We start from the raw sequence: 57,671 nt of genomic DNA, 5'->3' as shown, positions 1-57,671 counted from the left end.
CAATCACCTTCTGGGCAGCAGGCCAGATGTCAACACCAGTTCCGTCTCCGCGAATGAAGGGAATAATCGGGTTGTCAGGAACGAGAGGTTCACCTTCTTGGAAGGTTACCCGTGAGCCAGTATCCGGAGGGGTGATTTTTTCGTACATAGATGTAGATAAAGTTTTGTTGAGTCGAAATGAGCATCAGCAGTGCTTCTGCTCCGAAAGTTACCAGATACTTGAATATTCAGCGGTCAAGTTAAGCTTTTTTGCAGATAATTTAGATGAGTCTGAATAAGTAAGTGATCACTCAGTACAAAAAATTATGCCAGATAAGCTAGATTTCTCTGCCGACTTGAAGAACTTTGACTTTCAACTTGCCAACTTCCAGCCTTTGACCCCCAAAATTAATTAAGTTGCCGCAACCTCAAACAAGCTGCTTCATGACAGATCAAACAACTGCCTCAGTACCAGAATCGTCTACCAAGATTTCCGAACTGATGCGCCAGTTCCAGTCCAGTTCGGAAAAAAAACAACTCCAGCTAATTCCGGAACTCGTCAACACGGGCGATTCTGGAAGAGAATTTTTGATGGAATTTTTACAGGAGCAACTCTCAAGTCCTCCTAGCCTCGTCACTGGTTTTGTCTACCAAGTCCTCTCGCAGGTCGAGGCACCCCCAATCCAAGAATTCCTTAAAAGCAAATTTCCCACGGGTATTGTGCCTCTGATTTCTGAGAGGAATATTGACTATGTAAAACTACAACAACTTCTCCTCCACCAAGAATTTTTTGCAGCCGACTGTCTAACCAGAGAAAAACTTTGTGAAATAGCGGGATCCTCAGCAGTGCAGAGAAAATGGCCGTATTTTTCTGAAGTAGATAACTTTCCCATTGCTGATTTACAAACTATCAATAACCTCTGGTTCATTCATTCTCAAGGCAAATTTGGATTCTCGGTACAGCGAGAGTTATGGCTCTCTTTAGGCAAAAACTGGGAAAAGCTTTGGCCAAAAATTGGCTGGAAGAAGGGAAATAGCTGGACGAGATATCCTAATGAGTTTATTTGGGATCTCAGTGCCCCCTTAGGTCATCTGCCTCTTTCCAATCAGCTACGAGGCGTAAGACTAATTTCCTCTTTGCTCTCTCACCCGGCTTGGTCTAGCGACAATCAAGAATAAAACTCTCTTGTTGGTTGACTATGGCAGCTAATACTTCACTAGCCATAAAATTGGTGATACAGATAACCTGAGTTCAGAGTAAGGATCGAAAACTTAAGCTGTCACAACTATCTTGGGCGTGCATCCCAGCTTTTTTGCTTATCCAGATTCTTACATCGAACTCAGGAAAGCAGTTTTTATACGCTTTTGAAGTTTTTATGGCAGAGCCGGAAACCAGACTTTTTTGCTGTATTGATGGTCTGACACCAGCAGAAAGAGAACAAAAACGGCTTTCCGCTTTGAGGAAGCTAGGATTACTCACAGTCGAGACGGTAGGGGTTTTTGAAGAAGCAACTCAGACAGCCACCCGCTTTTTGGATGCACCCATCTGCATCCTAGGTTTCATGACCAAAGAGCAGCTACAAATCAAATCAGCAGTAGGTTTATCTACATTCGGATTAATGAATCAGCTGGCAAAGTCCCGTCGGTTGCCACGCCAGGAAAGCTTTTGCACCTACGTGGTAGACGCTCAGAAGATTCTGGCGATTTCCGACACGGCAACTAACCCTGTGTTTGCTAGTAGCCTGCTGGTGGGATACTACGGTATTCGTGCTTATTTGGGTGCACCGCTACTAACTGCAGATGGACAATGCCTAGGGGCGCTGGCTGTCATGGATTTGGTGCCTCGTTGCTTTACCACCAGAGATCTTGATTTTTTGGCAATTACTGCTCGTTGGAGTCTGAGTGAATTTGAGCGGAACCTGCTTTTAAAAGAAAAACTCGCTGACTCGGTGGACTTGCTTCCTGAATCGACAAGTACCACTGAGTATTCTATAGAGTTGAAGGCTGACTCTACGGCTAGTAAAGATGTCTTGACAGATGGTTCGGGAATTTTATCTTCTACTAACTCGATTAAAGTCAAATTGCTCACTCAGCTAACTCAGCAAATGCGGACACCGCTAACTTCTGTTATGGGGATGTCGAGTGTACTTAGTCGGCAAATATATGGTCCTCTAACCGAAAAACAACAGGAATATCTCAAGATTATTTATGACAGTGGTCAGCATTTGGTATCGCTGGTTGAGGAAATTGTTACCCTTAGTCTTTTAGATGAAACCACCGATAAACTCGATCTAATTGCCGTAGATCTCGAAATGCTCTGCCAAAAGGTGATTAATAGCCTATCAGAGATGGCGCGGCAGCTACGGCAAAAAATGCGTTTATCAGTAGCGCCTGGAAATCGAATTTGGCCACTGGATAAAGACAAGGTACGACAACTACTCTATTACTTGGTATTTAGTCTGATTAACTCTGCTGAGCCAGATAGTGAGATTCGCATCCATGTCTCTCGCAAAAATGATGGAGAAACTTTTTCTACAATGTCTCTACAAATTGCCGTTTGGGTTTCTCACCCCTGGTTAGGAGAGGGTTTACCTAAGAGGTATGGAGAATTGGTTGAGTCGTTCTTAGTAACATCACCATCAAAAACCACTGCTGTTTCTGCTTTAACCCCTAAGGATACAAGTAAGGCTAAAAACAGCGAACCGAATTCTCGCTCTTACCCAACGCGAAACTATCAGATACTTTCTAGCTCATCTCTTTGGACAACTTTTACTATGACCTCTGAGCTAAGCAACACGCAAAAGAAAAACGACTCCCTAGAAATTCTGGGGCTATTACTTAGCTGCCATTTAGCAGAACTCCAGGGAGGGCATGTTGCTGTTCAAGGTTCGTCAGCATTAGGGTATCGTTACGTAGTCAGTCTTCCTCAGGCAGAGGAGGATCAACAAGAGTGAGCAAAGATTACCGAGAAGTATCGTTTTTTCTGGACAAAACTTGGCGGGAATCACTACCTGCTCATACTAAGGCTAAGAAGATCTCCCTTTGAGTAGAGTAGTTAACTTCTGCATCTTTAAGTACCATATTCCGCAGCTTCTAGTTGTTAATTTATGAATTCAGTTTGGCAACAGTTTACCCTGTCGAACTTGCCTATTTATCGGTGGCGAGGCAGTAGTTATTTGTATCGACTGGTGGGCCTACTGCAATCTTGGCGTCAGGGTAGTTGGCTCTTGCATTGGGCGGAACCGATGGGAGCTTTGTTACTCGCTATATTATTGGCTCTAGCCCCCTTTGTTTCGACAGCCCTGATCGGTGTCTTATTAATTGCCTGTGCTGGCTTTTGGATACTACTAACCCTCTCAGACGAGAGAGAACAACCCCAGGTAACACCAATTCATCTTTTGGTCTTACTTTACTGGAGCATTGCTACTGTGGCAACAGCTCTTTCTCCAGTAAAGGCAGCAGCGCGTACAGGTCTAGTAAAGCTCACACTTTACTTGCTGCTATTTGCCCTCATGGCAAGAATATTGCGTTCTAGTCGCCTTCGTTCCTGGGTTATTGGTCTGTTTCTACATATTTCGCTGATTGTCAGCGTTTATGGAATACGACAGTGGTTTTTTGGTGCAGAGGCCCTGGCGACTTGGGTTGACCCTACTTCAGATTCTGTGGGTCTGACACGAGTCTACAGCTATTTAGGTAACCCCAATTTGCTGGCGGCCTATTTGATCCCAGCAGTTGCTTTGAGTTTAGCAGCAGTCTTTGTGTGGCAGCGTTTATTGCCCAAAGCACTGGCAGTGACCATGTTTGTGGTGAATTCTGCTTGTCTAGTGCTTACCTACAGTCGTGGTGGCTGGATTGGCTTTTTGATCTGTATGTTTGTTTTCTTGGTACTGCTAGTTTACTGGTATATTACTAAGCTACCGCCTGCATGGCGTCCCTGGGCAATGCCAGCGTTACTGGGGAGTTGTACCCTTGTCGTTCTGTTGGCAGTTGCCTTTGTAGAACCTCTGCGTCTGCGTGTTGCCAGTATTTTTGTGGGACGCGAAGATAGCAGTAACAATTTCCGCCTCAATGTCTGGTCAGCGGTTTTGGAGATGATTCGCGATCGCCCCGTTATTGGCATTGGGCCAGGAAATAATGCCTTCAACAAAATCTATCCCCTCTACCAACAACCTCGTTATACGGCTTTGAGTGCCTATTCCGTCTTCTTGGAAATTCTGGTAGAAACTGGCTTGGTCGGCTTTTTGTGTTTTCTCTGGCTAATGATAGTCACTTTGAATCAGGGAGTGAGGCAATTAAAGCGTTTGAGGGATTTAGGCAACCAAAACGGATTTTGGTTAATAGCTGCGATCGCTGCAATGTCTGGTACTTTAGCCCATGGTTTGGTGGATACAGTCTGGTATCGCCCTCAAATTAGCACTCTCTGGTGGCTAACGATTGCCATTATTGCTAGTTTCTACGTTTCTGAGAAACCTAATGAAACCTGATATCTTTCCTTGGTTTCTGGTGCAGCAACCTCTACTTACTGGCACTCCCCACGGCTTATAGCCGTGGGATTGTTGCTTGGTAGAGATTCCCACGAACTTCCCGCGCTCATCTGCCATCTTAGTGGCAAGCTTCTTGAGCATTTGCCCAACTTTGCTCGGGATCCTTGTTAATAGCGTTTCATTGCTCTTGACATCTCTCGTTGATCCTGGCGCTGCTTAATAGTTTCACGCTTATCGTGGAGCTTTTTGCCTTTGCCAAGAGCAATGAGGATTTTGACTAAACCACGCTTGAAGTACATTTTTAACGGTACAAGGGTCAGACCCTCTTGTTCTACTTTGCCAATAAGCTTGCGAATTTCCTGTTTATGTAGCAGTAGTTTGCGGGTACGGCGGGGTTCGTGATTGAAATAAAGGCTGCTGCTCTCATAAGGAGAGATATGCACATTCAATAGCCATGCCTCATCATCACGAATCAGGGCATACCCATCTCGCAAATTTACTTTACCCTGTCGAATCGACTTCACCTCGGTTCCCTGTAACTCAACTCCCGCCTCGTAGGTTTCTAAAATTTCGTAACGGAAGCGGGCTTGTCGATTATCACTAACGACTTTATAGCCTTCACTTTGTTCACTCATACCACTCAATTTAACTTTTAACTCTGGGAATAGTAATCATAAAGGCAACTATTAGCTCTGGATTAACATATTACACAATGTAATACACAACTCACTGTTATAGCTGAATTTAATTGTGTAAAAGTTGCAAATTTTCTAGAAAAATGTAATAATCGATACAGAAAGAAAAACGTTCATCTCTCTAGATACTGGCAAACGGGATTCCAGAAGCGTAGAGAGACGGAAGTAAGGAGAGATCCTGAAGGAACGCGCCTCACCTCACCAATGTGAAACTTCGGAGGCGAAGACCATGAAACTCTCTTATCGCGGTGTTAGTTACGATTACAACCCCCCAGAACTAGCTCTGGCCCATAAAACCAGCTTTGGCAAGTACCGGGGTCTTGATTGGCGGTTTCGCAACCGGGAAGAGCCGCCAGTGCTGCAACCTAGCGTTAACCTGAAGTATCGCGGCGTTTCCTATCGGACACCTGGAAGCATGACCGAGGAAAATGCCGAGGCAGCAAAGATTCCCAGTTGGTCTATTCAAGACAAAGCTCGCTCACTGATGCTGGATCGCCAGCGTTCTTTCAACAGTCGTCAACAGTCGATGTTAAGGCGCTCGGCGGCAGAAGTTGGTTTAGTACCCAACCACGTCTAGTCTGGAAAGCAGCTTGAAGGTAAAGCTGAAGTGGCTTGTTTCCTTTAAGGCGAGTCCATGGCTTGGTTAAATTAAGCTTAAACCCCCTAGCCAGGGGGTTTTTTTTGGCTAAAATTTAATCTACGGTTTCTTCATGGAAATACGTTGCTTCCTTTGTAGTATGTTTGTTAGAATTCATGCTCACAACCCCATTTAGAGTCTGCGGCCCGCCATGAGCCTTCAGTTTAGCCTTCTCCAAAATTCTTCAGCACAGTCTCCACAAACATCCAGGTCTCGCGCCAGAGTAAAACTGCGCCAACCAACAGAGCGAACTTTTTACTATTTTGCTTATGGGTCTTGCATGTGTCCAGTAGATTTGAAGCGATCGCTCGGTGAAAATACTCATGCCTTCGTTGTTGGTCCAGCAAGGCTTCCAGGTTATCGACTGGCTTTCAACCGCAAATCATTGCTACGCAACTGCGGAGTACTAGATATGGTGAGAGATCCAGCAAAAACTGTTGAAGGAGTCTTGTATCGCTTGCCTTGGCGGTTGAGTAAAGCCTTAGATGAGCGAGAAGAAGTTCCTCGCGGTGGCTATAAACAGGAAATGATCAAAATCAACTGTCAGGGGAAGCTCTACAGTAATGTTCGTACTTACGTTGTAGTCGATAAATTAACTGAAGAACTAGCCCCCAACGATTGGTATTTCAATGTAGTGCTGCGGGGAGCAATCACCTGCGGATTAACAGAGGAATACTGCTGGAATCTGTTTAACTACATGCACCAGCTACAGCAACGCCAAGAGATCAACACCTCCTGCCCTAAGCTTTTTATTAGTAAATAAACAAGACTCAGATTACCCTCTGATCTGGTATTATTTCTTTAAGGGTAAATAAAGAATTAGCACTCACGCCTCGTCATAAGCTTCCATATCCAGCAAGTAAAGGTAGGGTTCTGCTAGTTCTGGCCGCTGAAAAGCCAGAGCCCGCAGCAAATGCCAATCATCTAGTCCTTCAAAAGCGTTAGTGTAATCATCTCGCTCTAGACGTGCAGCCAACTGAGCAACGTCCTCTAAAGTGAGAGAAGAAAGATCACGCAGGGAAATAGTCGAAGTTGCCATAGCTGAGGTCTCCCTTGGTTAGCATCTGTGTTGAGCGCTGTAATCAGCTAACAGCCATTACTATATTATCGCCTTTCTTGATTATCGCCTTTCTTCTCAAATATCTTCCTTATAAAAATGCGAAATATTGAGCAGAGTATTTTCTCTGTTATATAGTGCTTCGCCAGTGGAACTGTTGCCAAACCAAAAAGTTGAGGGTTCTAACAGGGGCAGAAAATCTCAAGCAATAGTACACAACTTGGAGTTTAATCATGCTTCTGCCTCCAGCGCCGCTGTATTTTGAACCCATTTTCCTGATTGCACAACAGTTCTATTGTTTTGTGAATTTTTGTTGTGCCGAAGAGTTTACTGGAGTTATTCCTCGTAGATCTAAAGCCACTTGAAGAACGCAGGCAAATGCTACTGTAGCCATAAAAACAAAAGATGAGAACTTGCCATCCATAGCAGCTAGCACCAAGACAAATCCTGCTGCTCCTAGGCGATAGGCGCTCAATATTTTACGGTATCTGCTTGAGCCTAGGGTACAGGTAATCAGATGAATTAGAGCCAAGGAAATTAAGCACAACGCCACTCCACCGCCCAGGAGCCACTGTTCCTGAGCCGATAGCGCTATTCCCGTTTCGTTTGATACCAAATGCTCAACCCCGACACCAGTCATCACTAAACCAATGGCTAAGGGAAAATGAGCATAAAGCCAGGTTAAACCAATGCCCATGCGACCAGCCTTCATACTTCGCAGAGGAGAACCATCTACACTATCGAAATAAATCCACCAGAGACTAAAAGCAATGCTCATACCCAGAAAAGCTGTCAGTGCAGACAAAACACTCCACTCTTGCTCTGCCACGCCTCTAACAACAGCAGCAATAGACTCACCCAAAACGATGATCGTAAATAGCCCTAACCGCTCTGGTACATGAGAAAAGCTCGGTGGGATCTGAGCTACCCACCTACCCAGATAAAGAGGTGTCGCCAAATCTACCACCATTCCTACTGCCCAAAGTGCAAAGCGCCAGGGAACTGGCACAAAAACTGATAGCAGCCACAGAGCAACACTAAGACCAAAGCCTACTGCAAATCTAGTAGTTAAAGGACGTGCTACTGCCAAGTAGTAACCCGCATTTAAGTACTGGGCAATGAGAATACCGCGAATAGCGACATAACACAGGGCAAAGCCAATAGAGGATGACTCCAAACCATGGTGCACGTTTACTGCCATAGCTGCGACAATCGCCATCTGTAGCAGAGTGAGCAGCCGATATCCTAAGTCATCAGTATCGAAACGAGTGGCATAGAAGGTAGCACCTACCCAGCACCACCAAATTGGCACGAAAAGGGCAATAAAGCTGAAGAAACCCGCCAAAGAGAAATTACCGCTGAGTTCGTGGGCTAATTGAGCAATCGCCACCACAAACACTAAGTCATAGAAAAGCTCTAACCAAGTGGCACGTCTTTCTGCTGCTTCTTCTTCGTCCCTGCGTAATCGAGGCAGTTGCAAAAAACGCTTTACCATTTTACGTTTTGCTTGTTAGAAGGAAATCTCTGTCTTAAGTTAGATACTACGGGCAATCCCTTAATCCTGGCAATGAAGTTGAATCGCCTCAAAGCATTCTGTTACCGAGGCTCGTTGTTGCATCGCCGCCACTAAAGCTTCATAAGACGCCCAGTTTCCTTGAATTATTGTTTGAGCTTGCTGTTGAGCAAACCGCTCCTTGAGTGGATACTCACTGGAGGGACGCCCAAAAGATGCCAGAGCCTCTCTGAGTTTTTCTCTGTCTTCCGCACCTCCTTCGACACTGCCGTACATCTTGGTTTCTGCGGCAATCCCCGCCATCCAGACAGTACAAAATCGTTCTAAAGTGAGGCGCATTGTGACTGCATCAAGAGCGTCTGCTGAGAGTTGTCCCGTGTCAAAAGTAACACCACCTAAACCCGGTTGCCCTTGCTTAAGCGCTTCCCAGGCAGTGAGTGTGTAGCCTGTAACGGGAATTCCCAAAAAGTAGGCTACAAGGAAATGACCAGCTTCGTGGTGGATAACGCGATCGCGATGGTTGCTAGAGATACCAGCGACCCAATCTAGAAGTAAGGTAACCCCTTTACCTTGAAAACTCAAGGTGTCGAGGGTGGCAAGACCTAAGATACCAAGGGTAGCAACTGCGGGTATTCCTTGCGGTATGTTCAATAACGGACCAAGAAGAACCGAGAGCGTCATGCCGAAGACGCCAATGGCAATTAAATTTAGGGCAGTTTGTTGCACGAAATTACACCAACTTACTCTGATAGCGGGGAACGGTAATAGGTAATATAGCAATCCTCTTGAGATGCAAACACCTTGAGAAAATCAAATACTATTGCCTGCCAGATATGACAACGAGAGCTCTATTCAAACTCAAGGCTCTGGTGAAGCCTCCTGAGGTTGGTTTGGTGTAGCACGAGTTAATTGCTGAGCTTTGTAGAAGGTTTCCAAACTGTCAGTATCCCCCACAAAGCGCCAGTGCCAAGGCTCATAACTGACCCCCTGAGGATTGTTCCGAGGAAACGAAAGTTCAAAGCTGTAGTGAGCAGCATTGCGTTCTAGCCATTGGAAGGCGGCTGTATTTTCAAATTTCTGACTGAGGTTAGTTGCTGGTGTTCTACCATCGCCGATGTCTACGGCATAGCCAGTATGATGCTCACTGTGTCCAGGAGGTGCACTAACCTCTGCCCGCTTAAGAGCAACTTGCCCCCGTTGCTCTTTGACACCAAAAAACAAATACTCTTGCTCAGCAACAGAACGAAAACCAGAAAGGGGAGCTAAAACAACGCCATCAGCCCCCGCTGCTGCTGACATCTGCAGAAATTTCTCTGCGGCAGCTGCCCGTAGTCTCAGACGACCATCGTAGCTGATGGGCTGTAGTTGTCTTTCTGGCGCTTCTTGATAGGGTAAATGCCCTAGTAGGTTATCTGAGTCAATTGTGGTAGCTTCTGGGCTAGCATCGGTTTGCGGTGTAGCAGTTTTTTGCTCTGCTTCTGGCTTGGGGATGAGGGCAGCCATACTGAGTATGAGTACCACGAAACCCACAAGCGCAGCCACGACTAAACCAGAGCTAGGCCAACTGCGGCGTCTTACTTCTGGTGTATCCCGCACAGCTTCGGGAATATCATCGATTGTTGGCTCTGAGAACTCTGAAAAATTTGCTGATTGTTCTGGGAGACCCTCGTTATTCAACGATCTACTCCTACACTGAGCATCAAGGTTTTACTTACCGAATTCTAGACGGTCGCCAAATGATCAGCGACCTTTGCGATCTATCCTCAAACAATTTATTGATAAGTAACTGGCTTACTATCTTACATACAGTTGTGCGTCTCCAGATTAGACATGCCTAGCTTTAATTTAGAGCTTCTACAACCATTATTAAGACTCTACCTACAACTAGGCGGTGGTGTCCTCCTAGGATTACTTCTGGGGCGCTGGGTGCCACAGCGTCTTCCTGCCGCTATTGGTCAGTTTCTTTTCTGGATTGGAGCTCCTGTGAGCATTATCGCTTTCTTGCGGGGGGCAGATTTATCGGGCACGATTTGGATTGCCCCAGTTACAGCATGGATGGCGATTCTTTTGGGGGGAGGATTGGCTTGGATTTGGTTACGCAGGCATCAGCAAGAAAACGACCCAATTAATCCTTGGAGTAAACCAGCACAAGGAAGTTTCCTGCTCGCTTCTATGGTCGGAAATACTGGTTATTTGGGCTTTCCTATTTCCCTCGCTTTGGTGGGAGACAAGTATTTTGGCTGGGCGCTTTTTTATGACATGCTAGGTAGTCTCATCGGCACTTTTGGCTTAGGTGTTATTTTGGCAGCTCACTACGGTCGTGGGCAACAAAATTACCGATACTTAGTCCAGGCTCTTTTATTCAACCCTGCATTGTGGAGTTTAGGGTTCGGGCTCGGCTTTCGTCAAATACCCCTACCAGATTTAGCAGAGCAAGGTTTGCAGGCTTTTGCTTGGGGTGCGATCGCACTTTCGCTGCTACTGTTTGGTATGCGCCTCAGCCAGTTAAAATCCGGTCGCAGCATTAAACGGGCGTCTCTGAGTCTGGGGATTAAAATGCTCTTTGTGCCTTTGGTTTTAGGCATCGGGTTATGGCAACTAGGTATTACTGGTACACCGTTATTAGTGATTGTCTTACAAATGGCGATGCCCCCAGCTTTTTCCACGCTGGTAATTGCAGAAGTTTACCATCTTGATCACGAACTCACGGTTAGCGCCCTAGCCCTTGGTTCTAGTGGTCTTATCGTAACTCTGCCTATTTGGTTGCTGCTGTTTGGTTCTTGAGGGGAATCTCGATGAGGAACTCTGTTCCTTGTCCTGGTACAGAAATACAGCGCAATTTACCCTGGTGCCTATCTACCACAATCTGGTGACTAATCGCTAGACCTAACCCAGTGCCTTTGCCTACTGGTTTCGTAGTAAAGAAGGGTTCAAAGATGTGCTTTTGTACCTCTGGTGATATCCCCGAACCATTATTGGCGATCGCAATTGTTATTTTGTCAGATTCGACTTGTTGGGTGCAAATTGTCAGGAGCAATTCTTTCTCTGGGATTGCTTGCTGAGGTTGCTGTTGTCTTTCCTCTTCTAGTGCATCTATGGCATTGCTCAGGATATTCATAAACACCTGATTTAGTTTTGCTGAGTAGCATTCTACTAAGGGTAAGTTACTGTATTTCTTGATAACTTTAATTTCTGGACATCCGCCTACAGGCTGCAAGCGGTGGCGCAACAGCACTAAAGTGTTTTCAATACCTTGATGAATATCAACTTTTTTGAAGTAAGTGTCGTCGTTAGAAAAATTGCGCAGCGATGTAACAAGATGGCAAATGCGATTGCTTCCTATTTTCATTGAATCGAGTAGCTTTGGTAAGTCTTCTACTAAAAAATCTAGTTCTTTTTCTTGGATAATTTGTTGCAGTTGTGGAGGCGGATCGGGGTACTGGCTTTGATAACATTGCAGCACTACTAAGATGTCATCAACATAACTTTGTAAAGGTTGTAAATTACTAGATATAAAGCCGATAGGATTATTAATTTCATGGGCTACTCCAGCCAAGAGTCTGCCGAGGCTCGACATTTTTTCTTGCTGCACTAACTCTGCTTGGGTTTTTTTAAGTTCCTTAAAAGCTTGGGAGAGTTGCTGGGCTTGCTGTTTGAGCTTTCTTTCCGAAGACAACAAAGCTTCTTGTGCCTGTTTGTATTCTGTTATGTCGCGCAGCAACCAGCGCAAACCGACTGAATGCCCCTGATCGGAGCAGGTTGTTGATACAGTAATCGCAGCCAGAAAAGATTCCTGATGTCTTGGTTGGATTTGTACTTCCCAGTTCCGTAGAACTATGGCATTGTTGTAGTGATCTTCTTGATAATCTGGCGATGTCGGGGCTTGACTGGGCGAACAGCATTGGCAATCCCTATTACTACTAAGCTGGGTAAGTTGCCTGAGTTGGGAGTAAAAAGTTGTGTGGCTTGCCTTAGATACAAACAGCGCTAAAGGCTTACCCACAATTAAATTCTGCGCCACGTTAAGCATAATTGCTGCTGTGCGGTTAGCCTCTTGGATAACTCCTCTGTCATCAGTTACTAAATATCCGTCCGGGACTTCTTCAAATAATTGGCGATAGCGCTGCTTTTCTAATTGTAGCTGGTAACTAGTGGTGAACTGTTCCTCCTGCTTTTGCTGTAATTCCTCTTGAGCTACGTACAATTCTTCTACAACTAAAGAAATATCCCTAATTGCTTCTGTCAATAATTCCTGGGGCTGATCTGGTAGTTTTTCTACAGATCTTTGGATAACTTCACAGCAGTTAACCGCAGCTTCGATTTTTTGTTGAAAATCACTAATGTTCATCGAATATAAATTAATTCAATTTTTCTTAATCAGTATATTGATAGCATAGGGGCACGCTGCCTTTAGTGCTAAATCTTCTGAAGAGAAAGGTAGCTAAGTACTTAGAGTAATTGTGAAGATATAACTTATACTTTCAGAGCAATTGAACACAATTCTATTTTCGTTAGCAACGCCATCAAATCAAGACATCAGCGATCAAGAATTAGCGCCCTCGCAAGAAAGTGCTAATTATTTATATGCGCCATAACTTAAAATTAAAGATGTGGAGCCTCGCAATATAAAAAACCACTTATTTTACAGAGTATGGCGTGTAATAGGGAGAAACCCATATGCTGATACAGAGGCAGCCAGAACAGCTACCAGATTAACCCCAACGCAGGTAATCCAAGACTCTTGAATAATACTGCTTTCGATATTGTCGCCATCGCCTCCTCCGCAGGGGGTCTCAAGGCTCTAATGCAAGTTCTTTCAGGCTTGCCTGTTAACTTCCCTGCAAGTATCGTTATCGTGCAGCATATTGACCCGAAGCACCCTTCCCTAATGGCACACATCCTTAGTGGATATACTCCCTTATCGGTTAAGCAAGCAGAGGAAGGAGACCACCTCGAACTCGCAACAGTCTACCTTGCCCCTCCTAACCACCATCTGCTGGTTAAACCGAGTCGTACCTTGAGCTTAACGCAGACAGAGCTAGTTAACTATGTTCGTCCTTCAGCTAACTTGCTGTTTGAATCCGTAGCAAGCAGTTATGGGGAGCGAGCGATCGCAGTTGTGCTCACAGGTACAGGTAGTGATGGCAAAAAAGGAGTCAAGGCGGTCAAAAAAATGGGTGGTAAAGTAATTGCTCAAGACGAAAAAACGGCAGCATATTTTAGTATGCCCAGCGCCGCCATTAAGACGGGATGCGTTGATTTTGTGTTGCCTTTATCAGAAATTGCTTCAACTTTAATCTCATTAGTAATGCACAGCAAAATAGAATGAACACTAATGAAACTGAAGAAAATAGATTATTTGAAGCACTATTAGACTACCTGAGAAGCTCACGAGGATTTGATTTTACGGGCTACAAGCGTTCTAGCCTGCAGCGTCGAGTATGCAAGCGCATGCAAACGAAAGGTATGGATAATTTCGGTGATTACCTGGATTACCTGGAAGTTCACCCGGAAGAATTTATCTGTTTGCTCAACACAATTTTAATCAACGTCACAGGATTTTTCCGGGATACTGATGCTTGGGAACACCTTCAGAGTCAGACTATCCCCCGCATCCTAGCGCGCAAGTCAGTAGAAGAACCAGTGCGAGTCTGGAGTGCGGGTTGTGCTTCTGGAGAAGAAGCCTACACCCTGGCGATAGTTCTGGCAGAAATATTAGGAGTTGAACAATTCCGCAACCGAGTTAAAATTTATGCCACCGACGTAGATGAAGAAGCCCTGAGTACGGCTCGTCACGCCAGTTACTCTGATAAACATATTCAAAATATTCCTCAGGAGTTGCTGGAGAGATATTTTGATAAAATAGGGGACAGATACGTTTTCCGGGCGGATTTACGCCGTATAGTAATTTTTGGTCGCCACGACTTAGTGCAGGATGCACCGATTTCTCGCCTCGATTTACTGGTGTGTCGCAATACCTTAATGTATTTCAACTCAGAAACCCAGTCTCGGATCTTGGCTCGTTTTCACTTCGCCCTCAGCAATACTGGAGCACTGTTTTTGGGGAAGGCGGAGATGCTGCTCACCCACAGTCACCTTTTTAGCCCCCTCAGCTTACAAAACCGCATCTTTGCCAGGGTGGCTAAGATAAGTTTGCGTGACCGCCTATTAGTACTCAATCAGGTTAGTGAGGAAGAAGCCAGCAACTCTCTAGCTAATAATATACGACTACGAGAAGCCGCTTTTAACGCTATCCCGATTTCTCAAATTATTATCGACTTGAGTGGAAATTTGGTGATGGCAAACCTACAAGCCAGATCAATGTTCAATCTTGGTCTTCCGGATATTGGCAAACCCCTGCAAGACTTAGAAATTTCTTACCGCCCTTTGGAGTTGCGTTCCCTGATTGATAAAGTTTACAGCGATCAAGCTTCTCTAATTGTCACAGATGTCAGCCGCAGCTTAGCAAATAATAGTTTACAGTACTTAGACATATATCTGACACCTCTACAGGAAAATGGTGGCGATATTATCGGGGTTAGTATCATTTTTACTGATGTTACCCGTTACCACATCCTTCGGGAAGAAGTGCAGCGCTCTAACCAGGAACTAGAGACGACTAACGAAGAACTGCAATCTAGTAACGAGGAACTAGAGACGACTAACGAAGAACTGCAATCTACTAACGAAGAACTGGAAACCATGAATGAGGAACTCCAGTCTACTAATGCAGAACTACAAGCAATTAACGATGAACTACGGCAACGTACTTTTGATCTTGACCAAGTAAATGCCTTCTTAAAATCGATTCTGGCTAGTTTACAGTCTGGGGTGGTCGTCATGGATCACAATTTTCAGATTCTTAGCTGGAACTATAAGATGGAAGATCTCTGGGGACTGCGGAGTCAGGAAGTAGAGAAACAGTCTTTTTTTAGTCTAGATATTGGTTTACCTGTTGACCAATTGCGGGAGGCGATCCGCACTTGTGTAGCTGGGACACAACAGCAGGAACTGCAAGTCGATGCCACTAACCGCAGGGGTCAAACGATTAATTGTCAAATTACCTGCAACCCATTACTTGGCTCGAATAATCAGCCTCAAGGAGTCATTCTCCTCATGGAGGCAATCACCCCTTGAAGATTAACCAGATGCTCCACAAAATTGAAACACTCCAACAGCAGGTAGATCTAATTTCCCGTAATAGCAATCAATTACTCTTAGAACCAGAACTACTCTCAGCCGTTCTTGAAGAGCTCTCCATTGCGGTGGAAGAGTTGCAGATCCAGCAGGAGGAAATGAGCATTACTTATCAAGAGATGCTCTTAGAATGCCAGGACTACCAAGCTTTGTTTGAGGAAGCTCCGGAAGCCTACTTAGTTACTGATATTCTGGGAGTTATTCAAAAAACTAACCAAGCTGGGACTAAGATATTGAACCTCCCTAGGGAGTTTTTAGTCGGTAAACCCCTGGTAATTTTTGTAGCTGAAACAAGCCACCAAGATTTTTATGGCAAATTAACCCAATTACAGCAATTTCCTCAATTACAGAACTGGCAATTATTGCTACAACCACGGGATAGCAATTCTTTTTTGGCTAAGATTTCTATCAGTCCAATCAAAGATAGCCACGACACTTTGATTGGACTACGCTGGTTAATCATGGATACCCGCCTGGAAGCCCTTGCTATCGGAAACTTAAGCTGACAAGCTCACAGGAAAATATGCCAAGAGTGCGATCGCCTACAATTAAATAAGAAGACTGCTGTCTCTTGACTATGTGTAGTGGGCGTGTTGATGGTAAAAAGAGTGAAAGAACGACTCAAACAAGACCAACTGGCTCAAGTTGTTGCAGAAGTCGAGCAGCTAGCCAGAAGCCGCGAAGCCGAACTTGACGAAGAACAAGTCAAGGAAATTTTACGCGAACTCAATCTCCCGGATGATTTACTCGAAGAAGCGATGCTGCAATTGCAACGTCGTGAGGCGCTAGTTAAGGCAAAGCAACGTAGTCGATGGATTGGTGTGGGAGCAGCTTTGCTATTAGTGGGTGCGATCGCAACTACGGCTTTCTTTCTACAACATCATCAGCAACAACTGACTAATATTTCTGCTTCCCAAAGCCGCATTACCCTGAGCCAAGATAATGGTGGTCAGGTAACGACTATTGACCGCAGTACTAGCCCCCAAGTATATTACCGCGTTACTTTGCAAGAAGCACCCCTAGGGGAGAAACTTTCTTTAAAGTGCGACTGGATTGATCCTCAAGGTCAAGTTGTCCATCAAAATAGTTACCAAACTCGTGAAATTGATCGAGAAGTTTGGCCTACTTCTTGTCGCTACCAGTTGGGTTCTGCTGCACCATCGGGAACTTGGCAAGTGCAGATGTCTTTAGGAGAGCAGGTTTTGAGCAGTAATTCTTTTACTGTTGAAAAGTGAAAATTGAAAATTGAGACGATAAGCCGAATACTGGTGTACAAGCTCAATTAAGCATTTTCGACTAACGAAGTGAGCAAACCATATCAGTTTATCGGTTGTTGGGGCGTCGGTTCCCCAGAAAAATTAACAGTTGGCTTGAAGAAGGTACTCAACGCAGTAGCAAGTTGGGGGAAAGTTCAGCAATTTGGATGGTCAACTAAAAGATTTACTGGGGAAGATGATTGTTTCGGTTTTATCAGCTACATGAGCACCGAGGAAACGCCTGCTACTGGCGGAACTGCTGAGGGGATTGTTGCTGCTATTGCGGCTTCTGGACTAAATGATCTCCCGGATGCTTGGGTAAGAATCAAGCATCATTGTCTAATTTTAGGACGAGAATCCTTTGGGCGTGTCCCTCTCTATTGGGTTCAGCAAGGACAGGTTATTTGGTTTGCTTCACGGCTACAACTGTTGTTACCAGTAGTGGGTAAACCTCAAGTCAGTATTGCTGGTTTATATGGCTATAGCTGTTTTTCCTATGTTCCTACTCCCTTAACACCCGTGGATGGTATCTGGGTTGTGGCGGCTGGAACTGAACAGGAGTGGCATCTTCAGGCTGATGATACCTTAACTTCTCAGTCTTACCAGCTTTATCAATGGCAATCAGCACCAGTGGTAATTAAGGATCAGGAAGCGGCGGTTACTCAACTGCGTGGCTTACTCCAAGATGCCCTGCATCGGCAATTGGCAAATTTACCATCTCAACCAGTAGGAGTTTTTCTTTCTGGCGGTTTAGATTCTTCGACGGTGGCGGCTTTGTTAGTCAAGGCGGGGGTAAATGTCAAAGCTTATACCTTAGATTTTGGTTCTGCTGGTAATCCAGAAGTTGGTTATGCCGAACAGGTAGCCAATTTTTTGAAGATTCCCTTAGTCAAAGTTGAGGTAACACCAAAACGGATTAAGGCGGCACTTGAGGCAACAGCAGTAGCGTTAGATTTACCTTTTGGTGATGGTGTTACTGTGCCTCTCTATTTACTTTGCCAAGCTGCTAGCCAAGAAACCTCTGTAATCTTCAACGGGGAAGGCGGTGATCAATTATTTGCTGGTTGGACAAATAAACCACTAATTGCCGCTAGTGTTTACCATACAGAAGGTTCCGGGGGGAGAGAGGTTTTTACTGAGCAATATCTGCGGACGTTTCATCGACTCTCTGGCTATGAAGCGCAGATTTTCCAGTCAGCAGTTTATGAACAAGTGCAAACCCTGAATCCCGATCAATGGCTGCAAGAGGCTTTAGATCCCTGCTTTTCCTCAAATTTACTCGATAGATTACGGCGCGCCAGTTTAATGCTTAAAGGCGCTCAAAATATCCATCCACGAGCCACAAATTTAGCTTTAAGCCAGGGATTGATGGTGCGATCGCCTTTTTGTGATTTCCCCTTGGCAGAGTGGAGTTTTCAGCTTCCTGGAGAATTTTGCCTGCGGGGTTCTTGTGAAAAGTATATCCTCAAACGAGCAGTGGAATGCTGGCTACCTCCGGAAATCGTCTGGCGAGAAAAACGCGGTATGGGGGTTCCTTTAACTATCTGGTGCTTAAATGAGCTGTGGTCATTAGTTGGTCATTGGTTAAATTCAGGGGTACTGCACTCAGAAGGACGCTGGGTGCCTGAGTTACCTCGACGGGTTATCCTGGGACAATTGGGGGGGCAAATTCGAGGACGCAGAATTGGTGAAATCCTCTGGCTGCTGGTAATGTGGCAAGTCTGGCGCACTACTGTTCTCGGAGAAACTGCCAAGGGGCGCTCTATTTTCCACCCCTTTTGGTTACCTTATCAAGGCTGGAGAAGGTTAGCAGGCAAATCATAGATGGTAAACACTCAAGAATCTGGGTTAACTGAATCTCTGACAACACCTTTTTCTGCGGAATTGGCAAAGGAATTACTAGCTAATTATGGTTCTCCTTTATATGTCTATCAAAGCGATCGCTTGCGGCAGACAATTAGTTATATTACTCAATCAATTCTTAATCCTCGTACCAAGTTTCACTTTGCCAGCGTTACTAATGGCAATGTTGCCTTGCTGCAAATTTTTAAGAACTGCGGTTGGGGACTCCATGCTAATACGCCAGGAGATGTTTATTTAGGTATCAAAGCGGGATTTGCTCCGGTGCAAATTGTTTACAGCGGCAGTAATCTGAATCGTGCTGATTTAGAACAGCTACTTAGTTGGGGAGTTACTAGCTTAAATTTAGATAGTGTTGACCAGTTAAGTTTATTTTGTGAAGTATATCAAGAGTTCAAATCGACCTGGTCAGCGCCAAGATTAGGGTTACGTCTTAACTTACCTGAATTGACTGGGGACAGCCGTATTGGAGTGCGTCCCGATGAATTTAGTCAAGCAATAAACACGGCTAAATCTGTAGGGTTAAAACTCGGTGGTCTACATTTTTATCGCGGTACTGGCACTAATGCAACTCAAGCTTTTACCCAAGTTATTACACAAATATTAGCTGTTTGCCAGTTATTACCAGACTGGGAATATCTAGATTTTGGGGGTGGATTTGGTTATGCTTATCGCACCCAAGGATTAGCGTTTAATTGGCAAGAATTTGGTAGAGAGTTAAGCCAACACCTAGAAAATATAGATAAAAAAATCGAGTTAATTATCGAACCGGGACGTGCTGCAATCGCTGGCTGTGGTACTTTACTTACTCAAGTTGTTTCGGTGAAGTGGCAAGAAGGTAAACAGGTTGTTGGTGTTGATACCACTGTTGCCAATTTATCGGTTCCTTCCGTATACGGCGGCTACCGGGAAATTGTTACTACGAAGGACTCTATTGATAGACTTTATCCCACTGATGTTTGTGGCAACACTACCTATTCTCGTGATTATTTAGGTCGAAATTGCCAACTTCCGGCTTTAGCAAGAGGCGATGTTATTTATATTCTCGATACAGGTGCTTATGGATATGCCATGTCTTCCCATTTTCTACACCGTCCTCGTCCGGCAGAAGTTTTACTAGAAAATGGCACTCACAAGTTAATTCGTCAGCGGGAAAATTACGGTGCTTTATTAAATAATCAGTTGTTCAATTACAGAGAGGATAAATAGCAGTTCTAAATTATTTATGAGAAAAATAACAATTAACTAGAGACGCACAAGAGATACACAAGACACAAAATAAGCAGTTTTCACAATCCATCTAGGATGGCTAGATTATGAAATGTGTTCGCTGTGGAACAGATAATAAACTTAAGGAACGTACCGCTAATTTTGGTAGTTGCAAGAATTGTGGTCACTCCTTTAGTTTTGAACCTACTAGTATGGGTTCTGTCAAATTTACTGATGCATTTTTTGCCAAGACTATTACTGATATTTCTGCTGAAAATACTTTGTTTTTTACAGCAAAACAATTATTTTATTTGTTAAATAAGCGCCTAAAGATTCGCATTTTTAAATCTAATCGGATTATGTGCATCGTTGTTAACGTTATTTTTTTTGTTTTAATCTTTCTTGCAAACAACTCAATAGCTAACAACAATAATTTGGATTTATTTTTAATAACAATAGCTTTCTTAAATATAGTTTTTGTTATTGGTTTTTTCAGAAACAGCAATTCACCTAAGGTTGATAATAAACAACGTATTATTGATGCAAATAGCTTGTACATTATAGGAGCAATTATCCTTTTAGAGGGAGTAGTTTTAAGCGTAAAGCTAAATTTATTTAGTGTTTTTGCTATTAGTGTCATTCTCGGAATATTATCTATCTATTTAGGTATTAGACAGCGAAGACGGCAAACAGAAATAACTGAAACTTTTCTATTTGACCAGAATCAGTTTCAACAGTGGCTAAGTCGCTGGGCACTTTTTAATAATTCTTTTGTAGAGATGTTGCCTCCTCCTCAGGAGGAAAGGAATCTCGCTCAAATTAGCCCTGATATTAGTGCCTACAGCTTTGATCGATTAATTGTCTGCGATCATGCTGCTATTGCCCAAATGCTGATTGCTAATAACTTTCACTTTGAACACAATTGCGCCGTACTGAGTATTACAGGGTATCCTCACAATATTTTTGACACAATTATGCAGATGCTGCGCCGTAATCCCAACTTGAAAGTTTACGCACTGCATGATGCAAGTCCTAGCGGTGTAATGCTCATGCATCAGTTGCAAACTAATCCTACTTGGTTTCGAGATTCTGAGGTGATAATTTATGATTTAGGATTGTTACCTCGCCAAGTATTAAACAGCCGTATTTTTTTTGTACAAGGCTCAGATGAAATGGCTCAAGAAGCTAGGCAATTACCTCCAGAAGTACGACGGCAACTATCAGTTGAAGAATTATCCTGGTTAGATTCTGGCAAATTTGTAGAATTAGAATCTTTCACACCTCGAAAAATATTACAGGTGATTACCAACGGCATTGCTCAGACTCAATCTCCAGAATTTGGTGGCAATATAGATAGTTCTAATGTAATTGAAAGTGACGGAGATGGAGATAATATTTTGTTTTTTGTTTCTGAGAGTTTCGGTTAAGGTTGGCGATTTACTCGTAGCCAAATTTCTAAACTGACCAATAACCAAAGTTTGACACCATAACGACTCCAAGTGTCACCTCGGTAATTTAGCCAGTCTCGAATTAAAGCTTGATTGAGGTAAGGTGCGATCGCAGCTTTTTTATCTAAAAGTAATGCCCTAGCTTGACGCTGCCAATATTTACAAAACCATAGCTGCACTGGCACCATCATGCCACTTTTAGGACGCCGAATAATCCCCTCTGGCAATAAATCAGCTACTGCTTGCTTGAGAACCGCTTTTTCTTCAGCACCAGCAAGTTTATATTCGGGAGGAATTTGCATTGCCATCTCAACAATTCGTTGATCAAATAAGGGAGATCTTCCTTGCAAACCTGCCGAATTTGTGAGATTATTTACCTTAGTTAAAATGTGGTCTGCTCCTTTAAATTTAATATTGAGCATCATTAAACGATTGAGATATTGGGCAGTTGAAGATAAATTCTCATTAAATACCGAAGGCTTCAGGGAGACTTTTGCCCAAACATCTGGTTGAAAAAGTTGGGGCAAATCTAAAGCGCATTTTTGGAAAGAAGCAAGATAAACTGATACTAAATCAGACTTAGTTCCTGAATAACCGTATAGTTGGTTAAGTAACATTGGCTGATTTTTGGGGCCACCGAAACAGGGATCTCCTCCCTCGCCATTGAGAATAACCTCAGCGTTTTCTTTAGCAAGTTGAGCCAATAAATAATTAGGAACAGTTAAGGGATCTCCGATGGGGTCATCTAAATGAGCCATAGTCGTAGTTAACTGGTTCCACATGTCATGCTGTGTAATTTCCAGGATATGATGCTGAGTGTGGCAATGTTGAGCGACCAAACTAGAGAACTCTAGTTCATGAGAACACTCAGAGCCAAAATGAATTGAGTAGGTGTGTACAGGAGCGTTATGAAACTTAGCAGCTAAGGCTGTAACGCAGCTAGAATCTAAACCTCCTGATAGATAGACACCCACTGGCTCATTTTTGGGCAAGTATTCCTGAAGAATTTGCTCTAGAAGCGATCGCAACTGTTGAGAGTGCCACACTAAAGGTTTATCTGGGTTGCGAATCTCTTCTACAGGCTGCCAGTAACTCTTGACTTGCTTATCTGGCCAGTGCAACACTGTACCAGGACGGAGTTCCTGCACTTGCTGCCAAAGGGTTCTTTCTCCAGGGACAAAAGCACAACACAGATAATCCCGAAGAGCGACTAAATCTAATTCAGCAGCATGCCAAGGTGAGAGAGTTCTCAACCTAGGTGCAACCCAAAGAGTAGAGCCGCTAGCAGTATAGTAGAGAGTTCTGGCACCTGTGCGATCGCGCACTAACCACAATTTTTGGCTAGAACGCTCCCAAATAGCTAGTGCGAACACCCCCTCAAGATAGTTCAAACACTCAATACCCCAGCACTCCCAAAGCCTTGCCACCAACTGCTCATCCGTACCTGACCACTCAGTTGGTTCTATTGACAGACGTTGGAGTAATTGAGTTCGATTACTCAACCAGACATCCCCGACTACCATAAACTGTTTTTGGGGACTAAAAGCGGGTTGAGCCTGGGCAATAGCCAACTGGTGACGAGCCGAGAAAGTACACCCTACTGGTTCCGAGTCTATTTTCCCCCAAATTAAATGCCAAGAGGGATAGGGGAGTAATTCCGACTCGGAGAATAACCATCTCATAGGGAGTTACGCTCTAACGTAGTAGATAAGGGGGACGAGAGGGACGAGGAAGGAAAAGTCCTATCTACCGTTCTTCTTCAGCTTCGGATGGGTTTTGTTTGGTATCCGATGGTTTCTCTTGAGTTTTTGGTGAATTATTTCCCTGATCCGATGGTTTCTCTTGAGTTTTTGGTGACTCCTTTTGAGTCGCAGATGGTTTCTCTTGACTATCTGAAGACTCGTTTTTAGTATCCGAGGACTTATCTGGAGTTAGCGGAGGTTTTGTTTGGGAATCCGATTGCTTGTTTTCAGTTTCTGAAGGCTGCTCTGGAGTTAGCGGAGGTTTTGTTTCAGAATCGGATTGCTCAGAAGTCTCCGAAGTTTCCTCTTGATTGAGCCATTCCGACAAAGGACGATTTACAGCATACTCAAAGTCTTTTGGTACTAACAAGACTTCTATCTGTCCAGACTGACGATTTTGTGGTTTTTCCCCATAGAGAAAACTACCATTAAAATCCAGCTTGCCTAAAATTAACTGATGAACTTCCTGATTTTTCAGTTCTACTGCCACAGTTGCCATGGGTTTGTCTAACCCATACTCCTGACGTTGACTAACGGGGACAGTAAAAGTGCGATCGCTTTCGCCATCTACTAGTAGGTTAGTCAAAAAAGCTACAGCAGCACTACTAGCTACGGCATCTTGGGGTTGTTTCATCCGCCAACGAGGTTCTTGCTGGCTAACTTGCTCAAATTCCCAAGTCTCATCATCAAGATAAATCGTTACGGATTTAATTTGGTCTTCTTCAAAGGAGAAAAGCGGTTGTTTTGTTGCCTTAGCTGCTTCCTGTTTTGGAGCAACTTGGCCTTCATAGACATAAACCAAACCCCCCAGTAAGATTGCTGAGATTAGTAACACCAGAGTTGTCCGCTGTAGCTTCATACTTCCCTTCCTAACGGCGTAGCCACCACATGACCCCTGCTGCGGAAAAACCAATCAGGGGTACAATCAGCAGCGAAGTTAAACCTAGTATCCAGCCTTGATTTGGCGTGAGATTAATACGGCGATTTTGCTCTTGTTTGGGGCGAATGGAAAGAATCTGATCGTCCCGCTTGCTCAACCAACTGATGGAGTTAAGCAAAACATCGCTATTGAGCTGTTGCTCAAACAAACCATCAATCGCGAAATTCGAGTTTCCCAAAACAACCAGCCTTGACTCAGACTCTTGTCCTTGTGCCTGATTTTTGAGCTTGGCGAAGCTCTCTTGCTGCTCTTGAGCTTGAGGCGACGGTGAGGCTTCAGGACTTGCTGACGCTTGAGTTTGAGGTGTCGGCGAGGCTTCAGGAGTTGGCGAAGGTTCAACTGCTGCTTGGGGCGGTTTTGAAGTTTCGGCTTGGCGGCTCAAGGCAACTCCCAGAGTTAACGGCCCAGGGAGATCGCTTTGGGCATCATACATTAAGGGTTGCTCTTCGGGATTACTTTCTGCCCAACTCTCGCTATTAGTAAGTAACAGAGGAGCCTCCTCAACCCCTTTAACTTCTCTAGTTTCCAAAGGCCGCGCCAGGGGATAAAAAGAGAACCCTCCGTCAAAATCTCTAGTAATGGGATGATCGCCGTAGCTGCTGACTAGGGGGGTTGCTGGGCCAAGATTGGCTGAACGGGTCAATTCTGAGGCGTCAATCGCAATCCGGCTATCCAGAGTGACACCCCAGTCTGCGAGTAATTCATCTAGTCCAGCATTGGCCTCCGGATCCAGCATCAACAGCACTGAGCCGCCTGTGGAGAGATAATTCCTCAAAGCTTGCACTTCCTGCTCAAATAGCGCCCGTTTGGGGCCAGCGACAACAACCAACGAGGCATCTTCTGGAACTGCTGAACGCTCAGCCAGGTTGAGGGGTTGAGCCGTAAAATTTCTCTCTTGCAGAACAGCTATTGCCTGAGAGAGTCCACCTTCTACTTGTTCTAGAGGTCGTTCCCCGTGACCCTGGAGGAAGTAAGCTTTATCATGGCGATCGCTAGTCAGTCGAGCAATACCATTAGTCAGCTTGGCTTCCGAGATACGCTCCGACTGGTCTACCCTTTGCAAGAACTGTCGATCTGCCCCATATTCCAGGTAAACTTCTCCCACAGACTGAACGTTGAACTTTTGAGCCAATCCCGGTTTAAGCTGTGGATCAACAAACTCAAATTCCAATTTGGAACCGTAGCGGCGGTAATTTTTCAGCAATTCTTGGTCTAGGGGGTTGGCAATCGGTTCAAACACCCAGACTTTTACCGGCTGCTCTAAATTTTTTACCATCTTCTGGGATAGAGGTGAGATGGTGAGCAACTGGTTTTCCGTTAAATCCACTCGCGGCCCATAGCGAACTGCTAAAAAGTTAACCAGCCCCAAAATTACGACCACGGCTAAAGTGGCAATAATGGCATTTGTCCCTGTTTGAGTAGATCTCTTACCCCAAAATTCCGGGGCCAAACTTCCTAGAGATACCAACCACCAGCCGATGATCACAACTCCGGCAATCAGCAACCCCAAAGGTAGAGGTAACCAGGAACCGGAGACAACTCTAGCAGTTATGCCCATAATACTCAGAACGGGTCCGAGCCAAAACAGGTATTTTAAATACTTTTTCTGTGTGATGATTTTCATCGTTAGTCCTTAACCCTTAGTCCTCATACCAATTCCCTAAGTGCTTGATACAGATAATTGCTCAGTTACTTTTTCTTGCTCAGTTTGGCAAACAACTCCTGATCTTTAATGTGCATCAACCTTAAAGCGAAATGGTATTAGTCTCTAGTACTAGTCCGCAGAGCCTTGGCAAATAGCTAGTGACCAATGACTATCGACTATTGACGTCCGAAGCGCAAGGCCTCAATGGACTGGGCAGTCATAAATACCCCAAAAATAATATAACTAGCGAACAAGATGAGACTGCCAGTATCGAGGACGCCTTGTACTAGGTTGTTATAGTTTTCCAACAGAGATAAATGATTTAAGGCTTGTCCTAAAAAGCCCTGGGAGCTATTGGCAATTAAATCAATCACCCAGAGGAACAAAATCAGTGCGAAGGTGAAGATTGCTGCCAGAATAGAACTCTCCGTCAGGGAAGAAATAAACATCCCCAGTGAGAGAATTGATGCTGCCAGTAGGATTAGTCCAGCATGAGCGAGTAGGGGTACATATGGCAGCACGGCAGGATTAGCTGCATTAAAAGCGACCACCTCGTAGATGATTAAAGGCACCATCATAAAAATAAAAAAAGTCAGCACGCCCAGCAATTTACCTACAGCTACCGACCAATTAGTCAGGGGCGAAGTTGCTAGTAGTTCCAAGGTTCCGCGTTTGCGTTCTTCAGCATAAAGCCCCATCGAGAGAATGGGTAGCATAAACATTGCTAGTTGACCCATCACACTCAAGAAAAAAAACAAAAATTGATAGGCAACATCCTCCGGAGGAGTTGGTACACCCAATTGGTCTCGCGCCGCCGCTTGCTGAATTACACCCTCTGGTCCCAAAAGAATCAACACAAAAAAGAAGCCGCCTAGTATCCAAAAGATACCCGCGACCAAGTAAGCCAGAGGTGAGGCAAAATAGCCCTGCAATTCCTTACGAAAAATTGCCAAAATGTTGCCAATGATCACTCGCATTGAGATATTTCCTCTAAAAGTAGAAAGTAGGTTTGAAGGTTGCAAGTTTGAAGTTTGTCAGCTTCCTCCCCCTCGTCCCCCTCGTCCCCTTTGTTCCCCTCCAGCTAAGGAGACTAAGAGTTGCTAATTGGCGCAGGGACACCATCTTGCTCCCCATCTTGTGCTGATTCCTCAGCCTGGGGTTCCTGGGTTGTTAGTTCTAAAAATACATCTTCCATGGTGGCGCGAGTACGCCGCATTTCATGTAATCCCACACCAGCGCCAATAGTCACAGCAGAGATATCGCGTCCAGGTTCTGCCCCCGGTGATGCAACGATGCGAATTAGCGAACGAGAAGGGGGCAAATCATCCACAGGCACAATTTCTACTAAACATACACCAGGTAGAACTTGTAATAGCTTTTGTAATTCTCTCGGATTGCCTTCTATTTCTAGCTCGTAGCCTGACCCTCCTACCGACTGAGCCATCAATTCTTCAGGGCTATTTGTGGTGACAACTCGACCTTGGTTGATAATTGCCACGCGGCTACAAGTCATACTGACCTCTGGCAGGATGTGGGTTGAGAGGATAATTGTATGGTCGCCAGCCAGACTCTTGATTAAGTTACGGACATCAATAATTTGCCGGGGGTCGAGTCCGACTGTAGGTTCGTCTAGAATAATGGCGGGTGGCTCGTGTACAATTGCCTGTGCAATGCCAACTCTCTGCCGAAAGCCTTTAGAAAGCTTGCGGATTAGTACTTTACGCTTTTCGGTCAGGTTGCAGCGTTCTATGGCGGTTCTGACTTTGGTAGTGCGCTCACCAGCAGGGATGCCTTTGATGCGTGCGACAAAGTGCAAGAATCCTTCAACAGTCATTTCTGGGTAGAGTGGCGGCGTCTCCGGTAGGTAGCCAATGTGGCTGCGTACCTCCATAGAATTTTCGTGAACATCGTAATTGGCAATACGGGCTGTGCCAGTGGTGGCGGGTAAATAGCCAGCCAAAATCCGCATGGTTGTCGTTTTACCAGCACCGTTGGGACCAAGAAATCCCAAGATTTCCCCTGGCTCAACGTTGAAGGTGACATCCTGAATGGCCGGTGTAGAACCGTATATTTTGCTGAGATGTTCTACTTCAATCATATTAGTTATTTGGTATGAGTTATCCGTTATTGATTCTCAGTTATTAGCTATTGCAAAAAAAACAAACAACAAACAACAGATCATGGTTCAATCCACTCTCTACGTCAACCCAGTGACTGGCAACGATGGGGCTTCTGGTCAGGCGAATGACCCATTGAAAACCTTGACAAAGGCACTCCGGCAAGTAACACCCCCTACGATAATTTACCTAGCGGCGGGAAGTTACAATGCTACTGGCGGGGAAGTATTCCCTTTGTTGATTCCTGCCAGGGTAATTGTATTAGGTCAAGAATCTAGTAAGGGAAAGGGAATTGTCATCTTGGGTGGTGGGCAATACGACAGCCCAACTTTTGGCAATCAGAATGTTGCTCTGTTACTGGACTCTCAGGCCGAATTGCGGGGTGTCACAGTTACTAATCAAGCAGCGCGAGGAACTGGGGTTTGGCTTGAATCAACAGCACCGATTATTGCTCATAGTACCTTTATCGGTTGCTCTCGTGAGGGCATTTTTGTTACTGGCACTAGCAAACCGCTGATTCTGGATAATATTTTGCTAGAAAATGCTTCGAGTGGCATTTTTTTGGTGCGCCAAGCTAAAGGAGAGGTGCGACGTAATCTTTGTCAGAAAACGGGTTATGGCATTGCCATTAGTGATACGGCGGCACCTTTAGTCTCGGATAATTCTCTGGTAGGCAATAGGGTGGGAATTTTCCTGTCACGTCAAGCTAGACCAGTGCTGCGCCGCAATTTAATCGAAAAAAATACTAGTGATGGTCTGTTGGTAACAGGTGAAGTGAGACTAGATTTTGGCAGTAACCAAGACCCTGCTGGTAATATCTTGCGAGATAACGGTAAGGCTGATTTGCAAAATGACTCGCCTGGGACTGTAGTTTCCGTGGGAAATTTGCTGAACCCAGCGCGGGTTTCCGGTGCGGTAGATTTCCAGTCTTCACAAATCTCCATACCAGTGATGGGGCCGGCTCAATTTAATGACCTTAGTGGTCATTGGGGAGAGGCGTTTATTCAGGGATTGGTCAAAAGGGGTCTAATTAGCGGCTTTCCTGATGGCACTTTCCGACCAGAAGAGATGCTTAACCGTGCTCAGTATGCTGCCATAATTGCCAAGACATTTAATTTACCCCGGCAACCTGGTACGGGTACTGGTTTGTTTAGAGATATTCCCAACGATTTCTGGGCGAGGGCTGCGATTCGTGTTGCAGCTAGTATGGGTTTTATTTCGGGTTTTCCTGATGGCACATTTCGCCCCCAGCAAAGTTTGACCAAGGTACAGGCACTAGTATCATTGGTCAATGGTTTGGGATTAGCCGGAACATCGGCCCACTTGCTACAGTTTTATAGCGATCGCGCCCAAATTCCCAGCTATGCTACAGAAGCGGTGGCAACAGCTACTCAAAAACAACTGGTAGTCAACTATCCTCAGATTAACCAGCTTAAGCCCATACTGCCTATTAGCCGTGCTGAGATAGCAGCGTTGATTTACCAAGCCTTGGTAGCAACCGGACGAGCAGATGCGATCACCTCTCCTTATATTGTTGCTCTTGACCAGTACATTGCTTCGTTTAGAGATCTTCAGGGACACTGGGCGGCTGATTTTATCCGCCGTCTTGGTAACCTTGATTTAGTTAGTGGTTTTGCTGACGGCAGCTTCAAACCAGATTCCCTACTCAATCGAGCACAGTATGCTGCCTTGCTGGTGAAAATTTTTAATCCCATTGCCAAACGCCCAGCTAGTCAATTTATTGATGTTCCCACTAATTTCTGGGCCGCCCAAGTAATTAGCCAAGCCTATCGTGGTGGATTTCTTTCCGGATTCCCTGACCAAACCTTTCAACCCCAGCGCCCTTTACGGCGAGTTGAGTTAATTGCTTCTCTGGTGAATGGTCTTGCTTTGCCCAAAGCCGAGACTCAAGTCTTGGAAATCTATGAGGATCGCGATACTATTCCTGCTTATGCTAAATCAGTGGTGGCGGCGGCAACTAAGGCAGGCATTATTGTTAATTATCCTAACCCAGCTCAGTTACAACCGAAACGCGAGGCAACTCGTGCCGAGGCGGCAGCTTTTGCACACCAAGCTTTGGTTAAAATAGGACGCTTGAACCCTCTAAACTCAGCTTATATTGTTTCTGTTGTGTCCGGTTGAGTTCCCATCAACAGCTTGTTTTTTGCCACATTTAACCGAAAATTATGGAACAGCAAACCCAAGACCCAGCAGTTGCTTATGCAGTGGCGATGCTTAGTCACTATGGGTTTGAACTCAGGGGTTACCCTGCTCAAGAATTGGTCGATTTGTGGCTTGAGAGATATCAGGCAAGTTGGGTGCGTCTAGGTGTGATTGAAGCACTGTATCAAGGACGTTATAAAGCCGTTTCTGTCGAACAAATCTTAGCAGTCTGGTCTCGAAGGGGACAACCAATTTATCGCTTTAACCATGAGTTTGAGCGGATAATTTCCCGTAAGCTTCCCCAAAGTCTGACAACACCACTCAAAAGTGCATCAAAGAAGTTGAGCCAAAATTACTATCTACCGCCAGTAAATTCAAGTTTTTCTGATACTCCTGATCACACTGATCAAGCTGTAATATTTGAGACAGGCGAATTGGAGGAAGCCTCTACAACTTCGCAGACAATCGCAACTGCCAGCATTATGCCTTCTGAAGAGTTAACGTCTACACCTGTCAATTCTCCAGAACAGCTTCCTGAAAAAGGGGAAGATACCAGTCTCAGGGAGACATACAAAACAGACTGGTCTCGCTGTGAAACTAGCAAACAGCCCATTGACCAATTCATTCCACCCCCTGATACCTCTGGCTTTTGCCTCAAGCTTAAGTCCGTTGTCGAGCAGGTTGAACAGAAAGAGTGAGAAACGACGTTGCCGAAACCTTACCCTCGATAATATCTGATTTTGTTGCTATTTGGTTTTGGGCTAAATTGCAGAACTCGGATATCTTTGGTCAAAAAGACTTTAATCACGCGCCATTTTTATCTTGTTCTAACTGGCAGAAGTCCCCAGCCTTAAGTAAAGCTAGAGACTTCTGTCTGGTTTTATTAGATAATGATGATGCCAGATGATTACAACTGATGAGTCATTGCTTCTTAGTCGTTAAGGTTAAACCTTCTACTATTAAGTAAGGGGGAAACAACTTTTGCCAAAGTTACTGCTAACTCAATGACTCACAGCTAGAGTGACCTCTGGAGAATAGGACTAGTTTTACTGCTGCTCATCAAATAGGAGCGACCCCAAGCTGATACACCGCAGCACTAACAAGTCAATCAATTTGGGTTTCAGCTGCTGTAGGTGTAGAAGATGACTGGTAATCAGCATCCGGACTATAAGAGGCAATGTACTTCGATGCCTGAAGAACAAAGAAACCCAAGAAGGCAGCTACAACACTAGCCCAGAAAAGTGAATGACCCGAACCTGATTCCAGTTGAGGTTCTTCGGAGAAATCTCGCTCAAAGTTACAGCTAAGACACCGATAGATACCTTCTTGGCTCTGTATGACCGTGTTTTTACCACAATTCGGACACTCAACGTTTTGTGATTTATCTAACATCCGAAATCTCCTGCCAGAATAAAAGTTGCCAGTCCCAAGTAGGCTAATCAGCAGTTGTGCTACTGACCTAACTCAAGCTGGTTAAATCACGTCCTTCACCTCTAGGATCCTTAATGAGCCTAGGTTTTGCCAGATCAGCTTAGGATCAGTGAGGCGCTTAGCTAAGAGCTGATCTAAAATTGATCTTGACAAGAGAAAAATAAGGGTGCGTTAGTGCCGACTCTGAAAGCTTCTAGGCTGGGAATAGTCAGAATTAAGCAAGCTAGAAATGAAAAGGGGTGGGGTTGGAGTATCCAGGAAGATGACAGTTGCTTTATTGAGACCAGTAGACTTTTAGAGCCTGACAAGACTTGGCTCGCCGGAGGTCCTTACGCTAACGGTGTATCTGAAGGAACATGGAAACGGTTTTTGGCAGGGAGGCAAGCAATTAATGCAGGTGTTTTCAAGGCTTACTGCGAAGTTTTAGAACTCGATTGGCAAGAGATTGTTGACCGCCGCAGTGCCAAGATAACAAATAACCAACAAGATTGGGGGAAGGCTATTGACATTTCTGCTTTTTATGGACGCACAGCAGAATTGGCACAGCTAGAGCAGTGGATTCTCGAAGAGCAGTGTCGTGTAGTCTCAATCTCAGGTATGGGTGGAATTGGCAAAACGGCACTTGGGGTGAAGTTGGCAGAACAGATACAAGAGGAGTTTGAGTATCTGATCTGGCGTTCGCTACGTTATGCCCCACCCATCCAAGAAATCGTAGCAGATCTAATTAAATTTTTGTCTGATGGAGAGGAAACAAGTTTGCCAGAAAGCTTAGACTCTCAAGTCTCAAAGCTGATGGAGCATTTACAAAAACATCGCTGTTTGATAATACTCGACGATGTAGAGACAATTTTACGCAGTGGAGAGTTAGCTGGGCAATACCGAGAAGGTTATCAGGATTATGGAGAGCTAATTAGAAGAGTGGGAGAAGAACGCCACCAAAGTTGTCTGGTACTGGCGACACGAGAGAAACCGAGAGAAATTTCTTCCTTAGAAGGGACTACTCTGCCGGTGCGAGATCTAAAACTGAGGGGATTAGAAAAGGAAAGTGCTAAAAAAATCTTAGAGACAACAGGGTTTTCTAAGTTTAATTATGGTTGGGAAGAACTAATTCAGTTATATAGAGGTAATCCCTCTGCCCTCAAGATAATTGCTAATACCATCAAAGAGGTATTTAATGGTGATATTTCTCAATTTATAGCTCAAAGCACCCTAGTTATAGGTGACACAATTTCTACCCTGCTAAGTGAACAATTTGAGCGCTTATCAGCTTTGGAAATGGAAATTATCTACTGGCTAGCCATAGAAAATAAACCAATTTCCCTATCTGAATTGAGAATTGATATGCAGTTTTCTGTATCTTCTTCATCTAAGTTAATCACAGCACTGACCTCTATTAAACGACGTTCATTGCTAGATAAAGAAATAATTACCGAAGGTAACGAAGCTGTGTTTACTCTACAGCCTGTAGTGATGAAGTACATTAATAACCAATTCACAGAGCAGGTTTGTAGAGATGTTTTCGCTGTTGTCGAAACTCATTCAATTGGTAAACTAGGGCTATTGAGAAGTCATGCTTTGGTCAAGGAGCAGGAAACAAGCGCCGTCAAAGAAATTCAAACTCGCCTGATACTCACACGAGTTATCGATGGGTTGTACATGACTTTCAGAAGCGTCAATCGTATTGAAAAGCAGCTCAACGAAGTGTTATCAATGCTAGAGGGTAAGCCGCCACAAGCAGTAGGATACGCCAAGACTAACATGCTCAATCTAATTAGCATGACTGAGAAGGGATGGCAGCAGCCATGATTGAGCCAGGTATGTTACTTCAAAACCGCTACAGACTGATCCGGCAACTAGGTAAAGGGGGTTTTGGTCGAGCTTTTGAGTTGGATGATTGCGGTACTACAAAAGTTCTAAAAGTTCTCAATCTTGGTCGATTTCATAGTTCAGAGGGCAAAAAGAAAGCCGTTTCTCTCTTTCAGAGAGAGGCAGCAGTTTTGAGTAGGTTAAATCATCCAGGAATTCCTAGAGTGGAACCGGATGGATATTTTGTCTACTCGGAAGAGAATAGTGAGAGTCTGCACTGTTTGGTGATGGAAAAAATTGAGGGTGTGAATTTAAAGCAGTGGCTTAACAATTCCCCTAATCAACCTCTTACGGAAAAGCAAGCGATCGCTTGGCTGAAACAACTCTCAGAAATCTTAGCTCAACTCCATCAACAGGAACTTGTCCATCGGGATATCAAGCCGTCCAATATCATGCTCAGGCCCAACGGACAACTGGTATTAATTGATTTTGGCGCAGTGCGGGAAGTTACCGATACTTACTTACAAAGACAACAAGCCAATGTCACAGGTACAGTCATTATTTCAGCTGGTTATACACCACCAGAACAAGCTGAAGGTCAAGCTGTCGCACAATCAGATTTTTTTGCTCTAGGGCGTACTTTTGTCTTTTTGCTGACGGGCAAGCGTCCCATTGATTTTGAGAAAGACCCCCGAACTGGTAAATTAAATTGGCGAGAAAGTGCATCCCAGGTTTCCAAGCCATTTGCTGATTTGATTGATTACCTCATGGCGACCTTTCCTGGCATGCGACCTCAGACATCAGAGGTAATTTTGCGTTGCCTAGAAGAAATTGTTTCTCCTTTACCGCCGTTACCCAATCTTCCCCTTCAAGAAAGTAAACATCTGCCAGTTAAGGTACACCAAAAGCAGAAACCACTCCTGGCTTTTATTTCTAAGTTTCTACCCAAAAAAGACATATCAACTAGTTCTTGGTCTCAAAACAGCAATTCCCCTAGTCCCTGGAAAAAGGCTAAATTTCGTCGCACTCTTTCTGGTCATTCCGATGTGGTCAAGTCGATTGCCATCAGCCCAGATGGTCAGATTTTAGCCAGTGGTAGTTATGACAAAAAGATCAAACTTTGGGAAATGTCGAGTGGGGAACTACTACGAACTCTCCCTGCCCATACTAAACGAGTTACTTGCATTGCCATTAGTCCGGATAGTCAAACCCTAGTCAGTAGCAGCGAAGATGGGACGATTAAGTTATGGACACTGCCCAAAGGTAACTTGCTGCGTACGCTGGTAGGGCGCTCAGGCATCGTTCGGTGTATTTCTTTTAGTCCCAATGGTCAAATGTTAATTAGTCTTAGTGGTTTGGAAATCAAGCTCTGGGCTGTATTGACGGGCAAACTGCTGGGTACTTTCGTCGGACATTCTGACTCAGCGCGATTAGTCAGCTTTAGTCCAGATGGCAAAAGTTTTGCCGTTGGCAGTTTGGACGGTACTTTAGAGCTGTGGAATCCTCACCTTAGTAAGCGGTTGCGTCGTTTTTCCTGCCAATCGGGCGCAATTACATCTATTGCTTTTAGTCCAGATGGTCAATTCCTCGCTAGTGGTAGTAGCTCAACAATTGAGCTGTGGAATCCGCACACTGGCGAACGACGGCGTAGTTTTTCTTGTCAGTCACTAGGAAGCTCGTCCGTCGCCTTTAGTCCAGACGGTCAAATCCTTGCTGGTAGTAGTGGTAAAACTATCGAATTATGGGATTGTTCTTCATTTAATCGACTTTGTACTCTTGCTCGGCATTCCAAACCAGTTCAGTCTATAGTCTTTAGTCCAGATGGTCGGCTTTTGGTCAGCGGCGGTTCTGATAAGACAATTAAGATTTGGTACACAGCTTTGTAGAAGGAGTTGAAGGTTGAGAGGTTGCAACCTTCAATCTTTAATCCTTAATTCCTTCGACAAAACCCCTTGTCTTCTCCTAAATTTAGGCTTTAGCCGCAGTATCAGAGGTAGTTTTCGGTGCCTGAGTGAGACCCATGCGAATTTCGGAGGCAATAGAAGCTTGAGTAAACTTGTCCAAATCTTTGAAGATGGTGTTGCGCAATCGCAAATTAGGACTGGCAAACCAAATCCGTTCCTCGGAATAAGTTGTCTCGTCTTCTGCAATTATGGTTAGAGCCTCGTCACTTCCCAGGATATAGCGGGCAGGAACGGGTGTTTTGTTCCTGTTACCTCTGGCTCGTAACAACTGACCTTCGTTGGCTTTGTCGGAGTCAGGAACAGTAACAATTAAGGTAGAACCAGTAGACTTTTGTTGGTCTTGTTCTATCGTTCCTTCCCAGCTAACTTTTGCACCACACAGAGCAGTTTCTGGATCAAGGTTGTGGTGTTGGCAAAGTTCAATTACTTCTGGATGATCAATCGAGAGAAGTTCAATGATCATATTTGACTGACCACTCTCAGGGGGCTGGGGAGTGAGATAGTGGCTGGTACGCTGGGAAAACCATTTACCAGCACTTTGCTCAAAAAATTCTTTTACATCCATGTAGTGAGCGATTTAGCTTTAAAAATTTGTAACTTTATCTTATCGCTCTGTGTTGTCGTTCGAGTCTTCTAACAAAATTTTTAGAGAAATTGATGCCGCTTGAGACACCTGAGGGTGAGAGTCTTTTGCCAAGAATTTTAAAGCAGAGATACTTTTTTCACTTTTGAGTTGACCAAGGGCTTCTGCTAAGCGTTGACGAACTAGCCAGTCGTCTGATTGGGCAAAGCGTAAAATGTTATCAATCGATTCTGTGGCTTTAATTTCACCTAAGGCGGAAATCGCCGCTTGCTGCAACACCACTTCCTCACTGTCTAATGCCTGGGTAAGAGTATCGCGGGCCCGGGGATCTTTGATATTCCCTAGCGAGACAGTAGCACTGAAACGCACTAACCAGTGGGTATCTTCATGAAAAGCCCGTACTAGAGGTTCTAAGGCTTTGGGGTCGCCAAGGTATCCTAAGGCACCAGCCGCATCGGCACGAATGCCGTAATCTGGGTCATTTGCCAGCAATTTTACCAAAATGGGGTAGCATTCTTCCGTCGGCTTCACTCCTAGGGCGAATACTGCCATGGAACGAATTTGCAAATTCTCGTCATCTAATACTTTTTTGATTAGAGGAACCGCTTCTAGGGGAGGAATCTCTCGTAGGGAAACAAGAGCCAGGAGGCGATCGCGCGAGTTGGAGCTTTCTAGCTGGGTTGAAAGTTGCTCTAGTCTGGAATAGTCCATTCTTTGATGCCTACTTAGGGCATTTCCGTAATAAAGCTATCCACATGTTTGGTGGATTGGAGTAGTACTCAATTGTATCAATTTGATACCGGGAAGAACCAGATCTGTCTGGCAAAAGTACGTAATCTCCGCACTTTACCCCCTTATCTTGCCCTGTCATACAACCTTTTTCTCCTCCATCTAGGGCTTCAAATATGTAGGTATCTCGGCAATTATCCGAGCTGTAATCATGCAGTTTTTGCTTCTGATTTAAATAATTTTGTAGAGATGAAACTGCGGCGATAATTTTACCTAAGTAGTTAGTTGATGATTGCCCAAATAACATAGATTTCTTTGCAGGAATGGCTTACTTATTTACGCTTTAATTTTTATCTAGCTAAACCGCAATCTACTCAACTTTCTTCCGGGATTGTTTTTGGGGTAAGTAATGCCCTTTACTAACTTGCCTTGCCATCTACTAAACATCAAAAAATACCCCCCTGATTTAGAAAAAGCGTGTTTTTTTCTGGAGAAAAACTACCTTGGACTCAAAAAATTTAGTTGATACTGTATCTAGCTTAAAATTACCCCTTGATAAAAGCAAGGGTTATAGAAAATAAAGACAGGTATCGCATCTATTTTGATTTGTGGACAAGGGCAGATAGGGGAGAGAGTGAGGAAATAAGGTTTGTTCTTCTACTCTTCAACCTACTTTCTAGAGAAAATTTTACTCCCTATTTAGGGCTTCTGAGTGCCGCTCCTTAAGCCTCAAGATAATTTCGGCGTGAACTTCACGAGTAATAGGATACAAAAAAGCAAGAACTAAACCACAGATTAAGGCAATAGTGGGCAGAGGACCAATAGCCAAGCGAATTGCAAGTAGAGCACTATCTGGTTGAGTAGGAGCTGGTTCACCGGCAGCAGATTTGATGAATCCTGCCAATTCTAAGGCAATACCAACGAGAAACAGCGCTAGTGCTAGACCAATTTTTTGCAGCAGCACCATGAAACCGTAGAAGAGACCTTCGCGACGCTGACCTGTTTCTAATTCATCTAATTCAATGACATCTGGTATCATCGACCAAGGGATGAGGTAAGCAGTAGCAACGCCAATGCCAGCCATCACAGCTAGGCAATACATCAAAACAACTTGACCAGGTTGAAGTAACAGCAAACCAGCTTGAGCGATAATCCACAAACTCATACCCATAAAGTAAACAGCTTTTTTGCCTAGCCGTTCACTGACAACTTTCCAGAAAAACAACATCACTAAGGCAGTACCTTGAACAGCTAGGGCAACTACAGTAAATGTAGTATCTGATAAACCCATCCAACTGACCACAAAGTAGGGTAAAACTGAGGCGGTTAACTGGACAGCTAACCAGGAACATAGGTAAATGCCAATGACATACAAAAAAGCTTTATTTTGAAAAACAATTCCCAGTTGTTCTCTAAAAGGTAGAGATGGTATTTCACTATCTCCAGAAGTTTCTGAGCTAGTATTTTGACTGATTAAATGGGATTCAGTGGTAGAAAAAAAGAGGGTTAAACCAAACAAAAGAATTAGTAACCCAATAATAATTCCTAAGACGGCAGTTAGGTCGGCTTTTCCTACCGCATTTACTAATCTAGCAGTAACCGGAATAATCCGAACAAGACTATAAACAATAGATAGAACACCAATTGGCGTGAGAATACTACCGAGTAACTTTTTCTGTTGAGGGTCTAATATCGGTTGTGCTCCCCGTTCTTGAATGCGAAGCACACACCAGAATGTGGTCACGACTGACAACAAACTGCAAACTAATCCCAAGACAAAATATTGCTTACCTGATTCCCCAGGATATTCACTAAATATTACTGCTGCCAGAATTAAAGATAAAATACTACCACCGATGGAAAAAGCAAAGCGAAAGCTATTGAGATTGGTGCGTTCGTTGTAATCTTGTGTCAGTTCTGGTGTTAGAGCAGTATAGGGTAAATTGACAGCGGTGTAGGCTAGGTTAAACAGAATACCGATAACAACATAGTAAGCAAACAGCCACCAGTTGTTAACAGTATCATTATCACTAAAGCGTGGGACAATCCACTGTAGCGCAAACAAGATGGCAAAGGGAATTGCCCCGAAAAACATCCAGGGAAGGCGACGCCCCCAGCGAGTGCGAGTGCGATCGCTTAAAATACCAGTTATCGGATCGTTGACTGCATCAGAGATCTTGCCAATCATCAGAATAATACCTGCTAGACCAGCAGGTAAACCAGCCACATTGGTGAAAAAATACAATAGAAAAAACACCAAAACATTGGCGGTAACTGCTGGGCCCATGTCTCCAGCACCATAAGCTAACTTGGTACTTAAACTCAGCTTTTCTGGCTGAGGCACCTCTAAGGATACAGAAGAATCAGAAGGGGAAAGGTCACTCATTACTACTCGCAACTAAGACTCAAAATTGTATAACCAACATAACCTCTAGTGGCTGTTATCTTACAAAAAGGATTTATACTAAGTTCGGTAGAAAACATGACTCCCATTCTAAGAATGTTGACAAATTGAAATTTAACCTTAAAAAATTAAAGCTCAACGTCAGCTAAGAAACTTCAGCTTAGTCACCCAAAGATTTACAGTTTGGCATCGGTTCTGGTTAGATTGTTACTACTTGCGTAATACTAATTAATACCTTTACTTATTTTTAATTTATGCCAGATATGTACGTTTCCTGGTCAGAATACCACCGAAAAGTAGAACAGCTAGCTGCTAGAATTTATCAGGCAAACTGGGATTTTAATCAGATTGTTTGCATTGCTAAAGGTGGACTACGAGTTGGTGATATCCTCTGCCGAATTTATCAGAAACCACTGGCGATTCTCTCGGCTTCATCTTACACAGGGGCAGAAAATCGTATCCGAGGTTCAATTACCTTTTCTTCTCACCTGGCAATGACTACGGAAAAGCTAGGCAGCCGGGTGTTATTAGTTGATGACTTAGTTGATTCTGGTATTAGTCTTCAGGAGTCAATTAACTGGTTGTCTTCTCATTTTGGTGCCGCGATTGAGGAGACTCGTACCGCTGTCCTTTGGTACAAAGCTAGTTCAGTTTTTGCTCCGGATTACTACGTAAACTATTTACCCAATAATCCATGGATTCATCAGCCTTTTGAACACTACGAACAGATGAATCCTGCTGAATTAGTTACTATCCACGAGGCAACATTATCCGCTTCAATCAAGCCTGAAATTACTGATATGTGCTGATTTTCTAAGCTTTTGTTGTTTCCAGACAGACCTCCTATGCCAGGAAATAGCATATTAATGCCATGAGTTTAATCTTGCTTCTGCATGTTTGGCAGTTAAGGCATTTAGAGCAAGTTGTCGAAAATAAGCACTGCTAGTTGATTAGTAGATTGATATCCTCAGCAGTAATCAGAGACGGACATCATCTAAAACTGGCGAGATTATCTTCTGCTGTCCGAATCCGCAGACTCTGATCAAGGGGAATAACAAAGATCTTACCATCCCCAATTTGACCAGTTCTTGCCGCTGCCAGGATCTTTTCCACAGTTAAATCGACTTGGTCATTCTCAACAACAACCTCTAACTTAACTTTTGGCAAAAACTCAACCCGGTATTCAGTGCCGCGATAATGTTCAGTATGTCCTTTCTGACGTCCGAAGCCTCGAACTTCAGTAACCGTCATACCGATAATGCCAGCGTTGACTAAGGCGACTTTCACCTCTTCCAGCTTGAGTGGCCGAATAATTGCTTCTACTTTCTTCATGTCAGTAACTCCTTATTGACAAAAACTGATCTTTTGGTAGGTTCTAGCAAGATAGCGATAATCTACTGCAATTGCTCTGGTGTAGTTTGATTAGAACAATCTCCAGATCTATATCCTCAAGCAAAAATCTGTAAAAATGAATACAAAACTGCTTTTGTAGCAAAACTTAATTTAATTTCGCTGAAGGACAATAGAGCGTAGTAAGAAATGTAGTGGTTTCAGGGGATTCAATTAAGAGGAAACGCTCTTTAAGATACTCTGCGCCAGATTTATGCAGTAAAGATTGGTACTTCCGCGCCAAAAATATCAACTGAATTAGCTGCCACAGTATGAATATCCACAGCTATTAGTCGTGCCAAAATTGAAAGATGTGGCAAGCCAACCAGAGTATCGTTTCCCTGTTTAATTAGCGCCGCTGATCCTAAGTCGATATTGCCCAAGTTGATTTTAGTTTGACTGACATTAAAGTTGTTGATAATACTAAAACCTTCGAGTTGCAAGATAATTGTATCTTGACCACCACTTAACCAAATATTATCTATGCCGGAACCAGGATTAATAAAGTCATCGCCAGAGCCAGTATAGATAGTATCATTCCCCTCACCACTATAAATAATATTCTCACCTTCGTCGGCAAAGATTATATCATCGCCATCTCCACCGTAAATAATATTACTTTGCGAGCCACAAACAATAGTCTTATTGTCAGTTAGAGGATAAATTTTATTGAGTTCATCATTGCCCAAAAGGCTGTCAGGTTCTGCTTCACTGATCAGGAGTTCATCACCTACTATTCTCAGAAGAGGATCGATCATCAGTCTCTCTCTTGCGATAGATTACCAAATTAACTATTTAATTTGGAGTTTAATATTTGATTATAACTTTATTTGATAAATACTACCTATCACTAATGTCAAGTATTTAATCGCACTGATGTTTCAAGAGTTAATTAAGATAGATGCATAGGAGAATGATCAATCAACAAGACTTGGAAAATAAGCTGAACAGATATAATCAGGTTATTGGTTTTTATCCTAATGACCCAAAAGCTTATATTAGGCGGGGAATGGTCAATTTTAAGCTGGCAAAAATTGAGGAATCTATTCAAGATTTTGACGAAGCAGAAAGGCTTGAACCTGCCGTATCTCCATACCTGTGGCAACGTGGACTATCCTATTACTATGCAGAAAGATTCGAGGAAGGCGCTAAGCAATTTGAATTGGACTTAAGCGTTAACCCTCAAGACGTAGAGGAGACAGTGTGGCGTTATCTTTGCCTTGCTCGTTGTCAGGGTATAGTAGAAGCAAGAAATTCCTTGCTAGCAGTTGAGAACGATCCACGGCTAATTATGAGTAGTGTGTACGAGCTTTACGCAGGCAATTGCACTACAGATGAGGTAATGGCTGCTGGTCAACAACAAGGCAAGCGTGGTCAATTTTACAGCTATCTTTATCTAGGATTGTATTACGAAGCCCAGTCAAATGTAGAGCTTGCTCGTAACTACATTGTACAAGCTGTAAACGATTATCAACTCGACGATTATATGTGGAATTTAGCTTCCGTACACCAAAAATTGCGCGGATGGGTTTAACTAAATTTTGTCGTGTTAGGTATCCTAAGTAGAGGGACTTAATCATTTGTCTAATGGGTAGAACGTAACCATTACCCGTCAAAACTTAGCAACAGTTTGGTTTCACGGCGCTTAACCCAAGCTACAGGCAAACATTGTTTAACTTGGTTCCCTACTTTAGTTATATTCCTGTTGTTTTTCTACAATTCACGAAACCAATTATTAGTCAAGAGATTGTAAAAAAGAATTACAAAACTCCAATAAAACAAACATGTAATTTAATTTAAAAACTCTTGGCAATTTTAGGTGAAAAAAGAAGATTTATCAGAGCTAAAATAAAATCAGGACTAGGAGGAAATACTCATGGTTACAGTGACTCAAGCGAAGTCTTCCCATGTCTCCCAAGAACAAGCTCTCGTCCTTTGGTTTGAAGAAGTAGGAATAGCTGATATAGCCCTAGTTGGTGGCAAGAATGCTTCCCTCGGTGAAATGATTCAACAACTGACACCGCAAGGAGTTAATGTTCCGACTGGCTTTGCCACCACAGCCTATGCCTATCGTTACTTTATCAAAAACGCTGGCCTAGAAGAAAAGCTGCGCCAGTTGTTTGCTGACTTAGATGTTGAGGACCTCAACAATTTGCGGATCCGGGGTAAGCAAGCCCGATCGTTAATTCTCAACACCCCTTTCCCGGAAGATTTGCAAGAAGCGATCGCTCAAGCATACCAAAAGCTGTGCGAACGCTATGGCTACAATACGGAGTTATGTGAACGGTTTGGCTCTGAATACCAAGAACAGTGTAAACAACAAAGTCAAGATGTTGATGTAGCCGTCCGTTCCAGTGCCACAGCAGAGGACTTACCCGATGCTAGTTTTGCTGGTCAACAGGAAACCTACCTCAATGTCTATGGTGTTCAAGATGTCTTAGAAGCCTGCCATAAGTGCTTTGCTTCCATTTTTACAGACCGAGCAATCTCCTATCGCACTCTTAAAAGCTTCGATCACTTTGAGGTTGCCCTTTCTGTCGGCGTGCAAAAAATGGTACGTGCTGACTTAGCAACCTCCGGCGTTATGTTCTCCATTGACACAGAAACCGGCTTTAAGAATGCGGCATTAGTAACAGCTGCCTACGGTTTAGGCGAAAATGTCGTCCAAGGCGCTGTCAATCCAGATGAATACTTTGTTTTTAAGCCAACTCTCAAAGCCGGGTTCCGCCCAATTTTGGAAAAACGCTTAGGCACCAAAGCCATCAAAATGGTGTACGAAGTTGGCGGCACCAAGATGACGAAAAATCTGCCAGTACCAGAGTCAGAAAGGTCTAAATACGCCATCAACGACGAAGAGATTCTTCAGCTAGCCCGTTGGGGTTGTACAATCGAAGACCACTACTCCCAAGTCCGAGGCAGCTATACGCCGATGGATATCGAGTGGGCAAAAGATGGTCTGACAGGTGAACTGTTTATCGTTCAAGCACGCCCTGAAACTGTACAATCTCAGAAGTCTCGTCATGTCTTGTGCAGCTATCAACTCAAGAGTACTGCCGATATCTTAGTGACTGGTCGTGCCGTTGGGGAAATGATTGGTCAGGGCAAGGCTAGGGTAATTTTGGATGTTCACAACATCGAGGAGTTTGAACCTGGTGAAGTCTTAGTAACCAACAAGACTGACCCAGACTGGGAACCAATCATGAAAAAAGCGAGTGCAATTGTCACTAACCAAGGTGGACGCACTTGCCATGCAGCAATTATTGCTCGCGAGATGGGCATCCCTGCCATTGTAGGCTGTGATGATGCCACAGGAGTTTTGACTAATGGTCAAGAAGTGACCGTATCTTGTGCCGAAGGCGAAGCAGGAAAAGTCTATTCAGGTTTGGTTCCCTTTGAAGTTCAGGAAACTCCACTGGATGATTTGCCTCGTACTCGCACCAAGATTTTGATGAATGTGGGTAACCCAGAGGAGGCTTTTGGTCTATCGGCGATTCCCTGTGACGGCGTTGGTTTAGCTCGGTTTGAGTTTATCATTGCCAACCATATTAAGACCCACCCCCTGGCTTTGATTCATTTTGACGAACTCGAAGATCCTTTAGTCAAGCGAGAAATTGCCCAATTGACAGTGCTTTATTCCCACAAGCCTGACTTCTTTGTAGACAAGCTGGCCAGTGGTATCAGCATGATTGCTGCGGCATTCTATCCTCATCCTGTGGTGGTGCGGATGTCGGACTTCAAGAGTAATGAGTATGCTAACCTCCTGGGTGGTCAACAGTTTGAGCCGAAGGAAGAAAACCCCATGATTGGCTGGCGTGGGGCGTCTCGTTACTATGACGAGAAATATCAACAAGCTTTTGGTCTAGAATGCCAAGCCATGAAGAGGGTACGCGATGAAATGGGCTTAACTAATGTTATCCCGATGATTCCCTTCTGCCGTACTCCTGATGAAGGTCGCCAAGTACTCGCACAGATGGAGAAGTATGGTCTCAAGCGGGGTGAAAATGACCTACAAGTTTATGTAATGTGCGAGATTCCCAGCAACGTTATCCTGGCTGATCAGTTCAGTGAGGTGTTTGATGGCTTCTCGATTGGTTCCAATGATTTGACTCAGTTAACCTTGGGACTTGACCGTGACTCTTCCTTAGTTGCCCATATCTTTGACGAACGTAATCAAGCTGTCAAGGAAATGGTGCGGATGGTCATTGAAAAAGCCAAAAAGAACCACCGCAAGATTGGTATTTGTGGTCAAGCTCCCAGCGACTATCCCGAATTTGCTAAGTTCTTGGTAGAACAGGGCATTGATTCAATTAGTTTGAACCCCGATTCTCTACTCAAGACGCTGTTGATAGTAGCTGAAGTGGAAGGGTCTAAAAGTTAGCACTTTTACTATCTAAGTTACTCTTAGTTACCTTCACTGAATTTACTGAATTTAAGGCTGCTTCAACCGAAGCAGCCTTTTGTCATTTATTGGTTCTTTGTTGATCTATTGACTCACAAAGATACTAGAACTTATCTAACTTCTCTTCTCTTGTTCTTGTCAACAATAATTACCTCTGGGTCGCCATCGCCTGTTAGATCACGAGTTTCAGTAACGGTTTCCTCTCGCACTTGCCTGCGTTCAGCAGTTGGCATTGGTCTAACTTCCTCTCGCACTTGCCTGCGTTCAGCCGCAGGAATAGCCTCAGCTTGGGCACGATTACGATCAGGAGCATCGAAAATGTCAAATTCTTCGACATTGCGCTCGCGCATGATTGATTGAGCACGACGAACTTCGTCATCATTTCCGCTAACCATCAATAAGTAGTCGCCAGCCTTAACGCGCTCGTTGTAGACCTTAGCTCTCTCTTCAGGAATACCCAGACCAATCAAGGCTCCGATAATACCACCAGCCGCTGCACCAATTCCGGCTCCCGCCAGGGTAGAAGCTAGAGCAGATATCTCTGCTCCTGCTGCCAGTATGGGACCAACGCCAGGAATGGCTAATAAACCAACGCCGACCAAGAAACCACCGACACCGCCTAAAACTGTACCAGTCGTAGCGCCGATTCCAGCTCCTTCCTTGGCTTCATTACCGTGTTTTTCCGTGACTTCTCTAGCGCCTTCGACGTCCTCGACATTGCGCGCTAATAAGGATACTCTATCCATATCAAAGCCACCGCCCTTAAGGGCATGGAGCGCGCTTTCTAGGTCTTCTTGCTTTTTGAAAACACCGACTGCACGCTTATAGGAGCCAGTTCTAGGAGCAAAGTTTTCTTTCTCTAACATGTGTTTCCTCTGAAATAATTTGGGTAGTTACTGAGTTTTTTTGTGTTGACTGAGTTGAACAACATTTTGTAATCAAGCTATTACTCACCGGGAGCAGGATCAACCGCAGATGGATAGACATGATCGGCGACAATTACTGGTCTGTTGGTGTATCTGCTCTCAAATTCTTGGATCTGCTGGGCATCCCAACCTAAGCCAGCTTCCTGCACTAGCTGAGCGCTAAACTGACGTGCTACACCAGTTACAGTGACGTTTTCGCCTTCTTGAAGTGGTACACCTTTAGTTTGAACAGTGGGATTAGCAGCCACAACCAGCACGCCTATATCATCAACCCAACCTTCTTCAAACAAGGCGAATGCATTGGGAGTAGCCTCCAGCTTTCTTAGATCTCCCTCTACAGCAATAGTTTTATCGAAGTAGCCTGCGGGAGCTTCGTATAAGTCTTCAGGAGTGGGAGCAAGTGCTAAAGATTTAGCAATAATGGCAGGTCGGTTCTCATAATCTACATAGAGATTTTCTTCTAAATCCAGACCATATTGCTGTTCAACGTCGGCGGTCACAAATTGCGCCACTTCACCCGTAGCCTGAATAGGAATGCCTTCCCCAGGAAGCACAAAGGGAGTTCCTGTGGAATTAATGACTAAAATCGGTTGACTGCCATCAGCTTCGTTTGCTTCCAGGACAAAGCCACTGTTTCCAACTGCTTGTTCTACCTCACTCCTCACGGTGATCTCTTTTCCGATCAGGTTTGCGGTGTTATCGGCAACGTCCTCAGTTGTCGCGTTGGTTCTTCCCTGCTGAATCTCTTCATTACCAGTGGTGCAGCCAGGAAGCAACAAAGTGCTCAATCCCAAGGCGATCGCACCTAGGCTAGCTCCTGTCTTATGATTCCAGTCAAGGACGGAAGTATTTTGGTTAAACATAATTATCCGGTTTCTAAATGTCATTAAATATCGGTATTTTTTGTGTCACTTAATGTAAACATTAATTTTTGTAGAGTAGGGAAGGTGGCTGTGGCTGCTATAGCCACTCCTTTTCAACTAGCGTATTTACCTGCTTTCACCTACCGACTGATCACAAAACTAGTGCTTATCTGTTGTAAGCAGCAAGCCAAGCTATCTAACTCAGTAGATGTGGCTCTAAAACCTACTCTTTAGGTTACATGCGCTCTTAACAGCCTCGAATCTATCAGCAGTATGAGCTTCTTTCTCTGACTAATTGCAGATGTGCTAAGCCAAAGTTATCTTGCCCAAATTTCCTTGATACCAAGATCACTTTTTTGCTACTGCATAGATCAAAGGAGCTAAATCCAAGCTAAATAATTTTAGGAAATCCTCAAGCTTTTAGATTCCTACTTACGACTGAGAAAACTCTAAAATCCTCAACTGAGGATAGTGATTTAGTTGGTCAAATTAATCGGCAACTGTTATTCTAAGACGATTACCGGCTCAGATTAATACGAACAGTATCTTAAAAAATTTTAGGCGTCACACTCGTATCACACAAAGAAACCATACTAGTTATGATAAAAATTGGGCTAACTATTTCTGGGTTAACCTTGGAATAGGTGTTTAATCTAATTATCCCCAATTTTAAGCCATTTATTGTCCCGTTGTTAATGATCCCTAACATTTTCTAAAGTTACACTTGAAGCATAAGTTCAGAGGAACTACTACTTATGGTTACATCTACCCAAGCGCAGTCTGCCGCAGTTTCCCAAGAACAATCATTTATTCTCTGGTTTGAGGAAGTCGGCATTGCGGATATTGGATTAGTAGGCGGCAAAAATGCTTCCCTTGGCGAAATGATTAGACAGCTAAAGCCTCAGGGAGTTAATGTTCCTAATGGCTTTGCTATTACCGCTTATGCCTACCGCTACTTTATTAAACAAGCGGGATTAGAAGAAAAGCTACGGAAACTGTTTGCTGACTTGGACGTGAATGATGTCGAAAATCTCCAGCAACGGGGCAAAACAGCCCGGAGATTAATCCTCAGCATGTATTTTCCCCAAGAACTCGAAGCGGCCATTGGCAAGGCTTATCAGCAATTATGCGATCGCTACGGAGAAGGAACAGATGTTGCCGTGCGTTCTTCTGCGACAGCTGAAGACTTACCCGACGCTAGTTTTGCCGGTCAACAAGAAACTTATTTAAACGTCAACAGCTATAAAGGAGTTTTGGAATTTACCCATAAATGCTTCGCTTCCCTTTTTACTGACCGCGCTATATCTTACCGCCAACACAATGGCTTCGATCACTTCGATGTTGCCCTTTCTGTGGGTATCCAGAAGATGGTGCGTTCTGATTTAGCTTGTGCAGGCGTGATGTTTTCTATTGATCCAGAATCTGGCTTCAAAAATGCCGCACTCATAACAGCAGCTTACGGTTTAGGAGAGAACGTTGTCCAGGGTGCTGTTAACCCAGATGAATATTTAGTTTTTAAGCCGACTCTTAAAACAGGGTTCCGCCCCATCCTGGAAAAACGATTAGGAACCAAAGAAGTCGAAATGGTCTACGACGAAGGCGGTTCAAAGTTAACCAGAAACGTCCGAGTAGCACCTTCCGAACAAAAAAAATTCTGCCTCACAGATGATGAAGTACTGCAATTAGCCCATTGGGCGGTACAAATTGAAAACCACTATTCGGCAGTCCGTAACCTCTACACGCCGATGGATATTGAGTGGGCAAAAGACGGCATTACTGGTGAATTATTCATCGTTCAGGCACGCCCAGAAACAGTACAATCCCAGAAGTCAGGCAATATCCTCAAAAGCTACCATCTCAAAGATCATAGCGAAGTTCTTGCTACTGGTCGCAGTGTCGGCGCAGCCATTGGTCAAGGCAAAGTTCATGTAATTATGGATGCTGCTAGAATCCATTTGTTCCAACCCGGTGACGTCTTGGTAACTACTAAGACAGATCCAGACTGGGAACCAATCATGAAAAAAGCCAGCGCCATTGTGACCAACCAAGGAGGGCGCACTTGTCACGCGGCAATTATTGCCCGCGAGATGGGCATTCCAGCAATTGTTGGTTGCGGTAACGTTACAGATGTTTTGCGGACTGGTCAAGAGGTAACTGTTTCTTGTGCTGAGGGAGATGAGGGGCGAGTTTATCAAGGTTTATTGCCTTTTGACGTGCAAGAGACAACCTTGACTGATTTACCCCGCACTCGCACCCAAATCTTGATGAATGTGGGCAACCCAGAACAGGCTTTTAGTTTAGCTGCACTCCCCTGTGATGGTGTTGGTTTAGCCCGTTTGGAATTTATTATTGCCAACAACATCGCCATACACCCACTTGCATTGCTGCACTATGACCAGCTAGAGGATGAATCTGTCAAAGCACAAATTGCTGAGAAGACAAAACTCTATCAGGACAAAGCCTCATTCTTTGTAGATAAGTTAGCGCGGGGTATTGGCATGATTGCCGCCGCCTTTTATCCCAAACCTGTGATTGTGAGGATGTCTGATTTTAAGAGTAATGAATATGCCAATCTTTTGGGCGGAAAGCAATTTGAACCCCAGGAAGAAAACCCCATGCTAGGCTGGCGAGGGGCATCTCGTTACTATGATGCAAAATATCGCGATGCTTTTGCTCTAGAATGTCAGGCAATTAAGCGCGTCAGGGACACTAAGGGCTTGACAAATATCATCCCGATGATTCCTTTTTGCCGTACACCTGATGAAGGGCGTCAAGTATTAGCAGAAATGGCTAAAAATGGTCTAGAAAAGGGTGTCAAGGGCTTAGAAGTTTATGTGATGTGTGAGTTGCCTAGTAATGTCATTGAGGCTGATGAATTTAGTCAAGTGTTTGATGGCTTCTCTATTGGTTCTAATGATTTGACTCAGTTAACTCTCGGTTTAGATAGGGATTCAGCTTTAGTTGCTCACATTTTCGATGAGCGCAGCCAGAGCGTCAAGCGAATGGTGAAGATGGCAATTGAAACAGCCAAGCAAAATGGGCGTAAAATTGGCATCTGTGGTCAGGCTCCTAGCGACTATCCTGAGTTTGCCAAATTCTTAGTAGAACAGGGAATTGACTCGATCAGTCTTAATCCTGACTCGCTACTTAAGACGCTATTGATGGTGGCTCAAGTGGAAGGAATTAAAGGATAGATAGATATTTCTTGAAAAGCTATTGGCGGCTACTCCAGTGCCTCTGGAGTAGCATTTTTTTTCTTGCTTGCCGTTGTAGTAAGTGCGATTGGCTATGACACCGACACCACACCACCCTTAACTTCTCTCCCGCTTTAGTGCAATCCCTCCTTAATCAGCTTAGAGCAATTTGATATATCAGAAATTTACAAGGGTGTTGCCTTTATGTAATAATTTGTTACATTGAAAATGAAACTGTTACAAATCTTAGTGAGAATAGGACAAGAGGCATAAATACGGAGCCTATGCCAGTAGAAAAGCCGCCTCAGTCGCTAGTTTAAGCCGAGTAATCAAATAATACGGAACGGATCGGGAAGAGAGTTATAGATGGTCATCTCTGAGTTTCTAGAGCGTTATGTAGCAGGAGAGAGAGATTTCACTGAAGTTGATTTACAGGCAACCAACTTGAGTGAAGTCAAGTTAGTCAGAGTCAACTTAACTAGAGCCAATCTGACTGGTGCCAATCTCAGCCTGTCAAATTTCCCTCAAGTTAACCTCAATGAGAGTAAACTTTCTACAGCAAAACTCTGGAGGACTAACTTAGCTCAGGCAACCCTAATCAAAGCTGATTTGAGCAAAGCTTTCCTAATTCGGGCAAATCTGTCTCAAGTAGACCTACGTCAGGCTATCTTAACAGGAAGTGACCTGAGATTAATTAATCTCCAAGGTGCGGATTTGCGAGGAGCAGACTTGACAGGTGCTTCCCTACGCTACGCCAACTTACAGGGAGCAAACCTGGCTGGAGCTTGCTTGCAAAATGTAGACTTGACTGGAGCAGATCTTTGTAAGGCGGGTTTGAGTAAATCAAGTTTGAGTGGAGCAATCTTAAGTCATGTAGACTTGAGTCGAGTTATCCTGCAAGAGGTAGATTTCACTAAAGTCAAGCTGACTTTGGTATCGTGACCCTGTATATTTATCAATAAGTCTGGGCAAGAAGGGCGACGGTGAGCTTGGCAAGAAATTGATACAAGTATGATAGGCATGTGTCATCATCACAGAACACATTTCGATGTGTTTTGACAGGAGACTGGCGGCTATTGCCTTAAACTATCTCCTTTCTAAAGGACTGGAGATTACTAAGCAGATAGGTTAAATGAGCAATCCGAATTCGCTACTGCAGGATTTACTTCAAGAATTACCACATCTGTGCTCCCAGATGTATTTCAAGGCTTCTTTGACTGCACTCTCTCATGCCATGGAAGACTTGGTGCTCGCAGGCTCAGATTCTCCGTTGGTGATTGCTAACTTCCAACAGGAGCGCTTTTATCGCCAAGAAGTCCACCGCTACCGACAGATTGGTCAGCGCTCAAATCAAGTATATGTGCTAGCAGCACCAGAATCAGAGTCTGGTTTTCCTGTAGTATCAGAACCCTATGAAACTATTCCCTTAGGTTCAAAAGACGGTCTGGCCCAGGAATGGCATCTCGTAATCTTAGGGCAACAGTACACTGCTTGCTTAGTGTGCCGAGAAAAACTCACTCTTGATTCTCCTATGGAGCAAGCAAGGCAGTTCGAGGGTTTTTGGACTTTTGAGAGTTCTGTGAGCAAAACGGTGGCTCGACTATTATTAAGCAGAATTGCTGTTTATAGACCAGAGCTAGCCTCGAAAGTAGAGAAGGCATGGCAAGATTATGCTCTAACGGCCGAAGCACCACAGCAGGCATTAATTCCGCTCACCCAGTTAGTTGATGCTGGTGTTTTTGCCCACCGTCTAATTACCTATCTACAAGCTAGTCAATATCAGCTCTTAGATGCTTACCAGGCAATTACTAACCAAGAAAGAAAAGAACGCCTCGTTAATGCGATAACTACTGCTATTCGTAATTCTCTTCAGCCTCAAGAAGTACTAGCAGCAGCAGTCCAGGAGTTGGGGCAGACTTTTGAGAATTGCCGATGCTTGCTCTATCGCTGTGGCCCTAGTGACCAGCAGGTAGAAATTCAATATGAATTTGTTCCTCCTAGGTTGAGCTCTCTCAAAGGCAAAACATGGTCTTTAGCTAATAACCCCCTGATTCAAGTAGCCTTAGCCCAAGAGCGAGCAATTGCGATCGCTGATGTGAATAAAGCTCCTAATTTACAAAAAAATACCGCTCTTAAGGCAAGCATCAAAAAAGCTTCAATTCGTTCCTGGTTACTGGTGCCAATACGTCATCAAGGAACTCTACTGGGGATGTTAGAACTTCATTATGGTGGTTCAGAACCCTATCAATGGGGGCAAGACGATATCTCTTTAGTAGAAGCGATCGCTACTCAGGCAGGGGTGGCACTGAATCAGGCTCAAGCTTACACCGATTTAGCAGCACTTAATAGTCAGTTAGAAGTATTGGAGCGCACACGCAGTAACTTAATTGCCATTGTCGGTCATGAATTGCGGACTCCTTTATCGACAATCCAAGTTTGCCTAGAAAGCTTAGAAAGTGAACCAGAGATGCCGACTAAGTTTCGCCAGGTAATGCTGGAGACGGCTTTAAATGACGCAGAACGGCTTCGTAAACTAATTCAAGATTTCCTCACCCTATCCCGACTGGAGAGCGATCAAGTAAATCGAACCAGAGAATCTATCCAGCTCCAAGAAGCTGTAGACTTAGCTCTCAGTGGTCTTAAAACTAGCTGGTTACCACAAGCTCTACCCCAAATCGAAATTGAACTGTCCCCTGAATTACCTACGGTTCAAGCTGATGGAGAAGGTCTTGTGGAAGTCTTGAGCAAACTTTTAGACAACGCTTGTAAGTTTACAGGGTCAGATGGTCAAGTAACTATCCAAGCTCGCCTGAATCAACCTAAAGCTAACTTAATAACGAAGAAAGACACCCGAAAATTGCCTCAAGACAATCCCCCAGGCAATTCTATGTTAGAGGTGATCATTACCGATACAGGTCGCGGTATAGAACCTAGTCAGTTAAAAGCAATATTTAACTACTTTTATCAAGAGGAAGATTCTTTGCGACGCACTGTTGGTGGAACCGGTCTGGGTCTAGTGATCTGTCGTAAAATTGTGCAAGGCATGGGCGGAGAAATTTGGGCTGACTCTGCCGGTAGAAATCTGGGGAGTAGTTTCCACTTCACAGTTCCTGTTGAGCAATCTGAAGAATTGCAAGGCAGAGTTTTGAGTCATTCGCAGCAGTAGGTTAGTATATTTTTACTATTCATAAATAGCCTTGAAGAAGGCTAATCTAGTCACGTCGGTTACCTAATGAAACCACGATCTCTCCCTCCTCAAATAACTAGAGTGGGGAGAGATAGTGGTTTGAAAGGAAAGTAGGGATTTAGACAATAACCCTCTTGTAGAATTCTGAGACTTGCTAAAGCTCAATCCTGTGATCAGTAGAGGCTTTAGGGATATGATTTAAAGAAATTTTTCTGGTTTTCTAGAAAAATACTAATCGCTGTAGCCAATATGCCCATTAAGCCCCATAATAATAAGCTTAAGTTTTTGCGATAAGCATAGTTACCGAAATGCCCAAAATAAACCCTTTTTGGACAGATATGCTGCTTTGTGTTGCTCAGGGTTGCCCTAGTGTCAATCAATTAGTTCCAGGATCAATCAACTATTTTTATGTCGGCAAAACTTCTGTTCACTTGGATTTACCAAAAAAGCTGGTAACCCCTTAACCTCTTCCCCGGAGTCCTCATCGATACTGGCATAAAAGCTAGTTAGGGGCTCTCCAACAAGTTTTTAATTAATGGGTAAAAAACTTGTTGTAGCATCTATCTAAACAATAAGCTTTTCGATCAGCTTCCGTTAAAAAAAGTGTGTCTTCCATAGTGCCACGTTGTGATCAAAATTCCCCTAAAGCAGTTAGGCAAAGAGCAGCGACTCCTAACTATTCTTCTCAGTGCTTTCTTTTTTACTGGAACATCGCCAGTCGCCAGCATTGAAATTAACAATCAAGCCTCTGCCACGGCTGATAATCTTGTAGTAGATGTTGATTCTAACGAAACTTCCTTCACCACAGGTCAAGCGGCTTTAGAGCTAATCAAAACAGCAGACCGCGCGGCAGCCGAACCCGGCGACACTGTAGTTTACAGCCTCTTGCTCAAAAATACTGGTGAGGCTCCAGCCGCCGAGATCAATCTTGAAGACAGATTGCCACAAGGTTTGCGATTTTTACCTAAATCATTGCAGGCTTCTGTAAGTAACGGAGCAACAACGCCAGTACCAGTAGAAGAGAGAAGATCTGGCAGAACTCTTACTTTTAGCTTTCCTGATCTGGAACTGAGACCGAATGAGACTCTCAATGTAATCTACGGCGCTGTAGTGACACCAGATGCGATCAGAGGTGAGGGTAGAAATGTTGCCCAAGAACCCCGGAGCAATATTGCTAGCTATCTAGTGCGAATTCGACCCGGAATACTCTCCGATTGCGGCACCATCATTGGACGAGTATTTGTCGATAAGAACTTTGACGGCGAACAGCAGCAAGGAGAACCTGGAGTGCCTAACGCCGTAATCTTCATGGATGACGGTAATCGCATTACCACCGATGCTAGTGGATTATTCTCTTTAGCTAACGTCATCTCCGGAAATCGTACCGCCACACTAGATTTAAGCTCTTTGCCGGGATACTCCTTAGCTCCCAACCTCTACTTTATTGAAGGCAATAGTCAATCCCGTTTGGTACGACTTGAACCGGGAGGAATGGTACGCATGAATTTTGCTGTGACACCTGCATACGGGGAGCAGCGGCCATGAAATTTCCTCAAGAAAAATTAATCATCTCGCACCTAGAATCTCTAATTCGTCCCAGACTCAAAAGTCAGGCTGCACAAAAGGTGATACGGCGTAAAGGCCTCAGACGACAAAACCTTGGGATTCTTGAGCCTACCAGCAGACTTCCTATGACGAAATTATCTACCTCCCATTCCCCAAGCTTACCCTCAATTACCCTGGGCTTGCTGACAACTGTGTTGGGAATTACTGGGATCCTCAAAGCCGCTAACGCAAAAGAACGGCCAGAACCACCGAACCTAGCTCTAGAAATGGGAAGTCTCTTGCCTAACCAGAGTTCGAGCCAACCTTGGCATGAGGCGAGAGTTCCACCGAGAGAAAACGCTGCTGCAAGTGTCCTGGAACTGCAACCATCGAGTCCTCAATCTCATCAAATAAGCACTGAAAAAATTAATTTTACTAGCTTCCCTGTCGAGAGTAGAGCCTCCAGGAAGGCAGAGGAAAAAACCCCAGCAATTGACCACAGCCATTCTCTTGCTCCCCCAACTCAAAAAAATGGGCAGGTTAGTCAAAGGGAAACCTTACCAGAGGATGAGGAACTTCCTTCAAACACTGAATCAGAGAGGATTCTGGCTCCTAATGAGGTGCGTATCCTGACTCCCGAAAGCGGGGTAATTCCCAAGAAAACAACCAATTTGGTAGCGCAATACAGTGCAGACGCCTCAATTCAGGTCAACGTCAACCAAAATCCCCTCGATCCCTCAATTGTTAGCACACAAGAGCTCAACGAGGCTGAGAATAGGATTACCCAGATTTGGTATAACATTCCCTTGGAAGAGGGAGAGAATACAATTACTGTTCAAGCTGGGAACGGAACCCCTGTCAGTGTAAAGCTCACAGTGGAAGAAATAGCATCCCGGAAGATAGAAATTTTTCCCTTGGGAGACCCTCGTATTCCAGCAAATGGTCGTGGGACGATTGCTCTAGAAGGGAGAATTACCGACGAAAATAGTCAACTAATCACTGAAGAGGTAATTGTTACCCTAACAGCAAACGCTGGTAACTTTGTCGGTGCCGATCAAGATACAGACCAACCGGGATTCCAAACCTTAGCCGTGGGGGGAGAATTTACCGCCCGACTACAATCCGGTTTGGAAGCACAAAAAGTGCGAGTGCGCGCGGCTGTAGAAAGGTTAGAGGTCGAAGATTACAACCTGGAATCGATAGACTCGCAATTTGACAACCAAAAAGCACTCTCTGCCTACACCCAGGTAGAATTTATTACCAATTTGCGACCCTCCCTAGTTTCTGGAGTTGTCAACTTGCGCATTGGTCAAGCTGGGACTGATTTTTGGGGTAGCAGGCGCGACTTTCTCGACCCTGACCTGATAGATGATGGTACAGAGTTTGATCTAGATAGTGCCATTTTTGCTACCGGGCGAGTTGGTGAGTGGTTGTTCACGGGAGCTTACAATAGCGATCGCCCCCTCAACGAAACTTGTGATGGCACGGCTGCCTTATTCCGTGGGCCACAGTCCTGTGAAAAGCAATATCCAGTTTATGGTGATAGCTCCACAGTTGAATATCTGACTCCTTCTACTGATAGTGTTTATCTACGCTTCGAGCGCACTTCCCCAGTTCCCGGTGCTGAGTCAGACTACGCGATGTGGGGAGACTACCAAACCCAGGAATTTGCCAGAGAATCCCAGTTGTTTTCCGCTACCGCCAGAACTCTGCATGGCTTTAAAGGCAATTACAACTTAGGCAACCTGCAACTGACTGCTCTGTATAGTCAAGATATTGAAGGTTTCCAAAGAGATACGATTGCTCCCAACGGCACCAGTGGTTATTACTTTTTACAACGCCGTCAGGTGATTGATGGTAGTGAGATTGTGGTGATCGAAGTTGAAGATATCAATCGTCCAGGAACCGTCTTAGAGCGCCAATATCTCAGACGGGGCATTGATTACCAAATTAATTACGACCAGGGAAGCCTCCTGTTCAATGATCCTGTTTTCCAAACAGAATTCAACTTCTTTAATAGCACCAAGAACGAATTGACCACTCAGGATGGAATAGCCAGTCCTCTACCTACAGATGGGTCTTTATTGGTGCGGCGCATTGTTGTTACCTATCAGTATGACGGCCCCGATAGTGGCGACACCAATCTCTACGGAGGACGTTTGCAATACAACTTCTCTCAGGAGTTTGGTTCCGAAAGCTGGATTGGCGCAACCTACCTGCAAGAAGACGAGGGAGTACAAGATTTTGAACTCTACGGAGCAGATTTCTTGGCAAGTCTGGGTAACCATGGGCAAGTTATTGGAGAATATGCCTACTCTAGTTACGATTCCCTGTTCCGTGGCGACGCCTCTGGTTCAGCTTATCGCTTAGAAGTAGCTAGTCGTCTTACTCCCGGACTCAGGGCAAGAGCTTACTACCGCTCGGTAGAAGAAAACTTCCTCAATAATGCTACAACTAGCTTTACGCCAGGACAGACAAGATACGGAGCCGAAGCTACAGCCCAGTTGGGTGCCACAACAAACTTGAGAGTTGGCTACGACTTTGAAGAAAACTTCGGCATTGCACCAGAAATACGCACCGACTTCTTTGACCTATTTAATCCTGGTGTAGAAGCAGCGCCGGGAAGCCGCGTCGATAACCAGCTAACCACCATCCGCGCCGGAATCGAACAAAAAATTGGGGCGGCGGTTTTGGGGCTCGATTACGTCAATCGTTCTCGTGAAGACGATATTGGTGATACTTTCGAGGGTGATGCTAACCAACTCGTTTCTAGTTTAGGTCTTCCTCTAACTAGCTCTCTGACCTTTCTGGCAAAAAATGAGCTTAACTTGGGAGATGACGATGACCCTCTCTATCCCAATCGCACTACTTTAGGACTTGATTGGGAAGCTTATCCCGGCGTGAGGTTGCAGCTAGCTCACCAATTTTTTGAGGGGGGACTATTTGATGATGACTCAATCACCAGACTCGACACAATTGTGTCGCACCGCTTGTGGAAAAATACTGACATCACAGGTCGCTACTCGGTGATTAGCGGTTTTAGCGGACTCACTGGTCAAGGCGCACTCGGTGTCAATCACGGCTTAGTGCTTTCCCCTGGACTAAGGCTAAACCTAGGCTACGAACATACTTTCAGTAATACCTCGATTGTCACCGCTGCCGGAGAACGATTTGAGCAACCCTACAGCCCTGGTCAAACTGCCGCATCTTTGGCACTCTTAGGCGGTAATGTCTATACCGTAGGGGTTGAATACACCGATAATCCTGACTTCAAAGCGTCTGCTAATTTCCAGCATCGTAGTGGTTCTG

46 protein-coding genes and 1 riboswitch (2 of these 47 running past the window's edge) are annotated in these 57,671 nt (G+C 44.3%); of the genes, 26 read left to right on the top strand and 20 right to left on the bottom strand.

All coding sequences use genetic code 11. The features are described from left to right. Nucleotides 1-148: the 5' portion of an NADP-dependent isocitrate dehydrogenase gene (locus ACT7WV_RS18780; RefSeq protein ID WP_445104350.1), read on the bottom strand. 1,310 nt of this gene lie to the left of the window's left edge; 148 of the gene's 1,458 nt are visible here — the first part of the coding sequence; the start codon lies at nt 146-148; its stop codon lies off the left edge, out of view. Between the two features lie 275 nt (nt 149-423). Between ACT7WV_RS18780 and ACT7WV_RS18775 the strand changes: the two genes are divergently transcribed. The 3 genes from ACT7WV_RS18775 to ACT7WV_RS18765 all read left to right on the top strand — a co-directional run bounded on the left by ACT7WV_RS18775 (nt 424) and on the right by ACT7WV_RS18765 (nt 4,463). Then, nucleotides 424-1,158: a GUN4 N-terminal ARM-like repeat domain-containing protein gene (locus tag ACT7WV_RS18775; protein ID WP_445104349.1), complete on the top strand. Its 735-nt coding sequence runs from the start codon at nt 424-426 to the stop codon at nt 1,156-1,158. A 197-nt stretch (nt 1,159-1,355) separates the two neighbouring features. After that, entirely contained in the window at nt 1,356-2,933 is a 1,578-nt protein-coding gene (locus ACT7WV_RS18770; RefSeq protein ID WP_445104348.1) for a GAF domain-containing sensor histidine kinase, read from the top strand. 153 nt (nt 2,934-3,086) lie between these two features. Next, a complete protein-coding gene (locus ACT7WV_RS18765) occupies nt 3,087-4,463 on the top strand; it encodes an IctB family putative bicarbonate transporter (RefSeq protein WP_445104347.1) in 1,377 nt (458 codons plus the stop codon). A 167-nt stretch (nt 4,464-4,630) separates the two neighbouring features. Here ACT7WV_RS18765 and smpB read toward each other — a convergent pair whose 3' ends face one another. After that, nucleotides 4,631-5,098: an SsrA-binding protein SmpB gene (smpB, locus tag ACT7WV_RS18760; RefSeq protein WP_445104346.1), complete on the bottom strand. Its 468-nt coding sequence runs from the start codon at nt 5,096-5,098 to the stop codon at nt 4,631-4,633. Nucleotides 5,099-5,266: 168 nt separating this feature from the next. Continuing rightward, a riboswitch (Glutamine riboswitch) is annotated at nt 5,267-5,351 on the top strand. Nucleotides 5,352-5,387: 36 nt separating this feature from the next. Between smpB and ACT7WV_RS18755 the strand changes: the two genes are divergently transcribed. Further along, nucleotides 5,388-5,735 carry a DUF4278 domain-containing protein gene (locus ACT7WV_RS18755; RefSeq protein ID WP_445104345.1) on the top strand — a complete coding sequence of 116 codons (348 nt, stop codon included), beginning with the start codon at nt 5,388-5,390 and terminating at the stop codon, nt 5,733-5,735. A gap of 211 nt (nt 5,736-5,946) precedes the next feature. After that, nucleotides 5,947-6,558 carry a gamma-glutamylcyclotransferase gene (locus ACT7WV_RS18750; protein ID WP_445104344.1) on the top strand — a complete coding sequence of 204 codons (612 nt, stop codon included), beginning with the start codon at nt 5,947-5,949 and terminating at the stop codon, nt 6,556-6,558. Nucleotides 6,559-6,621: 63 nt separating this feature from the next. Here ACT7WV_RS18750 and isiD read toward each other — a convergent pair whose 3' ends face one another. The 4 genes from isiD to ACT7WV_RS18730 form a co-directional block, all read right to left on the bottom strand. Continuing rightward, a complete protein-coding gene (gene isiD, locus ACT7WV_RS18745; protein WP_445104343.1) occupies nt 6,622-6,834 on the bottom strand; it encodes a protein IsiD in 213 nt (70 codons plus the stop codon). Nucleotides 6,835-7,144: 310 nt separating this feature from the next. Then, nucleotides 7,145-8,347, bottom strand: coding sequence for a low temperature requirement protein A (locus ACT7WV_RS18740; protein WP_445104342.1), 1,203 nt, complete (start codon nt 8,345-8,347; stop codon nt 7,145-7,147). 60 nt (nt 8,348-8,407) lie between these two features. Continuing rightward, nucleotides 8,408-9,091, bottom strand: a complete 684-nt coding sequence (locus tag ACT7WV_RS18735; protein WP_445104341.1) for an ATP-dependent Zn protease — start codon at nt 9,089-9,091, stop codon at nt 8,408-8,410. A gap of 132 nt (nt 9,092-9,223) precedes the next feature. Continuing rightward, the gene (locus ACT7WV_RS18730; RefSeq protein ID WP_445104340.1) at nt 9,224-10,042 is read right to left on the bottom strand and encodes a M15 family metallopeptidase; all 819 of its coding nucleotides are present in this window, start codon (nt 10,040-10,042) and stop codon (nt 9,224-9,226) included. 153 nt (nt 10,043-10,195) lie between these two features. Between ACT7WV_RS18730 and ACT7WV_RS18725 the strand changes: the two genes are divergently transcribed. After that, nucleotides 10,196-11,149, top strand: a complete 954-nt coding sequence (locus tag ACT7WV_RS18725; protein WP_445104339.1) for an AEC family transporter — start codon at nt 10,196-10,198, stop codon at nt 11,147-11,149. Here ACT7WV_RS18725 and ACT7WV_RS18720 read toward each other — a convergent pair. Continuing rightward, a complete protein-coding gene (locus ACT7WV_RS18720; protein WP_445104338.1) occupies nt 11,121-12,713 on the bottom strand; it encodes a PAS domain-containing sensor histidine kinase in 1,593 nt (530 codons plus the stop codon). The genes ACT7WV_RS18725 and ACT7WV_RS18720 overlap by 29 nt on opposite strands. Nucleotides 12,714-13,106: 393 nt before the next feature. On the opposite strand from ACT7WV_RS18720, the gene ACT7WV_RS18715 reads away from it, so the two are divergent. The 7 genes from ACT7WV_RS18715 to ACT7WV_RS18685 all read left to right on the top strand — a co-directional run bounded on the left by ACT7WV_RS18715 (nt 13,107) and on the right by ACT7WV_RS18685 (nt 21,314). Beyond that, entirely contained in the window at nt 13,107-13,694 is a 588-nt protein-coding gene (locus tag ACT7WV_RS18715) for a chemotaxis protein CheB (protein ID WP_445104337.1), read from the top strand. Next, the gene (locus ACT7WV_RS18710) at nt 13,691-15,502 is read left to right on the top strand and encodes a CheR family methyltransferase (protein WP_445104336.1); all 1,812 of its coding nucleotides are present in this window, start codon (nt 13,691-13,693) and stop codon (nt 15,500-15,502) included. Before ACT7WV_RS18715 ends, ACT7WV_RS18710 begins: the two co-directional genes overlap by 4 nt. Then, nucleotides 15,499-16,068 carry a PAS domain-containing protein gene (locus ACT7WV_RS18705; protein ID WP_445104335.1) on the top strand — a complete coding sequence of 190 codons (570 nt, stop codon included), beginning with the start codon at nt 15,499-15,501 and terminating at the stop codon, nt 16,066-16,068. The genes ACT7WV_RS18710 and ACT7WV_RS18705 overlap by 4 nt, the downstream gene beginning before the upstream one ends. 102 nt (nt 16,069-16,170) lie before the next feature. Further along, nucleotides 16,171-16,797, top strand: coding sequence for a DUF3859 domain-containing protein (locus tag ACT7WV_RS18700; protein ID WP_445104334.1), 627 nt, complete (start codon nt 16,171-16,173; stop codon nt 16,795-16,797). 69 nt (nt 16,798-16,866) lie between these two features. Further along, entirely contained in the window at nt 16,867-18,642 is a 1,776-nt protein-coding gene (locus ACT7WV_RS18695; protein ID WP_445104333.1) for an asparagine synthetase B family protein, read from the top strand. After that, nucleotides 18,643-19,887 (top strand): diaminopimelate decarboxylase family protein, encoded by a 1,245-nt coding sequence (locus ACT7WV_RS18690; protein ID WP_445104332.1) that lies wholly within the window; start codon nt 18,643-18,645, stop codon nt 19,885-19,887. A gap of 107 nt (nt 19,888-19,994) precedes the next feature. Beyond that, a complete protein-coding gene (locus tag ACT7WV_RS18685) occupies nt 19,995-21,314 on the top strand; it encodes a toprim domain-containing protein (protein WP_445104331.1) in 1,320 nt (439 codons plus the stop codon). On the opposite strand, the gene ACT7WV_RS18680 is transcribed toward ACT7WV_RS18685, so the two are convergent. The 5 genes from ACT7WV_RS18680 to ACT7WV_RS18660 all read right to left on the bottom strand — a co-directional run bounded on the left by ACT7WV_RS18680 (nt 21,311) and on the right by ACT7WV_RS18660 (nt 27,760). Further along, entirely contained in the window at nt 21,311-23,017 is a 1,707-nt protein-coding gene (locus ACT7WV_RS18680) for an asparagine synthetase B family protein (protein ID WP_445104330.1), read from the bottom strand. The two genes, ACT7WV_RS18685 and ACT7WV_RS18680, sit on opposite strands and share 4 nt — an antisense overlap. A gap of 64 nt (nt 23,018-23,081) precedes the next feature. Then, nucleotides 23,082-23,936 (bottom strand): DUF4340 domain-containing protein, encoded by an 855-nt coding sequence (locus ACT7WV_RS18675; RefSeq protein ID WP_445104329.1) that lies wholly within the window; start codon nt 23,934-23,936, stop codon nt 23,082-23,084. A 10-nt stretch (nt 23,937-23,946) separates the two neighbouring features. Further along, the gene (locus ACT7WV_RS18670; RefSeq protein WP_445104328.1) at nt 23,947-25,641 is read right to left on the bottom strand and encodes a GldG family protein; all 1,695 of its coding nucleotides are present in this window, start codon (nt 25,639-25,641) and stop codon (nt 23,947-23,949) included. A gap of 197 nt (nt 25,642-25,838) precedes the next feature. Further along, the gene (locus ACT7WV_RS18665) at nt 25,839-26,639 is read right to left on the bottom strand and encodes an ABC transporter permease (RefSeq protein WP_445104327.1); all 801 of its coding nucleotides are present in this window, start codon (nt 26,637-26,639) and stop codon (nt 25,839-25,841) included. Between the two features lie 113 nt (nt 26,640-26,752). Continuing rightward, nucleotides 26,753-27,760: an ABC transporter ATP-binding protein gene (locus tag ACT7WV_RS18660; RefSeq protein WP_445104326.1), complete on the bottom strand. Its 1,008-nt coding sequence runs from the start codon at nt 27,758-27,760 to the stop codon at nt 26,753-26,755. Between the two features lie 82 nt (nt 27,761-27,842). On the opposite strand from ACT7WV_RS18660, the gene ACT7WV_RS18655 reads away from it, so the two are divergent. From ACT7WV_RS18655 to ACT7WV_RS18645, 3 genes are read left to right on the top strand one after another with little or no spacing between them, the layout of a single operon-like run. Beyond that, nucleotides 27,843-29,921 carry an S-layer homology domain-containing protein gene (locus tag ACT7WV_RS18655; RefSeq protein ID WP_445104325.1) on the top strand — a complete coding sequence of 693 codons (2,079 nt, stop codon included), beginning with the start codon at nt 27,843-27,845 and terminating at the stop codon, nt 29,919-29,921. Nucleotides 29,922-29,965: 44 nt separating this feature from the next. Next, the gene (locus ACT7WV_RS18650; protein ID WP_445104324.1) at nt 29,966-30,640 is read left to right on the top strand and encodes a hypothetical protein; all 675 of its coding nucleotides are present in this window, start codon (nt 29,966-29,968) and stop codon (nt 30,638-30,640) included. After that, nucleotides 30,637-30,849, top strand: a complete 213-nt coding sequence (locus ACT7WV_RS18645; protein ID WP_445104323.1) for a hypothetical protein — start codon at nt 30,637-30,639, stop codon at nt 30,847-30,849. Before ACT7WV_RS18650 ends, ACT7WV_RS18645 begins: the two co-directional genes overlap by 4 nt. A 197-nt stretch (nt 30,850-31,046) precedes the next feature. Here ACT7WV_RS18645 and ACT7WV_RS18640 read toward each other — a convergent pair whose 3' ends face one another. Beyond that, nucleotides 31,047-31,334: a hypothetical protein gene (locus tag ACT7WV_RS18640; RefSeq protein ID WP_445104322.1), complete on the bottom strand. Its 288-nt coding sequence runs from the start codon at nt 31,332-31,334 to the stop codon at nt 31,047-31,049. 213 nt (nt 31,335-31,547) lie between these two features. Between ACT7WV_RS18640 and ACT7WV_RS18635 the strand changes: the two genes are divergently transcribed. Continuing rightward, nucleotides 31,548-33,179, top strand: a complete 1,632-nt coding sequence (locus ACT7WV_RS18635; protein WP_445104321.1) for an NB-ARC domain-containing protein — start codon at nt 31,548-31,550, stop codon at nt 33,177-33,179. Beyond that, on the top strand, nt 33,164-35,065 hold the full coding sequence (locus ACT7WV_RS18630; protein WP_445104320.1) for a protein kinase domain-containing protein: 1,902 nt from the start codon (nt 33,164-33,166) through the stop codon (nt 35,063-35,065). The genes ACT7WV_RS18635 and ACT7WV_RS18630 overlap by 16 nt, the downstream gene beginning before the upstream one ends. A gap of 82 nt (nt 35,066-35,147) precedes the next feature. Here ACT7WV_RS18630 and ACT7WV_RS18625 read toward each other — a convergent pair whose 3' ends face one another. The 3 genes from ACT7WV_RS18625 to ACT7WV_RS18615 form a co-directional block, all read right to left on the bottom strand. After that, complete coding sequence (locus ACT7WV_RS18625) at nt 35,148-35,708, bottom strand: phycobiliprotein lyase (protein ID WP_445104319.1); 561 nt, start codon at nt 35,706-35,708, stop codon at nt 35,148-35,150. 39 nt (nt 35,709-35,747) lie between these two features. Next, complete coding sequence (locus ACT7WV_RS18620) at nt 35,748-36,437, bottom strand: HEAT repeat domain-containing protein (protein ID WP_445104318.1); 690 nt, start codon at nt 36,435-36,437, stop codon at nt 35,748-35,750. A gap of 706 nt (nt 36,438-37,143) precedes the next feature. Then, the gene (locus ACT7WV_RS18615; RefSeq protein ID WP_445104317.1) at nt 37,144-38,841 is read right to left on the bottom strand and encodes an MFS transporter; all 1,698 of its coding nucleotides are present in this window, start codon (nt 38,839-38,841) and stop codon (nt 37,144-37,146) included. Nucleotides 38,842-39,113: 272 nt separating this feature from the next. Here ACT7WV_RS18615 and ACT7WV_RS18610 point away from each other — a divergent pair, with 272 nt between their 5' ends. Further along, nucleotides 39,114-39,668, top strand: coding sequence for a phosphoribosyltransferase (locus tag ACT7WV_RS18610; RefSeq protein WP_445104316.1), 555 nt, complete (start codon nt 39,114-39,116; stop codon nt 39,666-39,668). A 181-nt stretch (nt 39,669-39,849) separates the two neighbouring features. On the opposite strand, the gene ACT7WV_RS18605 is transcribed toward ACT7WV_RS18610, so the two are convergent. Together ACT7WV_RS18605 and ACT7WV_RS18600 are read right to left on the bottom strand one after the other, a co-directional pair. Further along, entirely contained in the window at nt 39,850-40,191 is a 342-nt protein-coding gene (locus tag ACT7WV_RS18605) for a P-II family nitrogen regulator (protein ID WP_445104315.1), read from the bottom strand. A gap of 269 nt (nt 40,192-40,460) precedes the next feature. After that, on the bottom strand, nt 40,461-41,006 hold the full coding sequence (locus ACT7WV_RS18600; protein WP_445104314.1) for a calcium-binding protein: 546 nt from the start codon (nt 41,004-41,006) through the stop codon (nt 40,461-40,463). A gap of 155 nt (nt 41,007-41,161) precedes the next feature. Between ACT7WV_RS18600 and ACT7WV_RS18595 the strand changes: the two genes are divergently transcribed. Further along, nucleotides 41,162-41,782: a tetratricopeptide repeat protein gene (locus ACT7WV_RS18595; RefSeq protein WP_445104313.1), complete on the top strand. Its 621-nt coding sequence runs from the start codon at nt 41,162-41,164 to the stop codon at nt 41,780-41,782. A gap of 342 nt (nt 41,783-42,124) precedes the next feature. Further along, nucleotides 42,125-44,626 carry a phosphoenolpyruvate synthase gene (gene ppsA, locus ACT7WV_RS18590; RefSeq protein ID WP_445104312.1) on the top strand — a complete coding sequence of 834 codons (2,502 nt, stop codon included), beginning with the start codon at nt 42,125-42,127 and terminating at the stop codon, nt 44,624-44,626. Nucleotides 44,627-44,757: 131 nt separating this feature from the next. On the opposite strand, the gene ACT7WV_RS18585 is transcribed toward ppsA (ACT7WV_RS18590), so the two are convergent. Both ACT7WV_RS18585 and ACT7WV_RS18580 read right to left on the bottom strand, forming a co-directional pair. Further along, nucleotides 44,758-45,513, bottom strand: coding sequence for a DUF1269 domain-containing protein (locus tag ACT7WV_RS18585; protein ID WP_445104311.1), 756 nt, complete (start codon nt 45,511-45,513; stop codon nt 44,758-44,760). A gap of 80 nt (nt 45,514-45,593) precedes the next feature. Continuing rightward, a complete protein-coding gene (locus ACT7WV_RS18580; protein WP_445104310.1) occupies nt 45,594-46,436 on the bottom strand; it encodes a hypothetical protein in 843 nt (280 codons plus the stop codon). 755 nt (nt 46,437-47,191) lie between these two features. On the opposite strand from ACT7WV_RS18580, the gene ppsA (ACT7WV_RS18575) reads away from it, so the two are divergent. The 5 genes from ppsA (ACT7WV_RS18575) to ACT7WV_RS18555 form a co-directional block, all read left to right on the top strand. Next, nucleotides 47,192-49,630 carry a phosphoenolpyruvate synthase gene (ppsA, locus tag ACT7WV_RS18575; protein ID WP_445104309.1) on the top strand — a complete coding sequence of 813 codons (2,439 nt, stop codon included), beginning with the start codon at nt 47,192-47,194 and terminating at the stop codon, nt 49,628-49,630. A gap of 366 nt (nt 49,631-49,996) precedes the next feature. Beyond that, nucleotides 49,997-50,572, top strand: a complete 576-nt coding sequence (locus ACT7WV_RS18570) for a pentapeptide repeat-containing protein (protein WP_445104308.1) — start codon at nt 49,997-49,999, stop codon at nt 50,570-50,572. A 190-nt stretch (nt 50,573-50,762) separates the two neighbouring features. Further along, entirely contained in the window at nt 50,763-52,796 is a 2,034-nt protein-coding gene (locus ACT7WV_RS18565; RefSeq protein ID WP_445104307.1) for a DICT sensory domain-containing protein, read from the top strand. Nucleotides 52,797-53,447: 651 nt separating this feature from the next. After that, nucleotides 53,448-54,362: a hypothetical protein gene (locus ACT7WV_RS18560; protein WP_463424274.1), complete on the top strand. Its 915-nt coding sequence runs from the start codon at nt 53,448-53,450 to the stop codon at nt 54,360-54,362. Beyond that, nucleotides 54,359-57,671, top strand: partial view of a hypothetical protein gene (locus tag ACT7WV_RS18555; protein WP_445104305.1) — the 5' portion only. 746 nt of this gene lie beyond the right edge of the window; only the first 3,313 of its 4,059 coding nucleotides appear in the window; its start codon is at nt 54,359-54,361; its stop codon lies off the right edge, out of view. The genes ACT7WV_RS18560 and ACT7WV_RS18555 overlap by 4 nt, the downstream gene beginning before the upstream one ends.

The organism is Symploca atlantica LB2515 (assembly GCF_052546295.1).
The sequence above is the reverse complement of the archived record's forward strand: the minus strand, read 5'-3'. Positions and strand labels throughout refer to the sequence as shown.

Bases quoted from the DNA above. Each gene is read 5' to 3' on its own strand.
- ACT7WV_RS18595 (WP_445104313.1), top strand. From the start codon at position 41,162: ATGATCAATCAACAAGACTTGGAAAATAAGCTGAACAGATATAATCAG.
- ACT7WV_RS18755 (WP_445104345.1), top strand. From the start codon at position 5,388: ATGAAACTCTCTTATCGCGGTGTTAGTTACGATTACAACCCCCCAGAA.
- ACT7WV_RS18655 (WP_445104325.1), top strand. From the start codon at position 27,843: ATGGTTCAATCCACTCTCTACGTCAACCCAGTGACTGGCAACGATGGG.
- ACT7WV_RS18580 (WP_445104310.1), bottom strand. From the start codon at position 46,436: ATGTTTAACCAAAATACTTCCGTCCTTGACTGGAATCATAAGACAGGA.
- ACT7WV_RS18620 (WP_445104318.1), bottom strand. From the start codon at position 36,437: ATGGACTATTCCAGACTAGAGCAACTTTCAACCCAGCTAGAAAGCTCC.
- ACT7WV_RS18665 (WP_445104327.1), bottom strand. From the start codon at position 26,639: ATGCGAGTGATCATTGGCAACATTTTGGCAATTTTTCGTAAGGAATTG.
- ACT7WV_RS18670 (WP_445104328.1), bottom strand. From the start codon at position 25,641: ATGAAAATCATCACACAGAAAAAGTATTTAAAATACCTGTTTTGGCTC.
- ACT7WV_RS18630 (WP_445104320.1), top strand. From the start codon at position 33,164: ATGGCAGCAGCCATGATTGAGCCAGGTATGTTACTTCAAAACCGCTAC.
- ACT7WV_RS18605 (WP_445104315.1), bottom strand. From the start codon at position 40,191: ATGAAGAAAGTAGAAGCAATTATTCGGCCACTCAAGCTGGAAGAGGTG.
- ACT7WV_RS18660 (WP_445104326.1), bottom strand. From the start codon at position 27,760: ATGATTGAAGTAGAACATCTCAGCAAAATATACGGTTCTACACCGGCC.
- ACT7WV_RS18770 (WP_445104348.1), top strand. From the start codon at position 1,356: ATGGCAGAGCCGGAAACCAGACTTTTTTGCTGTATTGATGGTCTGACA.
- ACT7WV_RS18725 (WP_445104339.1), top strand. From the start codon at position 10,196: ATGCCTAGCTTTAATTTAGAGCTTCTACAACCATTATTAAGACTCTAC.
- isiD (WP_445104343.1), bottom strand. From the start codon at position 6,834: ATGGCAACTTCGACTATTTCCCTGCGTGATCTTTCTTCTCTCACTTTA.
- ACT7WV_RS18600 (WP_445104314.1), bottom strand. From the start codon at position 41,006: ATGATCGATCCTCTTCTGAGAATAGTAGGTGATGAACTCCTGATCAGT.
- smpB (WP_445104346.1), bottom strand. From the start codon at position 5,098: ATGAGTGAACAAAGTGAAGGCTATAAAGTCGTTAGTGATAATCGACAA.
- ACT7WV_RS18650 (WP_445104324.1), top strand. From the start codon at position 29,966: ATGGAACAGCAAACCCAAGACCCAGCAGTTGCTTATGCAGTGGCGATG.
- ACT7WV_RS18680 (WP_445104330.1), bottom strand. From the start codon at position 23,017: ATGAGATGGTTATTCTCCGAGTCGGAATTACTCCCCTATCCCTCTTGG.
- ACT7WV_RS18570 (WP_445104308.1), top strand. From the start codon at position 49,997: ATGGTCATCTCTGAGTTTCTAGAGCGTTATGTAGCAGGAGAGAGAGAT.
- ACT7WV_RS18585 (WP_445104311.1), bottom strand. From the start codon at position 45,513: ATGTTAGAGAAAGAAAACTTTGCTCCTAGAACTGGCTCCTATAAGCGT.
- ACT7WV_RS18720 (WP_445104338.1), bottom strand. From the start codon at position 12,713: ATGAACATTAGTGATTTTCAACAAAAAATCGAAGCTGCGGTTAACTGC.
- ACT7WV_RS18685 (WP_445104331.1), top strand. From the start codon at position 19,995: ATGAAATGTGTTCGCTGTGGAACAGATAATAAACTTAAGGAACGTACC.
- ACT7WV_RS18565 (WP_445104307.1), top strand. From the start codon at position 50,763: ATGAGCAATCCGAATTCGCTACTGCAGGATTTACTTCAAGAATTACCA.
- ACT7WV_RS18625 (WP_445104319.1), bottom strand. From the start codon at position 35,708: ATGGATGTAAAAGAATTTTTTGAGCAAAGTGCTGGTAAATGGTTTTCC.
- ACT7WV_RS18610 (WP_445104316.1), top strand. From the start codon at position 39,114: ATGCCAGATATGTACGTTTCCTGGTCAGAATACCACCGAAAAGTAGAA.
- ppsA (WP_445104309.1), top strand. From the start codon at position 47,192: ATGGTTACATCTACCCAAGCGCAGTCTGCCGCAGTTTCCCAAGAACAA.
- ACT7WV_RS18675 (WP_445104329.1), bottom strand. From the start codon at position 23,936: ATGAAGCTACAGCGGACAACTCTGGTGTTACTAATCTCAGCAATCTTA.
- ACT7WV_RS18740 (WP_445104342.1), bottom strand. From the start codon at position 8,347: ATGGTAAAGCGTTTTTTGCAACTGCCTCGATTACGCAGGGACGAAGAA.
- ACT7WV_RS18690 (WP_445104332.1), top strand. From the start codon at position 18,643: ATGGTAAACACTCAAGAATCTGGGTTAACTGAATCTCTGACAACACCT.
- ACT7WV_RS18640 (WP_445104322.1), bottom strand. From the start codon at position 31,334: ATGTTAGATAAATCACAAAACGTTGAGTGTCCGAATTGTGGTAAAAAC.
- ACT7WV_RS18765 (WP_445104347.1), top strand. From the start codon at position 3,087: ATGAATTCAGTTTGGCAACAGTTTACCCTGTCGAACTTGCCTATTTAT.
- ACT7WV_RS18750 (WP_445104344.1), top strand. From the start codon at position 5,947: ATGAGCCTTCAGTTTAGCCTTCTCCAAAATTCTTCAGCACAGTCTCCA.
- ACT7WV_RS18615 (WP_445104317.1), bottom strand. From the start codon at position 38,841: ATGAGTGACCTTTCCCCTTCTGATTCTTCTGTATCCTTAGAGGTGCCT.
- ppsA (WP_445104312.1), top strand. From the start codon at position 42,125: ATGGTTACAGTGACTCAAGCGAAGTCTTCCCATGTCTCCCAAGAACAA.
- ACT7WV_RS18710 (WP_445104336.1), top strand. From the start codon at position 13,691: ATGAACACTAATGAAACTGAAGAAAATAGATTATTTGAAGCACTATTA.
- ACT7WV_RS18775 (WP_445104349.1), top strand. From the start codon at position 424: ATGACAGATCAAACAACTGCCTCAGTACCAGAATCGTCTACCAAGATT.